The organism is Georgenia sp. Z1491, assembly GCF_057652395.1.
Genome location: NZ_CM172729.1, coordinates 3,249,702 through 3,306,022, shown reverse-complemented (window position 1 = coordinate 3,306,022; position 56,321 = coordinate 3,249,702). Strand labels below are relative to the sequence as shown.

The following is a 56,321-nucleotide window of genomic DNA, read 5'->3' as shown; positions in this document are numbered from 1 at the left end:
GTGTGCACCCGGCCGGGGTTCGACGCGAGGTGGCGCAGGAGCTCGAACTCACGGAACGTGAGGTCGAGCACGCGGCCCCGCACCCGGGCGGTGTAGGCCGCAGGCTCGATGACGAGGTCGCCGGCGTCGACGATCTCGGCCTCGGCCTCCTCGGGGGTCGGCCCCGGGCTCGGCGAGGAACGGTCGAGGAGCATCCGCAGGCGGGCGTCGAGCTCGGCGGGTCCGGCGCCGTCGAGCACGACGTCCCAGGCACCCCACTCGCTCGACACCGCGGCGAACCCGCCCTCCGCGAGGACGAGCAGGAGCGGCGCGCCCTCCGGCAGCGTCCCGCCGATGCCCGCGGTCCGGGACAACGAGCGCGCGCCGACGAGGTCGTGGCGGCCGTCGACGAGGATGACGTCGGCCCGGTCGTGGGCGACCAGGCCGCTCATCGTCATCGGGGCGACGGTCACGCGGTGGCGCAGGAGGGTGAGTGCGGGCAGCACGCGTCCGGCACCGCCGGGGTCGGCGGTGAGGAGCACGAGCTCGGCCATCCGCTCTCCTCTCGTCCGGATGAGAAGTCTAATCGGCACCGGGCCCGACGGATTCCGCATGCCGCTCGAGGGGGCACGGCTCCCGGCGGACCGGCACCGACCTGGGATGATCGACGCGTGTCCACGCCGTCCCCGCCCTCCGTGCCGCCCTCGCGGCGGGGGACCTCGCTGCGCGCGGCGCTGACCGCCGTCCTCGCGGCGGCACTCGCCGGGACCGCGCTCGCACCGCCGGCGGTGGTCGCCGTCCTCACGCTCGTGTGCTCGGTGCTCCTCGCCGTCGGGCTGCCGCGTCTCCTCGACCTCCCGCACGGCTCGGGCGCGGCCTGGTTCCTGTCCGCCGGGGCGCTCGTCGTCACCGTGGTCGTGTGGTTCGGCGGCCTGGACCGGGTGGTCCTGCTGCTCGCGGCGGCGGTGGTCGCGGCGTTCGTCCACCAGATGGTCCGGCGCGACGGCCGGCCCCGCCTCACCGAGTCCGTGGCCGGTGACGTCCTCGGCCTGGTCGTCATGTGTTTCGGCGCCGGCTGGTTCGTCACGGCGCGCGAGCCGGTGGGCGAGCTGTGGGTCGTCGCCGGTGCGCTGGCGATCGTGGTCGGCACCGTGTGCGCCGCGCTGCCCGTCACGTCGTGGCTGGCCGCGGCCCTCGCCGTCGTCGCCGGAGCCGGTTCCGGCGGCGCCCTCGGTGCGCTCACCGACGACGTCGGGTGGTGGCGGGGCGCCGTGCTCGGCCTCGTCGTGGGCGCCCTCGCCGCCGCGCTGCACCGCACCTCGGCGCGTTCGCCCAGCTCCTCGCGCCTGCGGCCGGCGCTCGCCGCGGCCACGATCCCGGTCCTCGTCGTCGGGTCGGTCGTCACCGTCATGGCCCTCGGCACCCGGTAGCGGGACCACGCCCGACGGCGGACGACCGCCCGGCCGATCCCGGCTCACGCCCGCGCGGAACCGCTCGGCCGTGCCCTGCTCACCCCGGCGACCATCGGGTCGACGCGGCGGCGCCCTCGCCTACCCTGGGGGCATGACGTTCTCGTTCCCCGAGGGACTGGCTCCCGAGAACTACCCGGTCGCCTGGCTGGTGGGCCGCTGGCACGGCTCCGGCGCCGTCGGCTACGACGGCATCGAGGAGCAGCTGGTGGTCCAGGAGATCGAGGTCGACCACGACGGCGGCCCCTACCTGCGCTGGCACGCGACCCTGTGGCTCGCCGACCCCGGACTGTCCGGCCCGGTCGCCAACGAGACGCCCGGCCTCGAGCGCTACGCGAACCTCGTCAAGGCCCAGCAGTGGTCCACCGAGACCGGCTACATCCGCACCGTCCCCGCCGAGCAGGCCGCCGGAGCGCCCGCGCCGCAGACCGCGGAGCTCGAGGTCCTCCTCGCCGACCCGGCGGGCCACCTCTCGCTCTACGTCGGTCGCTCCCAGCCCGCCCGCATCGAGCTCACCACGGACGCCGTGGTCCGTTCGCCCAGCGCCGCCGAGCTGTCGGCGGGCTCCTGGATGCTCGGCCTGGTCCAGTCCGACCTCATGTGGGCCCGGGACATCGCGGCGTTCGGCAAGCCGCTGGCCCCCTACGCGTCCGGCCGGCTGGGGAGGGTCGAGTGATGCTGCCCGGGACCGCACCGGCGGCCGCCCCCGACCTCACCGACTGGCACCCGACCCCCTCGCCGTTCCTCGCCCGGGACGGGGCCGTCGAGGGGTCCGGGCCCGACGCCGGCGTGCCGCTCCACCTCGGCCGCCCCGTGCACGAGCAGCGCGCGCTCGAGGCCGGCGACGCCGTCGTCGACCTCTCCCAGCTCGGCGTCGTGACCATCACGGGCCCGGACCGCCTCACCTGGCTCGACACCCTGTCCTCGCAGTGGGTGCGGGACCTCGCGCCCGGAGCGTCCGCCGAGCTGCTGCTGCTGGACAACCAGGGGCGCCTCGACGTCGCCTCGGCGGTCGTCGACGACGGCGAGACGACCTGGCTGGTCGTCGAAGGCGCCGTCGCCAACAAGCTCGCGAACTTCCTCGACTCGATGCGGTTCATGCTCGACGTCGAGGTGCACCGCCGGGAGGACGTCGCCGTCATCGGCGCCGTCGGGCCCGGGCGGGACCGGCTCCGTGGCGCCGGGGCGCTCGCTCTCTGGGACGACCCGTGGCCGGCCACCGCGCCCGGGTCCACCGCGTACGGCCCCGCCGACGCCGACCATCCCGGCGCCGAGCACCCGACCGGCCTCGCTCTCGTCGAGCGGGACCGGCTCGAGGATGCCGTCGCGGCCGCCCTCGCCGCGGGCGACGGCCGGGGGGCCGGGTCGCTCGCCGGCACCTGGGCGTGGGAGGCCGTGCGGGTCGCCGCCTACCGGCCGCGGCACGGCCGCGAGGTCGACGACCGCACCCTGCCCCACGAGCTCGACTGGCTGCGCACCGGCGTCCACCTGAGCAAGGGCTGCTACCGGGGCCAGGAGACGGTCGCGAAGCTCGTCAACCTCGGGCGGCCGCCCCGGCGCCTCGTGCTGCTCCACCTCGACGGCAGCGAGCACGTCACGCCGGAGCCCGGCGCCGAGGTCGAGCTGGACGGGAGGGTCGTCGGCCGCCTGACCTCCGTGGTCCGGCACGGCACCGACGGCCCGCTCGCGCTCGCCGTCGTCAAGCGGTCGGTCGCCACCGACGCCGTGCTGCAGGCCGGCGACGTGACCGCTGCGCAGGAGATCGTCGTCGACCCCTCCGGGGTGACCGACGCACGCCCCCAGGAGCGGCCCGGCGCCGGTCTGCGGCGCCCGAGGTAGACGCCGTGGCGGACGAGGACGAGCGTTCCGGCCGCGGTCTGCGCCACCTCGCGCTGCACATCCGGACCCGGCTGCGGCAGGGCAGCCGGCGTGCCCGCTGGGCCTTCGTGCCCACCCTCGTGGCGGCCGCCGCAGCCGCGGTCGCCTTCCTCGTCTCGTCCGAGCTGCTCGGGCACGAGATGCCGATCTTCGCGCCGACCGCGGCCTGGCTGTGCCTGGGCTTCACCTCCGACCGCCAGTTGCGGCGCGTGGCGGAGCTCGGCGTGGGCTGCACGCTCGGGGTCGCGCTGGGGGAGCTGTTCGCCGCCCTGTTCGGGATCGGCCCGGTCCAGGTGTTCGTCGTCCTCGTGGTGGCGACCATGTCCGCGCGCATCGTCGACCGCGGCGAGCTGCTCACCTACCAGGCCGGCGTCCAGGGGATCGTCGTCATCGCGATGCCGGCGAGCGTCGCGCTCACCGACGGCGCGATCGGACGCTGGACCGACGCGCTCGTCGGCGCGTCCCTGGCCTTCCTCGTGGCGGCGTTCCTGCCCGACAACGCGATCCGGCGGCCCCGACGGCGTGCCCAGGCGGCGATCACGGACCTCTCCGACTTCCTGCGCACGCTCGGCGAGGCGCTGCGCCTCGCGGACCCGGACCTCGCCCGGGACGCCCTCACGCTGGGTCGCGACACCCAGCAGGTGCTCGACACCTGGGAGCGGACGGTCCGCAACGCCCGGCAGGTCATCGCCGTCAACCCGACGATGCGCGGCGACCGTGCCGAGGTGCGCCGCCTCGCCCGGGCCTCCGTGCTCGCCGACCGCGCCGTGCGCAACGCCCGGGTCGTCGCCCGGAAGGCGGAGAGCGTCGTGGAGGCCGGACCGCGCGCCGACCTCGCGCGCTCGCTCGACGCGCTGTCCTCCGGGCTGCGGCTGCTCGCCGTGGACCTCGGGCGCGGCGACCGGCCCGACCTGTCCCGCTCGCGGATCACCGAGGCCGCCCACACGCTCGACCCCGACGACTACGCCGTGGAGGGCTGGCCCACGCAGACGCTCGTGTCCGTGCTGCGCTCGCTCGTCGTCGACGTGCTGCAGATCGCCGGCATGACCGCTGCCGAGGCCCGCACCCAGCTCCCGACCGTCGACGGCGGATGGCCGTGGGACGCTGACGACGAGCACGACGAGCACGACGGCGAGCAGCGGGCCGACCCGTCCGACGAGCGTCCCGCGCCATGAGGGTGCCCGCCCCCGGCGCGTGCCGTGCGCCGGGACCGGGTCGGTGCCGCCGCCTGCCGACGACTACCGTGTGAACCATGTTCGCCGCCATCCAGACCTACCTCATGCTCGCGTTGAGCATCGGGGCCGTCGTCCTCACGGGATGGGCACTCGTCGACTGCCTGCGGCGCACGGACGCCGCATACGTCGCGGCGGGCAAGCTGCAGCGTCGCGTCTGGATCATCATCCTGGCGGCAGCGCTCGGCGTCTCGATCGTCTCCGTGCCCCCGCCGATCGGCTCGGGCGGGGGAGTGGGCGGGCTGCTCTCGCTCGCCGCGGTGATCGCCGGCGCCGTCTACCTCGCCGACGTGCGGCCCGCCGTGCGGGACGCCTCGCCGCGCCGACGTCGCGGCGGACGCGGCGGCAGGGGCGGATTCGACGACCGGCCGCCGACCGCCTGGCGCACATGAGCCGCCGTGCCCGGACGCCGGCCTGCGCCTGGACGCCGGCCTGCACCCGGACGCCGAGCTGCGCGGGGCGCCCGCGGGCGGCCGCCCGGTGAGGGCCGTCCTGCAGCGGGTCTCGCGGGCCGCCGTGCGCGTAGCCGGTGAGGTCGTGGGGGCGATCGACCGGCCGGGGCTCGTGGCACTCGTGGGGGTCACGCACACGGACACCCCCGCCCAGGCCGAGGTCCTGGCCCGGAAGATCGCCGAGCTGCGGATCCTCGACGGCGAGCGGTCCCTGATCGACGACGCGGCCCCCGTCCTCGTGGTCTCCCAGTTCACGCTCTACGGGTCGACGCGCAAGGGCCGCCGACCGTCGTGGTCGGCGGCCGCGCCCGGCCCGGTGGCCGAGCCGCTGGTCGAGGTGGTCGTGGAGCGGCTGCGCGTCGCGGGCGTCGAGGTCGCGACCGGCCGGTTCGGCGCGCACATGGAGATCGACATGACGGCGGACGGTCCGGTCACGGTGCTCGTGGAGTCCGAGGCCGGCTGAGGCGCCGACGCCGCGACCTCGCCGTGCCGGCATCCTGTGCGGCGGAGATCCGGGAGCGTCCGCCGGTCGCGCACCGGCGTCCGGGACGGCTCGTCAGGGTCGGCCGAAGTACTCGCGCGCGTCGTCGAGGAGATCGTCGAGCAGGCTGCGGCCGGGGTCCTCGTCGTCGCCCTGCCCGTCGGAGCCGCCGCCCGGGCCAGCCCCACGACCGTCACGGTCACCTCCGCGTCCGTCGTCGCCGCGTCCGTGGCCCGGGTCGGCGTCACCGTTGCCGTTGCCACGGCCGTCTCCCCGGTCGCGGTCGCGGCGGTCCTCGTCGTCGGTGCCGTCGGCCCCGGCCGCGTCGTCGCCCTGACCGAGCAGCTCGCGCAGGGTGCCCAGGGGGTCGCTGAGGCGGCGGCGGGCCTCGTCCTCGGCGTCCCGGGCGCGGTCGCGCAGCTCGCGGGCCTCCTCGTCGGCGCGCTCGCGCAGCCGGTCGGCCTCGTCGAGGGCGCTGTCGGTGAGGTCGCGCAGGCCGGTCCCGGTCTCGTCCTCGGGCTCCTGCGGCGCGGGCGTGCTGCTCGGCTCCTCGTCGGGCCCGCCGGCGTCGGACTCCGACTCCGCCGCCGCGGGCCGGTCGTCGAGGGTGAGGCTGCTGTCCTCGGCGCCGGTCTGTCCGCCGTCGCGCGGCCACAGGATGACCATGAGCGTGAGCGTCCCCACGAGGGCAGCCGTCACGAGGGCGGCGAGGAGGAGAACCCCGCGGCCCAGCGGCTGCTCGTTCGAGGACATGGCCCTCATGCTCCGCTGCGCGCGCCGGACCGGCAAGTGCCGCGGGCGGGGCGAGGTCCCCGTGGACGGTCAGGCTCCCGGGCCGACGCCCGGACGGGCCCGACCGCCGCCCGCACGGGCCCTCACGCCCGTGGCGAACACGGGCAGGAACAGCGCCGTCGCGCGGTTAGTGTCGTCGAACGCCCGCAGTAGGGTCGCCCGCTCGACCCGTGCGGCGACCGCACCACACCCAGGGAGTGCCCATGTTCGAACGGTTCACCGACCGCGCCCGTCGCGTCGTCGTCCTCGCGCAGGAGGAGGCGAGGATGCTCAACCACAACTACATCGGGACCGAGCACATCCTCCTCGGGCTCATCCACGAGGGAGAGGGTGTCGCGGCGAAGGCGCTCGAGGCCCTCGACATCTCGCTCGAGGCCGTACGTGCCCAGGTCACCGAGATCATCGGCGAGGGCCAGCAGGCTCCGGCCGGTCACATCCCCTTCACGCCGCGCGCCAAGAAGGTCCTCGAGCTGTCGCTGCGCGAGGCCCTCCAGCTCGGCCACAACTACATCGGGACCGAGCACATCCTCCTCGGCCTCATCCGCGAGGGCGAGGGCGTGGCGGCCCAGGTGCTCACCAAGCTCGGCGCCGACCTCAACCGGGTCCGCCAGCAGGTCATCCAGCTCCTGTCCGGCTACCAGGGCAAGGAGGCCGTCGCGGCCGGCGGTCCGGCCGAGGGGCAGCCGTCCGGCTCCGCCGTGCTCGACCAGTTCGGCCGCAACCTCACCCAGGCAGCGCGCGAGAGCCGGCTCGACCCGGTCATCGGCCGCGAGCAGCAGATCGAGCGCGTCATGCAGGTGCTCTCCCGCCGGACGAAGAACAACCCCGTCCTCATCGGCGAGCCCGGCGTCGGCAAGACGGCGGTCGTCGAGGGCCTCGCCCTGGACATCGTCAAGGGCGACGTCCCCGAGACGCTGAAGGACAAGCAGCTCTACACGCTCGACCTCGGTTCCCTGGTCGCGGGCTCCCGCTACCGCGGTGACTTCGAGGAGCGTCTGAAGAAGGTGCTCAAGGAGATCCGCACGCGCGGCGACATCATCCTGTTCATCGACGAGATCCACACGCTCGTCGGCGCGGGTGCCGCCGAGGGCGCGATCGACGCCGCCTCGATCCTCAAGCCGATGCTCGCCCGTGGCGAGCTCCAGACCATCGGTGCGACGACGATCGACGAGTACCGCAAGCACATCGAGAAGGACGCCGCGCTCGAGCGCCGGTTCCAGCCCATCCAGGTGCCGGAGCCGTCCGTCCCGCACGCGGTGGAGATCCTCAAGGGCCTGCGCGACCGCTACGAGGCGCACCACCGGGTCTCCATCACGGACGAGGCTCTGCAGGCGGCCGTCACGCTGGCGGACCGCTACGTCTCCGACCGGCACCTGCCGGACAAGGCGATCGACCTCATCGACGAGGCGGGGGCGCGCCTGCGGATCCGCCGCATGACGGCCCCGCCGGAGCTGCGCGAGCTCGACGAGCAGATCGAGGAGGTGCGCCGCGAGAAGGAGTCCGCGATCGACGACCAGGACTTCGAGAAGGCCGCCTCGCTGCGCGACGACGAGCGCCGGCTCACCGAGCGCCGCCAGGAGCGCGAGAAGGCCTGGCGCGAGGGCGACCTCGACGTGGTCTCCGAGGTCGACGAGGAGCTGGTCGCCGAGGTGCTCGCGATGTCCACCGGCATCCCGGTCGTCAAGCTCACCGAGGAGGAGTCCAAGAAGCTGCTCCACATGGAGGACGAGCTGCACAAGCGCGTCATCGGCCAGGACGAGGCGATCTCGACCCTGTCCCAGGCGATCCGCCGCACGCGCGCCGGCCTCAAGGACCCGCGTCGTCCGGGCGGCTCGTTCATCTTCGCCGGCCCCACCGGCGTGGGGAAGACCGAGCTCGCCAAGGCCCTCGCGGAGTTCCTGTTCGGTGACGAGGACGCCCTCATCACGCTCGACATGTCGGAGTACTCCGAGAAGCACACCGTCTCCCGCCTCTTCGGCGCGCCCCCCGGGTACGTCGGCTACGAGGAGGGTGGTCAGCTGACGGAGAAGGTCCGGCGTCGTCCGTTCTCGGTCGTCCTGTTCGACGAGGTGGAGAAGGCCCACCAGGACCTGTTCAACTCGCTGCTGCAGATCCTCGAGGACGGTCGCCTGACCGACAGCCAGGGTCGGGTGGTCGACTTCAAGAACACGATCATCATCATGACGACGAACCTCGGCACGAAGGACATCGCCAAGGGCCTGCAGACCGGGTTCCAGGCGTCCGGCGACCTGTCGACGTCGTACGAGCGGATGAAGAACAAGGTCAACGACGAGCTCAAGCAGCACTTCCGGCCCGAGTTCCTCAACCGTGTGGACGACACGATCGTCTTCCCGCAGCTCGACCAGGACGAGATCGTCCAGATCGTCGACCTCATGATCGACCGCCTGGACGCCCGCCTGCGGGACCAGGAGATGACGATCCAGCTCACCGACGCCGCCAAGGCCCTGCTCGCGGAGCGCGGCTACGACCCGGTGCTCGGTGCGCGTCCGCTGCGCCGCGCGATCCAGCGGGACATCGAGGACGTCCTGTCCGAGAAGATCCTGTTCAGCGAGGTCCGTGGCGGCCAGCTCATCAAGGTCGACGCCACCGGCGAGGGCATCCTCGGCGAGCTGACGTTCGAGTTCGTCGACCACGACGGGCCGATCCAGAAGGTCGAGCGGCCCGAGACCGAGCGCGTCGCCACGGCCGGCCGGGCGCTCCCGGCCGCCGCACCGGTGGGCGGCGCCGGCGGCTCGGGGCAGATGCAGCCCGGAAGCTGACTCAGGCCGGCGGCCGACCCGGTCGCCGGGCAGCACGACCGCCCGGACAGGGCGAACGGCGAGGGCCGGAGGTGGACATCCACCTCCGGCCCTCGCCGTCTCTGCGCGTATCGCCCGTCCGCGTCCCTCGGTCAGTCGCCCGACGGCGGATCGTCCACCGCCTCGCCCCGGGCCGCCGGGCGAGGATCGCGCGGGCCGGAGGGCCCCTCCGGACGCGAGGTGGTGCCGGCGCCGGCCGTCGTCCGGGCCGGCGCGGCCCCGTGCGTGACGGTCTCGGCGTCGCGCGCCCTGCGGTTGCGGCGCACGACGGTGAGGACGACTGCGCCGACGAGCGCCAGCACGACGAGCAGCGGCGCAAGGGCGGCCACCGCGACCACGACCCCGCGGATCGCCCCGGTGAACGCCTCCCCGGCGTCCTCCCACATGCGCGACCAGCCGGACTGCGAGCCGGTCGTCGACGGCGAGTCCTCCGTCACGAGATCGACGGTGAGCGTCGACATCGCCGCCTGCTCACCGAGGTTCGTGCGTTGCCCGCGAAGCTGGTCGAGCTCGGCCTGCCGGGCGGTCAGCTCGGTCTCGGCAGACAGCAGGTCGGCGACCGACCCGGCCTCCTCCATGAGCCCCTCGAGGCGGGCGACCGAGGTCTCGAGCGCGCTGATCTCGGCGTCGAGGTCGCGGACCGTGCCGGTCACGTCGTCGGCGTTCGTCGAGACCTGCTCGACCTCGCCGATCTCGCCGAGGTCGGCGAGGAAGGCGTCGGTCCGGTCCGGGGCGACGCGGACGACGACCTGGCCCCAGGGTCGATCCTCCTGGCTGCTCAGCTGGCGGCCCTCGACGCGTCCCTCGTGGGTCTCGACGAGGCCGACCACCTCGTCGGTGGCGGCCACGGGGTCCTCGACGACGACGGTCGCCTCCCCGGTGGTCACCACCACGCGGTCGACGCCGTCGGCCGTCACCTGCGCGGGGTCCCCGCTCGTGTCCGCGGCTGACTGCTCGGCGGAGGCGGCGCTGTCCGCGCCCTGGTCGGCCTCCTGCGCGGGCGCCCGGTCCGCGGTGCCCGCGTCCTCGTCGTAGCCACCGCCGTCGGAGCCCGACGAGCAGGCGGCGAGCGTGGCGGCGAGACCGAGCGTGAGCGCGGCGAGGGCCCGCCGGCCGGTCGGGCGGTGGGCCGGGCGGGCGGCGCTCCGTCGTCCGGTGGCTCGGCCTGCGGTCGAGTGTGCGGGAGCGGTCCCGACGTCGCCCGGTGGCGGCCCGTCGGTGCCCGGGGGTGCGGTGTCAGCGGATGAGGTTCGCATGTCGGAACCGTCGCAGGTCCGCACGTCGCGAGCCACGGCGGCAACCGTTTCGGGACCTCGCGGTGACCCTGCCGTCACCGAAGTTCTCCCCATCGACAGGAGGACCGCGGCCGTGCGTGGTGTGCCCCGGTCGCGCCCGACGACGGTGCTGCGCGGCGCTCCCGGGTGAGTCCCGCCGTCGTGTGGGGTGTGCCCAGGTGCGCCCGGCGGGGATGCGGGATCGTCAGCCGTACCTACGGGCGAAGGCGGCCAGGACGCCGTGGGCGTCGTCCACGCGGACGCGCGAGATCTCGGCGACGACCCGCTCGAACTCCTCGGCGGGGAAGTACCCGGAGTGCAGGTAGTCGGTCATGCGCCGCACGAGCCCGGCCGTGTCGAGCTCCGGGTGGAACTGCGTGACGTACTGGTCGGCCCCGACCCGCAGCATCTGCACGGGCGTGGGGTCCGACGTCGCGAGGACCACCGACCCCGGCGGCGCCACGGTGACGGCCTCGTGGTGGCCGACGTAGGCGTCGAAGGCGACCGGGACGTCGGCGAGCAGGGGGTCCGTGCGGCCGGCCTCGGTGAGCTCGACCCGGACCGCCGAGGTCCCCCGCCCGTAGGTGTGGTCGACGACGGCGCCCAGGCGTCGCGTCAGCGTGCCGACGGCGTAGCACAGACCCATGAACGGCACGCCGGCCGCGACGACCTGGTCGAGGACCGCGCCGAGCCGGTCCTCGGTGCGTCGCTGGAGGTCGGACTGCTCCTCGAGCGGCGTGGAGCCGGTGAACGGCGAGCCGCCCTGGAGCACGCCGGCGAACGCGGCCGGGTCCGGCGGCGCGTAGGCGTCGTCGGTGGCGGAGAGGCGGACCACGCGCTCGACCGGAACGCCCATGTGCCGGGCGACCGCCGAGTGCTCGTCGTCCGCGGCGCGCTGCTCCGGGCGCGAGGAGATCAGGAGGAACGGGGGGCGCACCGGACGATCCTGCCCCACCGGGGCGCGGGACGCCCGACGGTGGGCGCGCGTCCCATCATGCGGCCGCGTCGATGGAGGTCGCGGGGGTAGAGGCCGCGGATGCGCCCAGGGTCGCGCGGATGGCGTCGTGGCGGCACCGCCCGCCCGAGGTCATGGGCGTCGCGCATGAGCGGGTCGTGCGTTCCGCATGACGACGATCGGGCACGCGGGTGCTCGGGACGGCCTACGGTGCACACATGTTCGCGAGGCGGTGCGGACTGTGAACGAAGGACGAGGAGCGATGGCGACGTACGTGTACCGGTTCACCGAGGGTGACAAGGACCAGAAGGACCTGCTGGGCGGCAAGGGGGCGAACCTCGCGGAGATGACGCGGCTCGGCCTCCCGGTGCCCCCGGGCTTCACGATCACGACCGAGGCGTGCCGGGCGTACCTGCGCGACGGCGACGTGCCGGCCGACCTACGGGTCGAGGTCACGCTCGCGCTGCGCGAGCTCGAGGACACCGCCGGGCGCTCGCTCGGAGACTTCCACGACCCCCTGCTCGTCTCGGTGCGCTCGGGCGCGAAGTTCTCGATGCCCGGGATGATGGACACGGTCCTCAACATCGGGCTCAACGACGCCTCCGTGCAGGGCCTGACCGAGCTCGCCGGCGACGCCCGGTTCGCCTGGGACTCCTACCGGCGCCTCATCCAGATGTTCGGCAAGACGGTCCTCGACGTCGACGGCGAGCTGTTCTCCGACGCGCTGGACGCGAAGAAGGAGGCCCGGGGCGCGGCCGCCGACGTCGATCTCACCGAGGACGACCTGCGCGAGCTCGTCGACGAGTACAAGCAGATCGTCAAGGACAACGCCGGGCGGGAGTTCCCGCAGCACCCGCGCGAGCAGCTCGACCTCGCCGTCGAGGCCGTGTTCCGTTCGTGGAACACCGAACGGGCCCGGCTCTACCGCCGCCGCGAGCGCATCCCGGACGACCTCGGCACAGCCGTGAACGTCGTGACCATGGTGTTCGGCAACCTGGGCGACAGCTCGGGCACGGGTGTCTGCTTCACGCGCGACCCCTCCACCGGCGAGTCCGGCATGTACGGCGACTACCTCGTCAACGCCCAGGGCGAGGACGTGGTCGCCGGCATCCGAAACACGCTGCACCTCACCGACCTCGAGGAGCTCGACCCCCGCTCCTACGCCGACCTGCGTGCCGCGATGCGCCGGCTCGAGACGCACTACCGCGACCTGTGCGACATCGAGTTCACGATCGAGCAGGGCAAGCTGTGGCTGCTGCAGACCCGCGTGGGCAAGCGGACGGCCGGCGCGGCGTTCCGGGTGGCGACCCAGCTCGTCGACGAGAACCTCATCACGATGGACGAGGCGCTCGGCCGCGTGACCGGGGCCCAGCTCAGCCAGCTGATGTTCCCGCAGTTCGACCCGGCAGCGACGAAGGAGCACCTGACGACGGGGCTGTCTGCGTCCCCGGGTGCCGCCGTCGGCGAGATCGTCCTCGACACCGCCCAGGCCGAGGCCCGTGCCGCGGCCGGCGCCGACGTCATCCTCGTGCGGCGCGAGACGAACCCGGACGACCTCGGCGGCATGATCGTGGCCAAGGGCGTGCTCACGGCGCGCGGCGGCAAGACGTCCCACGCGGCCGTCGTCGCCCGCGGCATGGGCACCTGCGCCGTGGTCGGGGCCGAGGAGATCGCCGTCGACGTCGAGGCGGAGACCGTGACGATCGGCGAGCGCGTGCTCCGTCCCGGCGACGTCGTGGCCATCGACGGGACCACGGGCGAGGTCTACCTCGGCGACGTCCCGGTCGCGGACTCACCGGTCATGGCCTACATCTCCGGCGGTCTCGACGCCGGGCTCGCCGCGGCCGGGGACGACGCCGACACGCGCGAGCTCGTCGAGGCCGTCCACCGCCTGCTCAGCCACGCCGACGCCCGGCGGCGCATGGCGGTGCGCACGAACGCCGACAACGCCGCAGACGCGCAGCGCGCCCGCGAGCGCGGGGCCCAGGGCATCGGCCTGTGCCGCACCGAGCACATGTTCCTCGGTGACCGGCGCACCCTCGTGGAGCGTCTCATCCTCGCCGAGGGGGAGGCGGAGCGGGACGCCGCGCTGGCCGGCCTGCTCGAGCCGCAGCGCTCCGACTTCGAGTCGCTGCTCGAGGCGATGGACGGCCTGCCCGCGACCATCCGGCTCATCGATCCGCCGCTGCACGAGTTCCTCCCCGACCTCACCGAGCTCGCGGTCGAGGTGGCGCTGGCCGACGAGCGGGGCGAGAGCGGCGAGGAGGTCGAGCGGCGGCGCACGCTGCTGGCCGCCGTGCGGCGGATGCACGAGTCGAACCCGATGCTCGGCCTGCGGGGCGTACGGCTCGGCCTGAAGATCCCCGGCCTCTTCGCGCTGCAGATCCGTGCTGTCGCCGAGGCGGCGGCGCACCGGTCCGCCGCCGGCGGCAGCCCCCAGCCCGAGATCATGGTGCCGCTCGTCGGCTCGCGCCGGGAGCTGCAGATCGTGCGCGACGAGGCGGAGCGCATCGTCGCCGAGGTCGCGGCCGAGCAGGGCGTCACGCTCGACATCCCCATCGGGTGCATGGTCGAGCTCCCGCGCGCGGCAATGACGGCGGAGCGGATCGCCGAGGAGGCCGACTTCTTCTCGTTCGGCACCAACGACCTCACCCAGACGGCGTGGGGCTTCTCGCGGGACGACGTCGAGGGCGCCTTCTTCGCCGACTACCTCGCGAACGGCGTGCTGACGATCTCCCCGTTCGAGACCCTCGACGCCGACGGTGTGGGTGCGCTCGTGCGGATCGGGGCCGAGCGGGGACGGTCGACGAGCCCGGGCCTGAAGATCGGGGTGTGCGGGGAGCACGGTGGGGACCCGGAGTCGATCCACTTCTTCGAGTCCGTCGGCCTGGACTACGTGTCCTGCTCACCGTTCCGCGTGCCGGTCGCGCGTCTCGAGGCCGGCCGCGCGGCGGTCAAGGGCGAGGACGCGACGCGGTAGCCGTCCCGTCGTGCGGCGCCTGGCCCGCGACCCGTGCGCAACGGGAGACACTGGGGACATGACGACGACGGCGGACCGCACCTTGGGCGCGGCGTACCCGGCCACGGCGGACCTCGTCGCCGCGCTCCGCGCCGCCGTCGACGGCGAGGTGAGCGACTCGGTGCGTCGCCGCGCCGAGTACTCCACCGACGCGTCGAACTACCGGGTCGTGCCCCAGGTCGTCGTCACCCCGCGCGACGTTGCGGACACGCTCGCCGCCCTCGACGTCGCGCGCACCGCCGGCGCGCCCGTCACCCTGCGCGGCGGCGGCACCTCGACGGCCGGGAACTCGGTCGGCCCGGGGGTCGTCCTCGACGTCTCCAGGCACCTCACCGCGATCGGCGAGATCGACCCGGAGGCACGGACCGCGGTCGTCGAGCCCGGGGTCGTCATGGCCGACCTCCAGCGGGCGGCGGCCCCGCACGGCCTGCGGTTCGGGCCCGACCCGTCGACCCAGAACCGCGCCACTCTCGGCGGCATGATCGGCACCAACGCGTGCGGGCCGCACGCGCTGGCCTACGGGCGTACCGCCGACAACGTCCACTCGCTCGACGTCGTCGACGGTCTCGGTCGGCGGTTCACCGCGGGCGCCGGGCGGAACGCGCTCGACGTGGTCGACGGACTGTCTGCGCTGGTCACGCGTGGCCTTGCGCCGATCAGGTCCGAGCTCGGTCGGTTCGGCCGTCAGGTGTCCGGCTACTCCCTCGAGCACCTGCTGCCCGAGAACGGGCGCGACCTGGCGAAGATGCTCGTCGGCTCCGAGGGCACGCTGGTGACGATGCTCGGCGGCACCGTGCGCCTGGTCCCCGTGGCCACGCGCCCGGTCCTCGTGGTCCTGGGCTACCCGGACATGATCGCCGCCGCCGATGCCGTTCCTGCGCTCCTCGAGCACTATCCCCTCGCGGTCGAGGGGCTCGACGCGCGGCTCGTCGACGTGGTGCGGCGCGCCAAGGGGGCCGGCGCGGTGCCCGAGCTGCCGGCCGGGCAGGGCTGGCTCATGGTCGAGGTCGGTGCGGAGGAGCACGAGTCCGAGGCCGACGTCCTCGCCCGGGCGCGCGCGCTCGCCGCCGTCGGCGGGACCGACGCGGCGGTCGTCGTGCCGGCCGGCGCCGAGGCGGACGCGCTGTGGCGGATCCGGGCCGACGGCGCGGGGCTGGGCGGGCGCACCCCCGCGGGCATGCCGGCGTGGCCCGGCTGGGAGGACGCGGCGGTCCCGCCCGAGAACCTGGGCGCCTACCTGCGCGACTTCATGGGGATGCTCGACCGCCGCGGTCTGGACGGCCTGCTCTACGGGCACTTCGGCGACGGTTGCGTGCACGTGCGGGTCGACTTCCCCCTCGACGACGGGGAGCGCGGCGCGCGGGAGTTCGGCGAGACGGTGGCCGAGGCGGCGGACATCGCGGTGGCACACGGCGGTTCGCTGTCCGGCGAGCACGGCGACGGGCGCGCGCGCTCCGAGCTCCTCGACCGCATGTACGGGCCCGAGGTCATGAGCCTGTTCGGGCAGGTCAAGAACCTGTTCGACCCGAGATCGTCGCTCAACCCCGGGGTGCTCGTCGACCCGGACCCGGTGGCCGCGCACCTGCGCCGGCCGGCCGCGAAGCCCCTGCCGGTCGCCCCCGGCGGCGGGTTCGCGTTCAGCGAGGACGGTGGTGACGTCACGCGGGCCGCGCACCGGTGCACCGGCGTGGGCAAGTGCCGGGCGGACAGCTCGGCCTCCGGTGGGTTCATGTGCCCGAGCTACCTCGCCACCAAGGACGAGAAGGACGTGACCCGGGGCCGGGCGCGCGTGCTGCAGGAGGTCACCAACGGCGAGCTCGTCGCGCGCTGGGACGACCCGGCGCTGCTCGACTCGCTCGATCTGTGCCTGTCCTGCAAGGCGTGCTCCGCGGACTGCCCCGCCGGCATGGACGTGGCACGGCTGAAGTCCGAGACGCTGCACCGCGCGTACCGGGGCAAGCTCCGGCCGCGCACGCACTACACGCTCGGCCGGCTGCCGGTGCTCGCGGGGCTGGTCACCGCGGTCCCCGGCCTCGCGCGCCTGACCAACGCAGTGCTGAGCGTCGGGGCGCTGCGCCGGCTCGCGTTCGCGGTCGCCGGCGTCGACACCACCCGCGCCATGCCGGGCTTCGCCACGCAGCGGCTGTCGACGTGGTGGCGGAAGCGCTCCGGCGGTCGCGCCGCCGTGCGGGCGGCGGCGACCGCGGCGCTCGCCGGAGGCGGGCACGGCGATCGGGGTGCGGGCCCCGGGGCGCCGGCTGACGTCGTCGGGACGGGGGAGGAGACCGCGGACATCGGCGCGGGGGCCTCCGCGGGCGTGTCCCTGCCCACCGACGCCCCGCACGGCTGGCCGAACCGCACGCTCGAGGCCGACGAACCGCACGCTCGACGAACGCGGGGCAAGGACGCGCCGCGGTACGTCGTGCTGTTCGCCGACACCTTCTCCGAGACGCTCGACGGCGACGGCGCCAAGGCCGTCGCCGAGCTGCTCGAGACCGCCGGCTACACCGTGGTCCTGCCCGACCAGGCGGTGTGCTGCGGCCTGACCTGGATCTCGACCGGGCAGCTCGACGGCGCCCGCGCCCGCATGCGCAACCTCCTCGACGTCCTGGCGCCCTTCGCGGCCAACGGCATCCCGGTGGTCGGTGTCGAGCCGTCGTGCACGGCCGCGCTGCGCGACGACATGCCCGAGCTCCTGCCCGAGGACCCGCGCGCCCGCATGCTGGCCGACGGGACCCACACGCTCGCCGAGCTGCTCGGGTCGCCGGCCCCGCTCGGGCCCGGGGACCGGTGGAGCGCGCCCGACCTCACGGGCGTCGAGGTCGTCGCTCAGCCCCACTGCCACCACCACTCCGTCATGGGCTGGGACACCGACCGCGCGCTCCTGGCGTCGACCGGTGCCAGCGTGACCACCCTCGCCGGCTGCTGCGGCCTGGCCGGGAACTTCGGGATGGAGAAGGGGCACGCCGAGGTCAGCGCCGCCGTCGCGGAGAACGCGCTGCTGCCCGCGCTGCGCGACCACCCCGGTGCGACCTTCCTCGCCGACGGCTTCTCGTGCCGCACCCAGGCCGACCAGCTCGCCGGCCGCGGGGGAGTGCACCTCGCCGAGCTCCTGCTCGGGCGGGGAGTCAGAGGATGAGCCGTCAGCGCTGGACGGGGCTCGCCGGTGCCGGGAGGTCGTCGGGGTAGACGATGTCGATCTCCGAGATCGTCGTCGGGAAGTCCTTACGGTTGTTGGTGAGGAAGCGGTCCGCCCCTGCTGCCACGGCGGTCGCCAGGTGGGTGGCATCGGCGGCGCGCAGTCCGTGGCGAGCCGCCAGCGCCACCGAGAGCCGTGCCACCGGAGCGTCGACGGGAAGTAGCTGGAGCCGGCTGAGAAGGCTGATCAGTGACGCGCACTCGGCGGACCGCGGATCGGTGCGCATCGGCTTGGACAGGACCTCAGGCAGCAGGAGCAGCGACCCGACGCCGGTCGGAGCAGCGCCGGCATCCGCGAACAGGTGGGCGACTCGTGCGCCGAGAGCATGGCCCTCGGTGGCCGCGTAGATCAGCACGTCCGCGTCGAAGGCGCTCAGCACGGTCAGCGCGCGGTCCGGTCGGCACGGATCGAGTCGACCAGCTCCTCCGCCCTCGAGCGGCTGACCGCGGGCGGCTGCAGTGGTGCGTCCTTGGCCAGGTCGAGCAGTTCGCCGATCTGGTCCGCCTGGTCCCACGCCTCAGGTGCCCTGCGGGCTCGGATCGCCTCGGGGCTCACGAGTACCGCGACGACGTGCCCGTGTCGGGTGATGGCGATCTCCTCGCCCGCTGCGACACGATCGAGCTGAGCGGGCAGGGTCTGCCGGGCAGCGCTGGCGCTGATCGTCTCCATGTGGAGAATGTACATGAGTGTACAGAAACGTACGCAGTGGCGCTGCCGCCGTCCGACGCCTCAGCGCAGCACGTAGGCCCGCACCCAGCGACCCAGCTCGTCGTAGACGTTCCTGCGCACCTTCGGCGCGGAGAGCATGACGTCGTGGATCGCACCGTCGAACGCCGCGAGCGTGACGTGCGGCCCGAGGCGCAGCGCCGCCGAGCGGATCGCGGCCACGTCGAGCACGGTGTCGACGAAGCGCAGGTCGGGAGACCACCTGACGGCCTGCGCGGACCGGGCAGAGGTGAGGACGAGGACCGGGCACGAGATGTCGAGGCCGCCGGCGACCTGCCGCTGCCCGGTGAGGATAGCCGCGAGCCACCCGAAGCGCACGGGCCCGGCCGGAGCCATGCGCCATCGTCGGTCCGGCTTCCACCCGGTCCAGAAGCGGTCCTCGGCCTCGTCCGACGGCACCACCTCGTCGTCCCCCTCGGCCACCCCGTCGAGCGTGCGCTGGTAGAGGTCGACGGGACTGACGCGGACGACAGTCTTCGGTGACGTGCGGGCGATGCGCTCGATCACGGGGGTCGTCGCCGCGCCGACGAACCCCGGCATACCCGCGCTGATGAACGGCGAGTTGAGGACGAGCCCCCGGAGCGCGCCAGGGTGCCGGTGCGCCCACAGGGCGGCGGTCAGCCCGCCCGTCGAGTGGCCACCGAGCACGAGGTCCGTGCCCAGGCCGAGCTCGTCGAAGATGACGTCCCGGGCGGCGTGGAGGTCGTCGTCGTAGACGGAGAGCGAGTCCACGTACCCGCGGGACTGGTGGGGGCGCAGGCTGCGCCCGTACTTGCGCAGGTCGAGCCCGTAGAAGGCCCCGCCGAGCGCAGCGACGCGGCGGGCGAGCCCGACATTGTGGACGTAGTCGTTCCAGCCGTGCAGGTAGAGCATCGCCCAGGTCGCGGTGGCGGGTGTGCCGGGCAGCGCGTCCGGGTCCTCGGCCGGGCGGTAGGCGACGAGCGTCGCGACGACCTGCCCCTCCTCGTCGGCGGGCAGGGGGAGGGTGCGGGCGTGGAAGCCGGCCCCGAGCAGGTCGGGGACCCACTCGCCGGGCGGGGACGGGTCGTCGAGCGGCGGCAGGTCGGCCTCGAGCAGGTAGCTGCGGGCGGCGGGACCGACCCCGGTGCGGACCTTGCGGCCCGAGGCGTCGGGGGCGGCGTCCTCCTCGACGGCCGTGTTGGCGGTCGAGTGGGTGTCGGCCCGGTCCGGGTCCTCCGACGCGCGGCTGCCGGACGGGTCGCGTCCGAGTCGGAAGAAGTCCACCCGCCCATGGTGGCACCGGCACACGGGGCGGCGCGCCCCGGGGCGGCCGCTCCGCCCGGTCGGCTCAGTGGAAGGAGTCGACCCGGTCGGACAGGAATCGCGAGAGCGCCGCCCCCACCTGCGCGGACTCCACGAGGAAGCCGTCGTGCCCGTAGGGCGAGTCGATCTCGACGTAGTCGGACGGCCCAGCCACCCCGTCCGCGATCCGCCGCGCGTCGGCCGGGTCGAACAGACGGTCGGAGCTCACGGCGACGGCGAGGGTCCGCGACGTCACGCCGGCCAGCGCCTCGGCGACGCCGCCGCGGTCACGCCCGATGTCGTGGGTGAGCATCGTCCGGCTCAGGGCCACGTAGCTGCCGGCGTCGAACCGCGCGGCGAGCTTGCCCGCGTGGTGGTCGAGGTAGGACTGGACGGCGAACCGTCCGCCGTCGAGCGGCTCCTCCGCGCCCTGCGGGAGGCGTCCGAACCGCTCGTCCAGCTCGAACGCCGAGCGGTAGGTCGTGTGGGCGATCTGGCGGGCCAGGCCGAGGCCGCGGGCGGGCCCCTCGCCGTCGGGCGCGTCGTAGTAGTCGCCGCCGCGCCAGCCCGGGTCGAGCTCGATCGCGCCGATCTGGCTGTGCGCCCAGGCGATCTGGTCGGCGGACGTGCGCGCGTTGGACGCCACCACGGCCACCCGCTCCACGCGGTCCGGGGCCGTCACCGCCCACTCGATCGCGCGCTGCCCGCCGACCGAGCCGCCGACCACGAGCGCGAACGAGCTGATGCCCAGGGCGTCGGCGAGCCGCAGCTCCGCGGCGACCTGGTCACGGACGGTGAGGATGGGGAAGCGGGCGCCCCACGGCATCCCGTTCGGGGACGTCGACGACGGTCCGGTCGAGCCCTGACAGCCGCCCAGGACGTTGGGGACGAGCACGAAGTAGCGGTCGGTGTCGATCGCCAGGCCAGGGCCGACGATCTCGGACCACCAGCCGGGGCCGGCCGGGTCGTCGCCCGGGTGCGTCGAGGTGACGTGCGTGTCGCCGGTGAGGGCGTGGAGCACGAGGACGGCGTTGGACCGGTCCTCGTTCAGCTCGCCGAACGTCTCGTAGGCCATCGTCGCGTGCGGGAGCCGGCCGCCGACCTCGAGGCGCAGGGCCCCGATCGGCGTCTGCCTGCGGTCACCCAGGTCCTGGCCGGCCAGCCACCCGCCGGAGACGGGGAGCGTGCGCGGCACGGAGCTGCGACCGGGACGGCGGCCGGCGCCCGCCACGTCAGGCGCCTTCCGTGCCGGCGACCGTCGCGGCCGCCGCGAAGCCGAGCTCGAGGTCGGCGATGATGTCGTCGATGTCCTCCAGGCCCACGGCGAGGCGCACGAGCGTCGGCGAGGCCCCGGCGGCGGCGAGCTCGTCGTCGGTCAGCTGGGAGTGCGTGGTCGACGCCGGGTGGATGACGAGCGAGCGTACGTCGCCGATGTTGGCGACGTTGGAGTGCAGCTTCAGCGCGTCGACGAACGCGATGCCGGCCTCCTTGCCGCCGCTCGCGAGCTCGAACGCGAGCACCGCGCCCGGGCCCTTGGGCGTGTACTTCTGGGCGCGCTCGTACCACGGCGAGCTCGGCAGCCCCGCCCAGGCCACGCGCGCGACGTCGGCCCGCGCCTCGAGGAACTCCGCCACCTTCCGCGTGTTCTCCACGTGGCGCTCGACGCGCAGGGAGAGGGTCTCGATGCCCTGGCCGATGAGGAACGCGTTGAACGGCGAGACCGCGGGACCGGTGTCGCGCAGGAGCTGGGTGCGCGCCTTGAGCGCGAGGGCCGGCGCACCGAGGTCGGCGAACACCAGGCCGTTGTAGGAGGGGTCGGGGCTGTTGAACCCGGGGAAGCGCTCGGGGTATCGCGACCAGTCGAACGTGCCGCCGTCGACGATGGCGCCGGCGACGGTCGTCCCGTGGCCGCCGAGGTACTTGGTCGCGGAGTGCACGACGATGTCCGCGCCGTGCTCGATCGGCCGCAGCAGGTAGGGCGTGGCGATGGTGTTGTCGACGATGAGCGGCACGCCGATGTCGTGCGCGACGGCCGCGACGGCCTCGATGTCGAGGACGTCGCCCTTGGGGTTGGGGATCGACTCGCCGAAGAACAGCTTGGTGTTCTCCTGGGTGGCGGCCCGCCAGGACTCGGCGTCGTCGGGGTCCTCGACGAAGGTCGTGGTCACGCCGAACTTGGGCAGCGTGTGCCGCAGGAGGTTGTAGGTCCCGCCGTACAGCGACGGGGAGGCGACCAGGTGGTCGCCCGCCTCGGCGATCGAGAGGATCGCGAGGGTCTCGGCCGCCTGCCCGGACGCGAGGAGCAGGCCGGCGACGCCGCCCTCGAGGTCCGCGATCCGGTTCTCGACGACCTCCTGCGTGGGGTTCGTGATGCGCGTGTAGATCGGCCCCGGGTCGGCGAGCGCGAACCGTGCCGCCGCGTGGTCCGCCGAGTCGAAGACGAACGAGGTCGTCTGGTAGATGGGCAGCGCGCGGGCGCCGGTCGCCGGGTCGGGCACCTGGCCGGCGTGGATCTGCCGCGTGGTGAAGCCCTGGGCGGGGGTCGGCGTGTCGGTCATGTCGCTCCTCGGGAGTGGCGTGGCGTGCGTTCGCGGGGGTCCGGTACGGGGTCGAACGTACGACGGCGCCGCAGCCCCGCGCACGGGAGCCACGGCGCCGTCTCAGGAGGTGGACGCCCTCAGTCCTGCGGCTCGACGGGGATCGAGCGGGCGTCGCCGGGGCCGATCGGGCTGGCGTGGCCGCGGTCGCCGTCGAGGTCCGGTTCGCCGCCGGGACCGGGCTGGCTCGAGGAACCGCCGTGGCGGTGGTGGCCGGCGCCGCCGTGCTCGTAGTAGCCGGTCTCGATCGCGCGCTGGTAGGACGCGCGGATCTCCTTCTCCGTGTCCTCGCGCCCCACCCAGTGGGCACCCTCCACGGACTTGCCGGGCTCGAGGTCCTTGTAGACCTCGAAGAAGTGCTGGATCTCCAGGCGGTGGAACTCCGAGACGTCCTCGATCTCCGTGCGCCACGACTGCCGCTGGTCGCTGGCGGGGACGGCGATGACCTTGTCGTCGCCGCCGGCCTCGTCCCGCATGCGGAACATGCCCAGGGCGCGGGCGCGGATCAGGCACCCGGGGAACGTCGGCTCCTCCAGCAGGACGAGCACGTCCAGCGGATCGCCGTCCTCGCCGAGCGTGCCCTCGATGAACCCGTAGTCGTCCGGGTAGCGGGTCGAGGTGAACAGCATGCGGTCGAGCCGGATGCGGCCGGTCTCGTGGTCCACCTCGTACTTGTTGCGGTTCCCCTTGGGGATCTCGATGGTGACGTCGAACTCCACAGCAAGCACTTCCTCGGGTGTCGGGCCGCACGGGGCGGCGAAGATCCACGGTCGGCCCCCGCTCGGAGGACCCTGGCACCGCCTAGTGTGGCGTACGCGGCGCCCCCGGTGCGCCGACGTGCCGGGGGACGGCACCTATCGACGGGCACGGCGGCGGACGGACGGCATGGCACGAATCGGCAGCACGGCACGCAGCACCGTCGTCTGGGTCGCGGGCAGCCTCGCCGTGGTGCTGCTCGCCGTCTACGTGCTCCTCGACGTCAAGGGCGCGGTCCCGGGGCTCCTCACCGACGAGCCCGCCCCGCCCGCGGCCGAGCCCTACCCGGGGGTGGCGCTGCCGGGTGCGCGCCCCGCGGCGGCCGCCGTCGAGGTCCTCGACCCCGCCGCGCCGGCGCCGACCGCCGAGGGGGTCTCGGGCGTCGTCGAGCGGCTCGTGGACGACCCCGACCGGCCGGGGGACGTGGCCGTACGCGTCGTCGACTCCGCCGACGGCGAGGTGCTCGTGGAGCGCGACCCGACCGCCGCCCTGCAGACGGCGTCCTCCGCGAAGATCCTCACCGGCGCGGCCGCGCTGAGCGTGCTGGGCCCGCAGACCCGGTTCACCACGAGCGTCGTCCCCGCCGGCGACGGCCTGCTGGTCCTCGTCGGCGGCGGCGACGTCCTGCTCGCCGAGGGCGAGGGCGACCCGACGGCGACCCGCGGCCACGCCGGGATCGCCGACCTCGCCGACCAGGTGTCGGCCGAGCTGGAGCAGGCCGGCACCACCGAGGTGCGCCTCGCCGTCGACGACTCGCAGTTCACCGGCGAGCCCTACGCCGACGACGTCACCGGGTGGGACCGGACCTTCACCATGGCCGCGACGACGGTCGCCGTGAACACCGGGGCCGTCGACGGTGCCTACACGGCCGACCCCGCGATGGGGGCCCTCGAGACGCTCGCCGACGCGCTGACCGAGCGTGGGGTGACGGCGAGCGTCGAGGGGCGGGCGACGGCCCCCGACGACGCCACCGCGATCGCGACGACCGAGTCCGCGCCGGTCGACCAGATCGTCCGCACGATGCTCCAGGACTCCGACAACGCCATCGCCGACGTGCTCTCGCGGATGGTGGCCCTCGCCGCCGGCCTGCCCGGCGACGCGAGCTCGGGCGGCCAGGCCGTCGTCGACGCCGTCGGTGCCCTCGGGGTCGACACGACCGGCACCGTGATGATCGACGGCGCCGGCCTGTCGATCACGGACTCCACGACCGTGACGGCGCTGACCGACCTGGTCGCCCTCGGGCTCGACCCCTCGGCCGCCGACCTCGCCGGGCTCCCGCCGTCCCTGCCGACCTCCGGGCTCGACGGCACGCTCTCCGACCGTCTCGCCGGTGAGGCCGCCGGCCGGGTGCAGGCCAAGACGGGCACGCTCGTCCGCTCCGTCTCGCTCACCGGTACCGTGCTCACCGCCGACGAGCGGCTGCTCACCTTCTCCGTCGTCCTGCACTCCTTCGACGAGGGCGGGGCGTGGGCCGCGCGCCAGTCGATGGACACGTTCGTCGCCGAGCTCGCCGCCTGCGGCTGCTCCTAGCGTCCGGGCTGCCGGATACCGATCTCGCCGCGTGCCCGGACGCGCTGAGCCGCCCGCCCCGCCCCGTGCCCGGCCACCCCGGGGCGTCCCTGGCGGCGTCGGCGGGCGCCGCGCGGCTACCGTGGGTCGCGTGACCGATCCCGTCGACCTCCGGCTCGCCGCCCGACGCGCCGCCCGGCTCGCGCCCCCGGGTCCGCGCGGCACGCCCGAGGAGCTGACCGCCCTGGTCACCGGTCTGCGCGAGGCCGCGACCGCGGCCCCGCAGCACGTGGGACGACTCACCGGCCTGCGCGACGCCGCCCGGCAGGTCTCCGCCCAGCGCGTCAGCGTGGTCGACCGGCCGGGCTGGGCGCGTGTGAACGCGGAACTCCTCGGCCACGTCTCGACCGGGCTCCTGCCCCCGGCCGGGCGCATCGGTGCCCGGCTCGCCGGCGAGGAGGCCGGTGCCCTGCTCGCCTACCTCTCGACCAAGGTGCTCGGCCAGTTCGACCCGTTCGGCCCGGCCGCTCCGCACCTGCTGCTCGTCGCCCCCAACGTGCTCAAGCTCGAGCGCGAGCTCGACCTCGACGCTCGCGACTTCCGCCGCTGGGTGGCGCTGCACGAGCAGACGCACGCCGTGCAGTTCGCGGCCGCCCCCTGGCTCGCCGACCACCTCACGGAGATGATCCGGGGCACCGTCGGCCCGGCGCTCGCCGAGGACGAGGACCGCGACCTCGGTGGCATGCTCGGCGCACTGGTACGCGCCCTGCGCGACCGGGACGAGGCGGAGGCGCCCACGCTGGAGGTCGCCGGCCCGCTCGTCGACGCCCTGCTCACGCCGGCGGAGCGCGAGTCCCTCGGCCGGGTCGTCGCGGTGATGAGCCTGCTCGAGGGGCACGCCGACGTCGTCATGGACGCCGTCGGGCCCGCCGTCCTGCCGAGCGTGCGCCGCATCCGCCGTGCCTTCGAGCGGCGCCGCGACGGCACCGGCCCCGTCGACCTCCTCCTGCGCACCCTGCTCGGGATGCGGGCGAAGACCGCCCAGTACCGCAACGGCGCGTCGTTCGTCCACCAGGTCGTCGAGCGCGTCGGCCACGACGGGCTCAACGCGGTCTGGGCCGCACCGGACCGTCTGCCGACCCCCGAGGAGATCCTCGACCCGCCGGCGTGGGTGACCCGCGTCCACGCATGACCCGTCCGGCACCCCGACACCCGAAGGTCTCCGGGCCCGCGACGCTCGCGGCGCGCCGGGCCGTGCGCGAGTCGCTCGCGGACCTTCCCCCGGGCGCCCACGTGCTCGTCGCCTGCTCGGGCGGGCCGGACTCGCTCGCGCTCGCCGTCACGGTGGCCCACCTCGCGCCTGCGGCCGGCTGGCTCGCGCGCGCGCTGGTCGTGGATCACGGACTGCGCGAGGGATCGGCGAGCGAGGCCCGCGACGTCGTCGCTCGCCTCGACACGATCGGCCTGCCCGCTACCTCGGTGCGGGTCGACGCCGATGCCGGGCCCGGCGGGCCGGAGGCTCGCGCCCGGGACGCGAGGTGGGCGGCACTGCGCGCCCACGCCGACGACCCGCCGGTCGTCATCCTCACCGGGCACACGATGGACGACCAGGCCGAGACGGTCCTGCTCGGCCTCGCCCGCGGGTCCGGCGCCCGGTCGATCGCCGGCATGCGGGCCGCCGAGGACGGGGTCCGCCGCCCGTTCCTCCAGCTACGACGCACCCAGACCGTGGGTGTGTGCGACGAGCTCGGTCTCGTGCCCCTCCACGACCCGACGAACGCCGCCGACGGGCCCTGGCGCGCCGCCGACGGCTCGGCCCTGCGTCGCGCCGCCGTCCGCGACCGCGCGCTCCCGGCGCTCGCGGACGCCCTCGGCGTCGACCCCGTTCCCGCACTCGCCCGCACCGCCGAGCAGGCCCGGCGCGACGACGACGCACTGACCGCCGACGCCGAGGCACTCCTCGACGCCGCGCTGCACGCCCGCGCCGACGCCGCGCCGACCGACAACGCCGGCGCCCCGCCACACGCCCATGCACCCGTGCTCGTCCTCGACGTGGCCACGCTCGCGGCCGCCCACCCCGCCGTGCGCAGCCGGGCGCTGCGGGCGGCTGGGGAGCGCGCCGGCTGGCGACCGGGCGACGTCAAGGCCGCCCACCTCGCCGCGCTCGACGCCCTCGTCACCGACTACGACGGGCAGGGCCCCACGATGCTGCCCGGGGGCGTCGTCGCCCGCCGCGCGTGTGGCAGGCTGATGCTCTCGCGGAGCGAGCACCAGGCGGACTGACGGAGACGAAGGAGCGACGTGGACGCAGCGGACATGGGCGAGGACCTCGCCGAGGTGATCGTCTCCGAGGAGCAGATCGCGACGCGACTGACGGAGATGGCGGCCGAGATCGACCGCGACTACCAGGGCCGCAACGTGCTGCTCGTGGGCGTCCTGCGCGGCGCGGTCATGGTGATGGCGGACCTCTCGCGCGAGCTGCACACCCCGCTGGAGATGGACTGGATGGCCGTGTCCTCGTACGGGTCGGGGACGAAGTCCTCCGGCGTCGTGCGGATCCTCAAGGACCTCGACTCCGACCTCACGGGACGCGACGTGCTCATCGTCGAGGACATCATCGACTCCGGGCTCACCCTGTCGTGGCTCCAGGGCAACCTCCGCTCCCGCGGCGCCGCGTCCGTCGAGATCGCCACGCTGCTGCGCAAGCCCGAGGCCGCGAAGGTCGACGTCGACGTGCGATACGTGGGCTTCGACATCCCGGCGGCGTTCGTCGTCGGGTACGGGCTCGACTACGCGGAGCGCTACCGGAACCTGCCCTTCGTCGGCCGCCTCGCGGAGCACGTCTACTCGCGCTGACGCACGGGGCGCTCCCGCCGACGCGGCACCACGACCGCCCGCACCCCCGCGCTCGCCCGCGCCGCGCACCGACCGCCGAACCGTTCGCCGTGCGCGGAGCGGCACCGGGCGCCGGACCATCGGCGTGTCGCCCTCGGTTAACCTCGACTGGTCGCCCGGGGCGGGCGCCGACCGGACGGAGCGGCTGAGGCTGGCATGAAGACATCCTGGAAGAAGATCGCGCGGAGTCCCTGGCCGTGGGTGATCGGGGCCCTGCTGGTCGTCGTCGTCCTCGTGCCCTTCTTCGGCGGCGGTCGCGTCTCGCCGATCGACACCTCGCTGGGCATGGAGACCCTGCGCGGCGACACGGTCGAGCAGGCCCGGGTCAACGACACCACCCAGCGGGTCGAGCTCACGCTCACCGAGGACCTCGTCGCACCGAACGGCGACGAGGGCTCGGACAACAACGAGAACTACGGCACGCAGGTCGAGTTCGCCTACGCCGACGCCCAGGGCGGGCAGGTCACCGACCTCCTCGAGGACTCCGACCCGGTGCAGGGCTACGACGTCGAGGTGCCGCAGGGCAACGCGTTCCTGTCGCTGCTCGGCCTCATGCTCCCGATGATCCTCATCCTCGGGCTGTTCTGGTGGCTGATGTCCCGCTCGCAGGGCGGCGGGGTCATGGGCTTCGGGAAGTCGACGGCGAAGAAGGTCAACAAGGAGACCCCCGACGTGACGTTCGCCGACGTCGCGGGCGTGGACGAGGCGGTCGAGGAGCTCCAGGAGATCCGGGAGTTCCTCCAGGAGCCGAGCAAGTTCCAGGCGGTGGGCGCGAAGATCCCCAAGGGCGTGCTCCTGTACGGCCCGCCCGGCACCGGCAAGACCCTCCTCGCCCGGGCCGTCGCCGGCGAGGCGGGCGGCTCCTTCTACTCGATCTCCGGCTCGGAGTTCGTCGAGATGTTCGTCGGCGTCGGCGCCTCCCGCGTGCGCAACCTGTTCGAGCAGGCCAAGCAGAACACCCCGGCGATCATCTTCGTCGACGAGATCGACGCGGTCGGTCGCCAACGCGGCGCCGGCATGGGCGGCGGTCACGACGAGCGCGAGCAGACCCTCAACCAGCTCCTCGTCGAGATGGACGGGTTCGACTCGACGACGAACGTCATCCTCATCGCCGCCACCAACCGCCCCGACGTGCTCGACCCCGCGCTGCTGCGGCCCGGCCGGTTCGACCGCCAGATCTCCGTGGCGGCCCCCGACCTGGCCGGCCGCCACCAGATCCTGCGCGTCCACGCCAAGGGCAAGCCCATGACGCCGGACGTCGACCTCGAGGGCGTCGCCCGCCGCACCCCGGGCTTCTCGGGTGCGGACCTTGCGAACGTCCTCAACGAGTCGGCGCTGCTCACCGCCCGATCCGGCGCGCAGCTCATCGACAACCGGGCGCTCGACGAAGCCATCGACCGGGTGATCGCCGGCCCGCAGCGCCGCACGCGGGTGATGAACGACAAGGACAAGAAGGTCACCGCCTACCACGAGGGCGGTCACGCGCTGACGGCCGCCGCGCTGCGCTACACCGACCCGGTGACGAAGGTGACGATCCTGCCCCGCGGCCAGGCGCTCGGCTACACGATGGTCATGCCCACCGAGGACCGGTACTCGAGCTCGCGCAACCAGCTCGTCGACCAGCTGGTGTACGCGCTCGGTGGCCGCGTGGCCGAGGAGGTCGTCTTCCACGAGCCGACCACGGGCGCGGGCAACGACATCGAGAAGGCGACGAAGACCGCCAAGCAGATGGTCACCGAGCTCGGCATGTCGGCCCGGATCGGCCCGGTCAAGCTGAGCGAGGGCAGCAGCGAGCCTTTCCTCGGCCGGGACATGGGTGGCTCGCGCGAGTACTCCGACGACGTGGCCCGGGTCGTCGACGAGGAGGTGCGCGCGCTCATGATGGACGCCCATCAGGAGGCCTGGGAGATCCTCTCCGAGTACCGCGACGTCCTCGACGACCTCGTGGTCGAGCTCATGGACCGCGAGACCCTCAACGAGGCGGACCTGCGCCGCATCTTCGCCCCGGTGGTCAAGCGCGAGCCGCGCGAGCTCTGGTACGCGTCGGCCAACCGGCCCGACCTCGCGCGCCGCCCCGTCCTCACGCGCGACGAGCAGGCCCGCCGCGCCGCCGAGCCGCCCCAGGCCGGCGACGAGCGGTTCCGGCCGGAGGACACGAGCGACCTGTTCGGCACCCAGCCGCCGCCGTCCTCCCCGGACTTCGGCTCGGGGGATCCCGGCCACGACGGCGGCGCACCGGACGGGTCCGCTCACGGCGGGCCCGCGCCCGAGGCACGGCCGTGACCGGTCCGGACGAGCGCGGTGCGCCGGCTCCGGGGGCGGACGGTCCGGACGCCGCCGGCACCCGCCCGGTCGACGCCGCCGGCACCCGCCGTACGCCGGTGCCCGAGGACGGTCCGCCGCGCTCCCGCCCGGTCGACGTCGACGCCGCCGAGCAGGCCGTCCGCGCGCTGCTCGTCGCGGTGGGGGAGGACCCCGACCGCGACGGGCTGCGGGAGACCCCGGCCCGCGTGGCGCGGTCGTTCGGCGAGCTCTTCGCCGGCCTGGGCGAGGACCCGGCCGACCACCTCGAGGCCGTCTTCGACCTCGGCCACCAGGAGATGGTCATCGTCGCCGACGTGCCGCTGTACTCGATGTGCGAGCACCACCTCCTGCCCTTCCACGGCAAGGCGCACGTCGGCTACATCCCCGGAGAGGACGGGCGCGTCACCGGACTGTCCAAGGTGGCCCGCATGGTCGAGGGTTACGCCCGCCGCCCGCAGGTCCAGGAGCACCTGACCAGCCAGATCGCCGACGCCCTCGTCGAGCGGCTCGGCGCCCGCGGCGCGCTCGTCGTCGTCGAGGCCGAGCACATGTGCATGTCGATGCGCGGCGCCCGGGCCACCGGCACCCGCACCGTCACCTCCGCCGTGCGCGGCATGATGCGCAACCCCGCGACCCGCGCGGAGGCGATGAGCCTCCTGCGCGCCCGCTCGTAGCCGCCGTGCGCACCGGCGACCTCGACCGCGGCGCACCCGCCGGACTGCCCGCCGCCGTCCCGTCCGGCCGCACCCTGGTCATGGGCGTCCTCAACGTCACGCCCGACTCCTTCTCCGACGGCGGCGCGTACCTCGACCCGCGGCGCGCCGTCGAGCACGGGATCGCCATGGTGGACCGCGGCGCGGACCTCGTCGACGTCGGGGGAGAGTCCACCCGCCCCGGTGCCACGCCCGTCGACCCGGACGAGGAGATCCGCCGGGTCGAGCCCGTGATCCGGGACCTCGCCGCGCACGGCGTGCTCGTCAGCGTCGACACCCTCCACTCGGCCACCGCGCAGGCCGCCCTCGACGCCGGCGCCCGGATCGTCAACGACGTCTCCGCCGGGGTCCACGACCCGCGGATCCTCGACGTGGCCGCCCGGGCCGACGCCGTCGTCGTCCTCCAGCACCGCCGCGGCGAGGCGGGCACGATGACGGAGCTGACCGCCTACGACGACCTCGTGCCCGACGTCGTCGCCGAGCTCGCCCAGCGGCGCGAGGCGGCCCTCGCCGCCGGGGTTCCGGCCGCACGGATCGTGCTCGACCCGGGTCTCGGCTTCGCCAAGACGGCAGCCCAGTCCTGGGAGGTGCTCGCCCGGCTCGAGGAGCTCGCCGCGCTCGGCCACCCGCTGCTGGTCGGCACGAGCCGCAAGCGTTTCCTCGCCCGCGCCGTCGCGGACGGGGCCGACCGCTCCGGCGACGCCACCGACCGCGACGCCGTCACCGCAGCGACGACCGCCCTGCTGGCCGCGCGCGGCGTGTGGGCCGTGCGCGTGCACGACGTCCGGCCGTCCGCCGACGCCGTCGCCGTCGCCGCCGAGCTCGCCCCGTACGACCGGGACCGTCCCCGATGACCCCCGGACCAGGTGTGCGCGGGCCCGCGGCTCCCGGACCAGGTGTTCCCGGACCGACGGGGCCCGGGCCGGCGGTGCCCGGGCCGGCGGTGCCGGGGCCCGCGCGGATCAGCGTGACGGGCCTGCGTGCCCGCGCCCACCACGGCGTCTACGCGCACGAACGCGCCGACGGCCAGCACTTCGGCGCGGACGTCACCTTCGAGATCCCGACGGCCGCCGCGGCCGCGAGCGACGACGTCGCCGACACCCTGTCCTACGGCGAGGTCGCGCGCACCGCACGGGCCATCCTCGGCGGGGAGCCCGTCGACCTCCTCGAGACTCTGGCCGAGCGCATCGCGCGGGCCGTCCTCGACCTCGGTGCCGCCGCCGTCGAGGTGACGATCCACAAGCCGGAGGCGCCGGTCGGCGTCGAGGTCGACGACGTCACGCTCACCATCCGTCGGGAGCGCGGCGCCGTCGACGACGTCGCGGATCGGGCCCTGCACGCCGTGCCCGCAGCACCGACGACCGTCGTCCTCGCGCTCGGCGCCAACCAACCCGGGGACCTGGCGACGCCCGCCGACCAGCTGCGGCGCGCCGCCGACTCGCTCGCCCACGCGGGTGGCCTCCACGTCACCGCCGTCTCCCCCCTCGTCTCCAGCGCGGCCGCGCTCGCTCCCGGGCAGGAGCCGCAGCCGGACTACGTCAACGCCGTCGTCCTGGCGACGACGACGCTCTCCCCGGCGGGCGTCCTCGCCCTCGCGCGGTGGTGCGAGGAGGCGGCCGGGCGCGTGCGCACCGAGCGCTGGGCGCCACGCACGCTGGACGTCGACGTCATCGCCGTCGGGGACCTCGTGAGCGACGACCCGGCACTCACGCTGCCGCACCCGCGCGCGGCGGACCGGGCGTTCGTCCTGGTGCCCTGGTCGCTCGTCGACCCGGGCGCCGAGCTGCCGGGGGCGGGCCGCGTGGCCGACCTCGCGGAGCGCGCCCTGGACCGGGACGGCGTGCGCGACGTCGAGGGGTGGACGCCGTGAGGCGCACGTCGGTCGCGTGGCTCGTGGGCGCCGCGATCCTCGCGGGGACGGCGTCGTGGGCGCTGCTCGGCATCGCCGACGTCTACGTCGAGGTCTCCTGGCTGACCGCGGTGATCCTCCTGGGACTCGCCGTCGCGCTCTGGTTCGCCGGTCGCGGTGTCAGGCGCCTCGTCGAGGGGGAGCGGACGACGATGACGCCGATCGGTGCCGCGCGCGTCGCCGCGCTCGCGCAGGCCTCGGCCTGGGGCGGGGCGCTGGTCACGGGCTGGTTCGGCGCCCAGGCGATCGTGGCGGTCGTCCATCGGCACGCGGCGTTCGCCACGGAGCACCTGTGGGAGTCGATCGCGTCGGGCGTGGCTGCGGTGGTGCTCGTCGTCGTCGGCCTCGTGGTCGAGCACTGGTGCTCGATCCCGCCCGAGGACGACGCCGACGTCCGGTCCGCGGCCTCCGGGCCCGAGCCGGCGTAGCCGGACGCGACCGGACCGTCGGCCCCGGCCGAAGCGCCCCCGGAGGGTGATCCACGGACGGTCGCGCGCCCCAGGGTCCGTCGGCGGGTGGACCCCCGTGCACCGCGTCCGCCCGGCGGTGGACCGCGTCCCGCGGCGGGCTTTGACATGATGCCCGCGCGGGGGCGCACACGTCCTCGAGCGGCGAGCGCGATCGGAGCAGGCATGTCCCAGCAGTGGCCCGAACCCCACCCGGAGCAGACCGGGGCAGGGGCGGGCGGGCCCGACGGTGGTCGACCGTCCCCGTTCGCACCGCCCGGCGGCGAGCAGGGTGCCCCGTTCTCTGCGGCGGGCCACGAGGGCACGGCCCCGGTGGCACCGCACGGAGCCGAGCGCCCGTCACCGTTCGCCCCGCCGGGCGTGCCGTTCCTCCCCGTCGACCAGAACCTCGCGAAGGTCCGCATGATCTCCGCCGTCCTGTGGATCGGCCCGTTCGTCGTGGCCGGCACGGTGTTCGCCATCTGGCTCGGCGGCTGGGGCTGGTGGCTCGCCACGGGGCTCCATGTCGCCGCACTGGTGTGGACCCTGCTCCTCGTCCCGCGGCAGGTCCGCGCGATGGGCTACTGCGAGATGGACGAGGACCTGCTGTTCCGCAAGGGGCTGCTGTGGCGCTCGCTCGTGGTCGTGCCCTACGGCCGCATGCAGCAGATCGACGTCGAGGCCGGCCCGCTCGACCGCCGCTTCGGCATCGCGTCGGTCAAGCTGAGCACGGCGTCCGCCCAGACCGATGCGAAGATCCCGGGCCTGCCCGCGGACGAGGCGGCACGCCTGCGCGAGTCCCTGACGTCGCGCGGCGAGGCACGGCTGGCCGGCCTGTGAGCGAGGCACCCGAGCAGACCGACCTCCCCGTCGACGCCGGCGACGGCTGGCGGCGGGTCCATCCCGTCACTCCGGTCCTGCTCGTCTGGCAGGTTCTCGCGGCCATCATCGCCGTCCTCGTCTTCCAGGTGGGTCAGGAGCTGGCCGGGACCGGCGGCTGGACCTGGGTGATGGACCACCTGGGCACCGTCCTGATGTGGCTGGGCATCGGTGTCGTCGTCGTGGTGGTGGTCGTCGGCATCTACTCCTCGCTGTCCTGGCGCAAGATGCGCTACCGGGTCGACGGCGACGGGGTCGAGCTCAACCAGGGCATCCTCTTCCGCCAGCAGCGACGGGCGGCGCTGGCCCGTGTGCAGGCGGTCGACCTGCAGCAGCCGCTGCTCGGCCGGATGTTCGGACTGGCGCGGGTCAAGGTCGAGACGGCCGGCGCCGCGGACTCCAACGTGACCATCGCGTTCCTCCGGCTCGCGGACGCCACCGCCCTGCGCGCGGAGGTCCTCGCCCGCGCGGCCGGCGTCGACCTCGACGAGGTGCGCATCGTCGCCGAGGCCGCCGCATCCGGGCAGGACGCCGAGCAGGCGCTCCGGCAGGCGGCAGACCGTTCGGACGGTGGCACCGGTGCGTCGGGCAGCGGGGCGCCGGGCGGGTCGGACAGCTCTGCCGGCGCCTCCCTGACGGCCGCGCGCACGGGCTACCGGGAGGCGCCGGAGCGCGTGGTGTTCGAGGTCGACAACTCGCGCCTCGTCGCCTCCACCGTGCTCTCCGGGGGCTTCGTCGTCATTGCGCTCATGCTCGTCGGAGTGATCGTCGTGCTGGCGTCACGCGCGCCGTTCGCCGCGCTCGCCGGCTTCCTCCCGGGCGTCGTCAGCGTCGGCGGATTCGTGTGGTCCCGGTTCAGCGGAGCCTTCAGCTTCACCTCGGCGACCTCGCCGGACGGAGTCCGCGTGCGCCGCGGCCTGCTCGAGACCACCTCGCAGACCATCCCGCCGCGGCGGGTGCAGGCGGTGCGCCTCCGACAGCCGCTGCTGTGGCGGTGGCGCGGCTGGTGGCGGGTCGAGGGCTACATCGCCGGGTACGGCGTCACCGAGGGCAGCTTCGCCAGCTCGTCCAGCACGCTCATGCCCGTGGGTACCCGTTCCGAGGCCCTCACCGCGATGTGGTTGGTCGTGCCCGACCTCGGTGCCGACGACCTGCCGGCCGTCCTCGACGCCGGGCTCGACGGCTCCGGCGACACCGCCGGCTTCCTCACCTCCCCGCGCCGCGCCCGGTGGCTCGACCCGAAGGCGTGGCGCCGGCAGGCCGTCCTCGTCACGCGGGAGGCCATCCTCCTGCGAACCGGGTGGCTCACGCGGCAGCTCGAGGTGGTCCCGCACGGCCGTACCCAGTCCGTCGGCATCACCCAGGGCCCGTGGGAGCGCCGGCTGCGCCTCGCGAACCTCCACATGCACACCGTGTCCGGCCCCGGCCAGCCGGCCGTCCAGCACCTCGACGAGCAGGACGCACTCGCCCTCCTGCGCCACCAGGCGGAGCGCGCACGCGAGGCGCGGCACCGGGAGGGGCCCGAGGAGTGGGCCCGCCGGGTCGCCGTCCTGCCGGACGTCAAGGACCGCCCCGACGACGGCGCACCGTCGAGCGCGCAGCCGCCCGGCGCGGCCGGGCCGCAGGGCGTCACGGGCCCGGGCTTCCCGGAGCACGTCCCGCCCGCGTCCGACCTGTCTGCGTCCGATCCGTCCGCGCACGGCGGGCCGGTGCCGCAGTCCGTCACCGCGCCCGAGGGGTCGAGGCATCCCGGTGCGTCCGAGCCCACCCACCGCCGCGGCCCGGACGGTGGCAGCTGGTCACCGTCCCACGGCACGGACGGCCAGCAGGGAGCGGCCGCTCCTCCGGCCGGCCCGGCGGGGCCACCTGTCGGACCGGCGGCGCCTCCGGCGGGACCGAAGGCGCCTCCGGCGGGACCGACGGCCCCGCCGGCCGGTCCGGCCGCCCCGCCGGCGGGCCCGGCCTCGTGACCGACGCGCGACCGGGAAGGCTCGACGTCGGGGTCGTCTCAGCCGGCCGGGCGGGCTCGGTGCTGGGTGCGGCGCTCGGCGCCGCCGGGCACCGCGTCGTCGGCGTCGCCGCACGCAGCGAGGCGAGCCGCGAGCGGGCGTCCGTCCTCCTCAAGGACGTGCCGGTGCGCCCGGCGGCCGCGGTCGCGGCAGACGCCCAGCTCCTCCTCCTGGCGGTCCCCGACGACGTGCTTCCCGGCCTCGTCGGGGAGCTCGCCGACTCGGGTGCCGTCGGTGCGGGCCAGGTGGTCGTCCACGTGTGCGGCCGGCACGGGACCGACGTGCTCGAGCCCGCCTCCGCGCGCGGCGCGCTCGCCCTCGCCGTCCACCCGGCGATGACCTTCACCGGCACCTCGCTCGATCTCGGGCGGCTCCCGGGCTGCCCGATGGCGATCACCGCGGCGCCTGCACTCCTCCCGCTGGCACAGGCGGTGGCGGTCGATCTCGGAGGCGAGCCGGTCGTCGTCGCGGCCGCCGACCGTGCGCTGTACCACGCGGGCCTCGCGCACGGCGCGAACCACCTCGTCACCCTCGTGACCCAGTCGGCGCGGATGCTCGAGCAGGCCGGCGTGCCGGACCCGGGCCAGTACCTCCGACCGCTCCTCGAGGCGGCGCTGAGCAATGCCCTCTCCGGCGGCGAGAGCGCGCTCACCGGCCCCGTGGCCCGGGGTGATGCCGAGACCGTCCGCGCCCACACGACCGCCCTGGGCGAGCTCGACCAGCCCTCCCAGACCGACCTGCTCGCCACCTACGGGCATCTGGCACGGACCACCGCCGCCCGTGCGGTGCGCACCGGCCGCCTGGACCCGGACGCCGCGGCGGCGGTGCTCGACGCCCTCCCGCCCGGCTGACGAGCGTCCCGCACGGCCCACGTGTGCCGCCGCCGCGGTCCTCGACGCCTTCCCCCCGGCACCCGTGCGCCGAGTCAGTGGGATAGGTGCGGCGGCAGTCCGCCCGCCCGGCACCCGTGCGCCGAGTCAGTGGGGTAACGCTCGAGTCAGTTCCCCCGGGCGATTGACTCGAGCGCTACCTGATTGCCTCGGCGAAGGGGTGGCTGCAGAACGCCCAAGGGGGCGGCAGAACGGCGAAGGGGCGGTGGCAGAGCGCTGGCGAGGGGTGGCTAAGCAGTTGCGAAGGGGCGGCGAAGGGGTAGCGGAGGCGCAGTGCCGCGGGTGCACGAGAAGCGTCGATCCGCCCCCGCGTACCCTTGAGGGATGGACAGGCCCCGACCGACCGTCGTGCGCACGCTCGCGGACGCGCGCGCGGCACGCGAGGCCCTCGACGGCCGTGTCGCGCTGGTGATGACGATGGGCGCCCTGCACGACGGTCACCTCTCGCTCGTGCGCGAGGCTCGCGCGCGGGCCGAGCACGTCGTCGTCTCGATCTACGTCAACCCCCTCCAGTTCGGCCCGGGTGAGGACCTCGAGGCCTACCCGCGCGACCTCGACGCGGACCTCGACCTGCTCGCCGGCGACAGCGCTGACGCCGGCGCAGACGCCGCGGTGACGTTCGTCCTCGCCCCCGACGACGCCGAGATGTACCCGCGCGAGCCTCTCGTGCGCATCGACCCCGGCCCGGTCGCCGAGGTGCTCGAGGGTGCCACCCGCCCGGGCCACTTCGCCGGCGTCCTCCAGGTCGTCGCCAAGGTGCTCGCCGCCCTGCGCCCGGACGTCGCGGTGTTCGGCCAGAAGGACGCCCAGCAGCTCGCACTGGTCCGCACGCTGGTCGAGGACCTCGGCCTCGGCGTCGAGATCGTCGGCGCCCCGATCCGGCGGGACCCCGACGGCCTGGCGATGTCCTCGCGCAACGCCTACCTGTCGGCGGTCGAGCGCGAGCGGGCGACGAGCCTGTTCGCCGCACTGGAGGCGGCCCGCACCGCGGCCGACGACGGCGTTCCGGCCGACCACGTGCTGGCGGCCGCGCGCGCCTCGATCGCTGACGCGCCCGGCGTCGAGGAGGACTACGTGGTGCTCGTCGACCCGGCGACGTTCCTCGACGTCGCGGCCGACCACCGAGGTGAGGCGCTGCTCGCGCTCGCCGCCCGCGTCGGGCCGACCCGCCTCATCGACAACATGACCGTCACCATCGATCCACGAAAGGTCACCACGTGACCCACGCCCCTGCCTCCCTGCTGCGCCCGATGATGGTCGGCAAGATCCATCGGGCGACCATCACGGGAGCCGACCTGCACTACGTCGGCTCGCTCACCGTCGATGCCGACCTGCTCGACGCCGCGGACCTGCCGCCCGGTCAGCAGGTCGACGTCGTCGACATCACCAACGGTGCTCGCCTCACGACCTACGTCATCCCCGGGGAGCGCGGCAGCGGCGTGCTCACCATCAACGGCGCCGCCGCCCACCACATCGCCACCGGGGACCTCGTCATCGTCATCGCCTACGGGCACATGTCCGACCAGGACGCCCGTAGCTACGAGCCGGCGGTCGTGTTCGTCGACGAGAAGAACCAGATCGTCGAGTGCTCGCACGAGCCGGGCCAGGTCCCGGACACCGACCGGGGCAGCGCCCCGGACATGGAGTCCTCCGGCGAGACGTTCGCCGCCTACCGGGCCGCACGGACGCTGGGCACGCTGCCGAAGGGCTGAACGCTCCTCCGGTTACGCGGCCTCCCCGGCGCCACGTGCTCCGACGGGGCCGAGGAACGGGGTGAGCGGGTCCGGTGCGTCGGCCCACCCGGCGGGAGGGAGATGTTCCTCCTCGGTGACGATCATCCGCTCGAACGCCGCCACCGCGTTGACGGGGTTGCCCCCGCGTCCGACGACGACGATGCGCGTCCCCACGTCGTCCTCGCCGACCGCGCCCACGCCGGCTGCGCCACCAGCTGCCACGCCCGCATGGCCGTTCGCCGGACCGATCCGCAGCGTGCCGCCGACCCCCTGCCAGCCGCAGGGGGAGTCGGGCCGGTTGGCCACGACGAAGCGGCCGCGCGAGACGGTGTGCTCCGGCGCGAGCGCCCGCGCGCTGCGGAGGAGGCGGCCCGGGTGCAGCGGGCGGTCGGTGGCGAGCACGAGGCGCCAGACGCCGGACCTGGTGACGTCCATCGTGGCGGTGGCGAACCGCATGTGCGGGGTGTGCACGTTGACCTGCTTCCCGGTGCGTGCCGCGGGGTCGAGGTCGTGGTGGGTGCCGGCGGTGGCCGGGTCGGACCGGTGCGCGAGTGCCTCGGCGTCCAGCGATCGGGTGAGGGCGGCCTCGAGCCAGGCTCCGCCGAGGTCCGGGACCACGGCCGATCCGGGGCCGCGCAGCGCCTCGACGAGGTCGAGGGTGGCCTGACGCACCGGTTCCTGGCCGCCGTCGGACAGGACGAGCACGTCGGCCGAGACGAGGTGGAGCAGGAGGTCCTCGTCGCCTCCCGCGAGCCCGGCGACGACCGCCTCGTCCCGGGCCACCATGACGACGCCGGCCGGCCGGTAGCCCGCGAGCTCGGCGTGGAGGTGCTGCTCGATGGTGCGTGCGGCGGGCTGCAGGTCGGCGCCGAGGGGGAGCACGACGAGTACCGCGAGGGCGTCGTCGTGCAGCTCGGCGAGTGCGGGGACGAGGTCCTCACGGGCGAGGCAGCCCAGACAGGGGTGGTCGAGGTCCACGGTGACGTCGGAGCGGGTGCCGCCGGCGTCGGCGATCGTTCGGCGCACCCGCAGGTCGCCGTCGGCGTCCTCGGTCATGTCGTGCGTGAGCACCACGAGGCCGGGCAGCTCGAGGAGCGCCTGGAGCACGGCGGCATCGCGCTCACCGGCCTCGGTGGAGGCGAGCAGGACGACGGGGACGGGGAGCAGGTTCTGGTCGGTCACCCTGCGACCCTACCGCTTGACGAGAACGATTCTCAATACGTAGGATCGGGGACATGTCACGCCACTGCCAGCTCACCGGCGCGCGCCCAGGCTTCGGCCGGCGCGTCTCCCACTCCGGACGGCGCACCTCGCGCCGCTTCACGCCCAACGTCCAGCGCAAGCGCTACTACGTGCCCTCGCTCGGCCGCACCGTCCGGCTCACGCTCACCGCCTCGGCGATCAGCACCGTCGATCGGATCGGCATCGAGGCCGCGATCTCCCGGATCGTCGCGCGCGGGGAGCGCATCTGATGGCCGCGAAGGCTGCGGACCTGCGACCTGTCGTCCGGCTCCGCTCCACCGCGGGAACGGGGTACACGTACGTGACCCGGAAGAACCGGCGCAACGACCCGGACCGGCTCGTCCTGCGCAAGTACGACCCGGTGGTCCGCCGGCACGTCGACTTCGCGGAGGTGCGCTGATGGCCAAGCGGTCCAAGATCGCCCGGGACGAGCAGCGGCGCAGGATCGTCGCCCGGTACGCGACGGTGCGGGCGCGGCTCAAGGCCGCCTCGGTCGACCCGTCGAGGAGCCCGGCCGAGCGCGCCGAGGCGATGCGCGGCCTGCACCGCCTGCCGCGCGACGCGAGCCCCACGAGGCTGCGGAACCGGGACGTCTCCGACGGGCGCGCCCGGGCCTACTACCGAAAGTTCGGGCTGTCCCGTATCCAGCTGCGCGAGCGCGCGCTGCGCGGCGAGCTGCCCGGAGTCACGAAGTCCAGCTGGTAGGAGAGCACATGAAGCACGACATCCATCCCGAGTACCGGCCGGTGGTCTTCCGTGACGTCTCGGTCCCCGAGGGCACGGAGGGGCGCGAGTTCCTCACCCGGTCGACGGCCTTCTCCCGGGCCACGGGGACGACCCTGTGGTCGGACGGTCGCACGTACCCGGTCATCGAGGTCCAGATCTCCTCGATCAGCCACCCGTTCTACACGGGGCGGCAGAAGATCGTGGACACGGCCGGCCGCGTCGAGCGGTTCAACCGGCGCTACGGCCGGACGGGGGGAGCGCGATGAAGGTCCGCGCCTCGCTGAGGTCGCTCGCGCGCAAGGACGGGGCGATCGTCGTCCGTCGTCGGGGACGGACATACGTCATCAACAAGAGGAACCCTCGCTGGAAGGGGCGCCAGGGGTAGACGCGGGCACCTCCCTGGTCCGCGACTACCCTGGTCGGGTGACCGACACTCCCGACCTCCCCGACGACGACACCCCCGAGCAGGTGCGGGTACGCGCCGAGAAGCGCGCCCGGCTCCTGGCGGCCGGCACCGACCCCTACCCGGTCACGCTCCCGATCACCACGACGATCGCACGGGTCCGCGCCGCGCACGGCGACCTCGAGGCGGGCACCGAGCTCGACGAGGTCCTCGTCGGTCTCGCGGGCCGCGTCATGTACCTGCGCAACACGGGCAAGCTGTGCTTCGCCACCCTCCAGGCCGGGGACGGCACGCGGATCCAGGTCATGCTCTCGCTGGCCGCCGTGGGGGAGGAGTCCCTCGCGGCGTTCAAGGCCGACGTGGACCTCGGCGACCACCTCTACGTGCACGGCCACGTCGGCGCCTCGCGCCGCGGCGAGCTGAGCGTCTTCGCGCGTCCCGGGCAGGTCGACGGCGAGCCGGCCCCCGCCTGGCGGATCGCCGCCAAGGCCCTGCGTCCCCTGCCGAAGTCCTACGAGGGCGCTGACGGCGAGGAGTCCTCGCTCTCGGAGGAGGGGCGGGTGCGGCAGCGGCACCTCGACCTCGTCATGCGCTCCGGCGCGCGGGACATGGTCCGGCTGCGTTCGGCCGTCACGCGGTCCCTGCGGCGCACGTTCGACGCCCGGGACTTCCTCGAGATCGAGACGCCGATGCTCCAGGTGCTGCACGGCGGTGCGGCGGCCCGGCCCTTCGCCACCCACATGAACGCCTACGACACCGAGCTGTTCCTGCGTATCGCGCCCGAGCTGTACCTCAAGCGCGCGGTCGTCGGCGGCATCGACAAGGTCTTCGAGATCAACCGGAACTTCCGCAACGAGGGCGCGGACTCCACGCACTCCCCGGAGTTCACGATGCTCGAGGCGTACGAGGCCTACGGCTCCTACGACACGATGGCCGAGCTCACCCGCTCACTCGTGCAGACGGCGGCCCAGGAGGCGGTCGGCACGACGCTCGTCACCCTCGCCGACGGCACCGAGTACGACCTCGGTGGCGAGTGGACGAGCCTGGGGCTGTACGAGTCGCTCAGCGAGAACCTGGGCGAGGAGATCACGCCCGACACCGGTGAGGAGCACCTGCGGGCGCTCGCCGAGCGGCTCGACATCCCCGTTGCCCCGCACGCCACGCCCGGCAAGATCGTCGAGGAGATCTGGGAGGAGCGGGTCGGGGACCACCTGTGGGCGCCCACGTTCGTGCGTGACTTCCCGGTCGACACCTCTCCGCTCACCCGGGCCCACCGCACGCAGCACGGCAAGGTCGAGAAGTGGGACCTGTACGTGCGCGGCATGGAGCTGGCGACGGCGTACTCCGAGCTCGTGGACCCCGTCGTCCAGCGCGAGCGGTTCGAGGCACAGGCCCTCGTCGCCGCGGCCGGGGACCCGGAGGCGATGGTCCTCGACGAAGACTTCCTGCAGGCCATGGAGGCCGGCATGCCGCCCGCCGGCGGCATGGGGATGGGCATCGACCGGCTCCTCGCCGCCATGACCGGGGCCGGTATCCGGGAGACGATCACGTTCCCGCTGGTCAAGCGGCTCTAGGTGGCCGAGCGGCTCTAGGGGTCAAGCGGCTCCAGGTGGCCGAGCGGCTCTAGGGGTCAAGCGGCTCCAGGTGGCCGAGCGGCTCTAGGCTGGCCCCATGGAACACGCACGCCTCGGCGCCTCCGGACTGTCCGTCTCCCGCGTCGGGCTGGGGTGCAACAACCTCGGCCGCCGCGGGACCGTCACCGAGCACCAGGAGGGCGCGACCGCGCTGGTGCACGCCGCGCTCGACGCCGGCATCACCTTCTTCGACACCGCCAACTCCTACGGACCCGGCGTCTCGGAGGTCCTCCTCGGCGAGGCGCTCAAGGGCAGGCGGGACGACATCGTCCTCGCGACGAAGTTCGGCATGAAGGCGCCCGACGACGACGGGCCCGACTTCGGCGCGCGCGGCTCGCGGCGCCACATCAAGCAGTCCGTCGAGCACTCGCTGCGCCGCCTGCAGACCGACCGGATCGACCTGTACCAGTACCACACGCCCGACGACGAGACCCCGATCGACGAGACGGTCGCCGCGATGGACGACCTCGTGCGCGAGGGCAAGGTGCTCTACATCGGGCACTCGAACCTGGCCGGCTGGCAGATCGCCGATGCGGCGCACGTCGCCGGTTCCCTCGGCGGGGCGCAGTTCGTGTCCGCGCAGAACCACTACAACCTGCTGGACCGCCGCGCCGAGCTCGAGGTCCTCCCGGCGGCAGAGCACTTCGGCCTGGGCGTGATCCCCTACTTCCCGCTCGCGAACGGGCTGCTCACGGGCAAGTACTCCGACGGCGTCGCGCCCGAGGGGTCCCGCCTCACCCTCACGCGGCAGCACCTGCTCAAGGACGAGGAGACCCTCGCGACGCTGAAGAGGTTCGGTGACTTCGCGCGGGCGCGCGACCTCACCGAGCTGCAGGTGGCGTTCTCGTGGCTGGCCTCGCGCGGCCCCGTCGCCTCGGTCATCGCCGGCGCGACGACGCCGGAGCAGATCCGGCAGAACGCCGAGGCCATCGCCTGGGTGCCGAGCGTGGAGGACGAGGCGGAGCTCGACGAGCTGTTCCCGCCGGTCCCGAAGGTCGCGCTGTTCTGACGGTCCGCCCGGGGCGCCGGTCTCAGACGTCCGCAGGCTCCGGCGGCAGGCCCGCGGCCACCCGCAGGATCGTGCGCTCGGCGTCGTCGACCGTCACGCGCCGCGTGCCCTTGGCGACGAGGTCGCGGTACATGGCCGGCTCGGCGAGCGTGAGCGAGAGCCCGCGGCGCAGGAGGTTGAGCGGCGGCTTGCGGCCCTCGTCCAGGTCGCGGGCGAGGCGGAACACGAACGTCTGCAGCCGTGGGCGCGTGAGGCACAGCGCGTCCGCGAGGATGCCCTCGGCGCGGCAGGCGCCGACGATCTCGGCGGCGAAGATCCCCTCCGCGACGACGGCGCGGGCGGTGCCGAGCTCGATGATCCGTGAGCCGACGCGCGCGTTGGACGGGATGTCGTACACCGGGACCTCGACGGCGCCGGTGGTCACCAGCTCGACGAGCGACGCCACGGCTGCGGACCCGTCCCAGCTCTCGGGCGAGTCCCAGTCGACCATCCCGTGGCGGCGGGGCAGGCCGGGGTGGTCGCCGTCGAGGTAGAAGTCGTCGAGCGCCACGGTGGGCAGACCGAGCCGGCGCGTGAGCCGGGTCTTTCCCGACCCGGACGGCCCCGTGACGAGCACGACCCTCGCGAGCGGCGTGCGCGCCGCGTCGGGGATGTCGAACAGGGGCTCCTGGGCGCCAACGGGGGCGTCGGTGGGCGGTCGCGCGTCGTCGTCCACGCCACCTCCGCATCCTCGGCGGGCCGGTGCCCGCACCGGACCAGGGTAGGTGAGGCGCGGGCGTGGCACGATCGCACCGTGAGCGACTTCGAGGCCGAGATCAGCCAGCTCGAGACGGCGGCGAGCAACGCGCGCGACGCCACGGAGGAGATCGCCGGCGTCGACCTGCCGGCCGCCCTCGACGGCATCGCGACGGCGATGCCCGGCTCGCGCTCGGCGCTGTCCGCTCCGGACCTGGGGACGAGCTGGACCGGCGAGAAGGACGCGCTGACCACCGGCCTGGACGAGTACGCGGGCGGCCTGGAGGCCGCCGCCCGCCTGTACCGCACGACCGACGACGCCGCGGCGGCCGACTTCGGGGGCTGACCCCCGGGCCGCTCAGCCGCCGAAGGTGCGGACCGGCCGGCCCGGGACCTCCACGCGGATGCGGAACACGGCCCCGGCCTCCGGCTCGGGGTCGTCGAGCTTCTCGCGCGAGGTGGTGACGAACAGCTCGCGGCCGTCCTCGCCGCCGAGCGTGCAGGCGGTGACGAGACGGACCGGCAGGTCGACGGTGACGAGCTCGGTGCCGTCGGGGGCGTGCAGACGGACCTTGCCGACGCGGTTGAGCGCGACCCACACGTTGCCCGCCGAGTCGACGGTGAGGCCGTCGGGCCGCTCGTCGGGGGAGACCGTCGCGAACCGTCGACGGTTGCGCAGTCCGGTGCCGCCCACGTCGAAGACGTCCGTCCCGCCGGCGGCGGTGTCGTTGTAGTAGGCGAGCGAGCCGTCGGGGGAGACGTCGAACCCGTTCGACGTCGTCACCCGCTCGACGGCGGTCGTCACGCCGCCGCCGGGGGTGATGCGGTAGAGGCTCGCGACCTCCGGGCTGCGGTCGTAGGCCATGTTGCCGGCGTAGAGGTTCCCGGCGGCGTCGCAGCCGCCCTCGTTCATCCGCAGCCCCTCGTGCCGCCACAGCGTGAGCCACGGCGACGCCTCGTCGTGGGGCAGGTCGGAGATGGCGAGACCACGCTCGGTGCCGACCACGTAGCCGCCGTCCGCGCGCGGGCGGACGAACGCCGCCACCGGCGAGCCGGTCGGCAGGCGGTCGACCTCGCCGTCCGGGCGGACCGTGAGCAGGTCGCCGGCGAGCATGTCGACGAATCTCAGGCCGCCCCAGGTCTCGGACCAGACGGGCCCCTCGCCGTGGTACGCGACCGCGTCGGTGACCTGCTCGGGGCTCGAGTGCACGTGAGTCATACGTCCATTGTCGGCCACGCGGGGAGCCCGCACGCCCGTCGCGGGAGGTCGATGGGGAGATCTCCCCGTCCGGTGCGTGGGGTCGATTCGGTCACGCGCGCCGGACGTGGCAGATTCGGAGGTGCCGGCCCCGCGTGGCCACCGCCGTCGACGAGCTCGCCGAGGAGATGCGCGCATGGACGATCCCGACGCCCAGCCGACCGATAGCGAGATCGTCGAGCTCGCCGGCGCCGTCAAGGATGATCTCGACGCCGCGCTCGGCGGGCTGACCTGGGTGCAGAACCGCCCCTCCCCGAGCACCGCGCGCACGGGGCCCGGCCCGGACGCGGTCGTCGAGCGGCACCACACGTTCGGCGTCGCACGCTCGCTGGACGACGACGAGTGGGACCGGGCGATCGCGATCGTCGCCGCGCACGCACGGCGGGTGGGCTACACGGCGGCGGAGCTCGCGGTCGACCGGGTGGGCGACCACGAGGCGCGCTTCTACGCCGAGGACGGCCGGACCCTCACGTTCGGCACGGCGGCGTCGACCATCCTGCGTGTGAGTGTGCGCCCCGGCGCGGGGGTGCCGTCCCGGCCCCAGGGACCCGCCCGGGGCGGCGGCACGGCGGGCGACGGACCCGCGGCCGGGGGCCCCACGGGCGACGGCCCCGCCGCCGCGGGCCCGACGGGCGACGGCCCCACCGCCGCGGGCCGCACCGGTGACGGCCCCGTGGCGGGCGCCCCTGCCGACCAGGGGGCGCCCGTCGTCGGGCCGGCGGACGGCCAGCTGCCCGAGGCCGCCCCCGACATCGTCGACGAGGTGCCCCGATGGTGACCTGGTCGGAGGTGAGAACCTGGTCGGCGTCGCACCTGTCCACCGAGGTGACCGCGCTCGGCAACGCCCGCGACACGCTCAAGGGCATCGGCGACGAGCTCGACGCCATGGTGACCCCGGCCGGCTGGACCGGGGACGCCGCCACCGCCGCCGGCACCCGCCGCGGCGAGATCGGCACCGCCGCACAGTCCATCGTCTACGAGGTCGCCCTCGTGCGCGCCGCCGTCGACGAGGCCGAGGACTCGGTGCGCACCATCGAGGAGAAGGTCGAGGCCGTCGCCGAGCTCGCGACCTCCCGCGAGGTCACCGTCGGCGACGACGGCTCCGTCACCGACAGCCGCACACCCCCGACCGACCTCGCCACGGCCGAGGAGCTCGACGCCTACACCCGGGAGCGGCAGGAGGCGGTCGACGTCGTCGCGCGGGCCATCACCGAGGTGCTCCTGCTCGCGGACTCCGCGGACACCACGCTGGCGGACGTCCTGGACTCCGCGCACGGCGACCAGCTCGACTCCGGGCACACCGACCTGACCGACGCGTCCGCCGCCGGGCACCGCGACGGACAGATCACCTGGCCCCGGCCTCCGGACGGCGACGAGCAGGCCCAGGCGGACTGGTGGGAGGACCTCACGCCCGCCCAGCGCCAGGAGATCCTCGACGACCACCCCGACCTGGTGGGCAACCGCGACGGCATCCCGGCCTCTGCCAGGGACGAGGCGAACCGCAACCAGCTGGGCGCCGAGCGGGAGGACGCCGAGGAGGCGCTCGCGGCGGCGCGGGCCTCGGGGGACGGCGGCGCGATCGAGGACGCCCAGGCGGCGCTGGACTCGATCACGCAGGTCGAGGAGACGATCGCCCAGGACGACCGGTACCTGATGCTCCTCGACACCGAGTCCGGCGAGCGGGTGCGGGCGGCGGTCGCCCACGGCGACGTCGACACCGCGGACCACGTCTCCGTGTTCACGCCCGGGTTCACCACCACGGTCGACGGCAGCCTGGCGAGCTACGACAGCCGCATGGCCTCCCTCAAGGCCGTCACCGAGGCCGAGCTCGACCGCTACGGGCACCACGACCAGACCGTCGCCACCGTCTCCTGGCTGGGATACGACGCGCCCCAGTGGGACGAGACCCTCACCGGCAACTCCGTGGCGCTGTCCGGTGCCGCGCAGCGTGGCGGCGAGGACCTCGCGGGCTTCTACACGGGCATCAACGCCTCTCGCGTCGACGACCCCCACCTCACGGCGCTGGGCCACTCCTACGGCTCGACCACCCAGGGCTACGCCCTCAAGCAGGAGGGCACCGGGGTCGACGACGCGGTGTTCATGTCCTCCCCGGGCATCTCGACGGGCGATCTCGACGACTTCCATGTCCCGTCCGACGGGCTGTACTACCTCGAGAACGACGAGGACCTCATCGCCGACCTCGGCCGCTTCGGGCCCGACCCGACGGGCATCGACGGGCTCACGCACCTGTCGACCTACGAGGGGCAGACCGGCTACGGCGAGCACCGCGACGGCACGACCGGCCACTCGTCGGTGTTCGACGACGGGTCGATGGCGCAGCACAACACCGGCCTCGTCGTGGCGGGCCTCGAGGAGCACATCGTCTCCGAGCGGGCGCACGAGTTCTGGACCGACCCGGTGGAGTGGCCCTGGTAGCGCAGCCGCACCGGGCCTGGCGAGGAGCGGTCGCGCGACGGGCGCTGGCTCCCGCCGGCTTCGGACGGCGGGCTCCGGCGCTGGTGGCATGATTCTCCGATGACGTCGCGACCGGACCCGCAGGCACGCGGCGCGGTCACCGTCCGTCCCGCGCTCGTGACGGACGTGCGCACGATCGCCCGGTTGGTCCAGCCCTACGCCCGGACCAACACCCTCATCACCAAGGACCTCGTCGCGTACTTCGAGTCCGTGCAGGAGTTCCTCGTCGCGGAGGACCCCGACGGCGGGACGGTCGGCTGCGGCGCGCTGCACGTGATGTGGGACGACATCGGCGAGGTCCGCACCCTCGCCGTCGACGAGGCGTACCTGCGGCGGGGCATCGGCGGGATGCTGCTCGAGGCGCTCCTGGACCGGGCGCGGCGGCTCGGCCTGCGCCGCCTGTTCTGCCTCACCTTCGAGGTCGACTTCTTCGCGCGGCACGGGTTCGAGGTCATCGAGGGCACGCCGGTCGGCGTCGACGTCCAGGCCGAGCTCCTGCGCTCCCACGACGACGGCGTCGCGGAGTTCCTCGACCTCGCGCGCGTCAAGCCGAACACCCTCGGCAACACCCGGATGCTGCTCGAGCTGTAGTACCCCGGGGAGGGACGACGATCCCGCCCATGGTGCCGCTCCCGGTCGACGGAGGGTCTTTCCGCAGGTCAGGGCGGGGGAGAAGTCCCCGTGGCCCGAATCTGCGCCCCGCGGCGGGCGCTTCCTAGCGTGGTTGACGACCGAGCACGACATCGACATTCCAGTTCGGGCCGACGGCTATCGAGCGCGGCCCGGGAGGGAGACGAACATGAACGCGAAGGTCACCCAGCGTCTGGCGCTCGGCTCGAGCGCGCTGCTCATCGCCGGGGGGATCGCCGCCTGCTCGGACGACGCGTCGGAGACCGTGGAGCCGCCCGCCGTCGAGGACACCCAGGAGCCGCAGGCCCCCGAGCAGGACCAGGCACCCGACGAGGGCGCCTCCGACGGCGGCGAGGGCGTCTCCGACGGCGCCCCGCTCGGCGAGGAGGGCGACTCCGAGGGTGGTGGCATGCCCGGTGAGCAGGCTGCTCCCGAGGGCGGCGTGCCCGGTGAGGAGGACGCACCCGAGGGCGGCGTGCCCGGTGAGCAGGACGCGCCCGAGGACGGCCTGCCCGGCGACGGTGGAGCGCCCGACGACGGCGGCGCGCCGCCCCAGGGCGGTGCCCCCGAGGAGGACGGCGCCGTCGAGGGCCAGCCGGCCTCGACCGGCGAGCCCGGCGTCGCGACCTACTCGGACTGGCTCGCCGTGCCCCTGCCCGAGGACTGGAGCGAGTTCGAGGACGGCGTCTGGACCGGCAACGACGGGGCGGCGCTCCACATGGGTGAGTGCAGCCCGCCGGACGAGGGCCCGCCGCTCGCCTACAGCGACTGCGTCGAGTTCGTGCCCAACGTCGGCCAGCCGAGCGCGAGCGACCCGACCACCGAGGTCGACATCCAGCAGCTGCAGCCGGTCGCCGAGGGCCTCAACGCCACCGAGGTGTCGGTGAGCGACGAGCAGACCGAAGTCGTGTACTGGATCGTCGAGAACCAGGAGACCGCGGAGGTCGCCGTCCTCGAGTACAACAGCGAGGGTGTCGACGAGGCGGTCGTGGAGTCGGTCCGCGAGATGACGCTCCAGTGATCCCGGCACGCACCTGACGGGATGCCGCGTCGAGCGTCGGCGCCGGCCGGAGGCAGGTCCTCCGGCCGGCGCCGACGCACGTCGGGGACCGGGGAGTGCAGCCCGGCGAGCGGCCTGGCGCCGGACCGGGGTCGTCCCTAACGTGTGCACCGACAGCTTCAGGACCGCAGCACCGACCCCCGGAAGGATCATGATGAGCTCGAGGACCACCCGCCTGACTACCGCGGTCGCTGCCCTGCTTCTCGCGGGAGGCCTGGCTGCCTGCGCCGACGACGAGCCGATCGAGCAGGAGGCGCCCGTGGCGTCCGGCGAGACCGTCCTCGCGGGCGCCGGCGCCGCCCAGCGGTAGCTCCTCGCACACGGGTAGGGCAGGGCCCCCGACGTCGAACGGCGCCGGGGGCCCTGCCGCGTCACCGGTCGATGGCGGCGACGACGTGCCGCGCGCCAGCTCCTCGGGCCGGGTGCCCTCAGCGCGACAGGAGCCGCGCCAGCAGCCCGACCTGGGCGGCGACGAGCGCGCACCCCACCGTGGGCAACCACAGCCCCGGGTCCCACCAGGCCCACACGCCGACCGCGAGCACGAGTGCGACCAGCAGCGTCGGCCCGGTCGCCCGCAGGACCGCGCGCAGCCGCGCCGCACCCGGGTCGCGGCCCGCCAGGGCACGGCGGTGGCCCAGGGCCGCGAGCGCGAGCGCGGGCAGCGCGGCCGCCTGCCCGAGCAGCATCATCGTCAGCCCGGGCCAGGGGGACAGCGCGTCCCCGGACATCGCGACCAGGCCGATCCCCAGCACGCCGAGCGCACCCACGGCGCCTGCCATGACGAGCAGCGTCGTCCGCACGGCCCGGGCGCCCGTCGGGGGCGCGGGCCGTTCCTCGGGCGAGGGCGCAGGGTCGGTGGTCACCGGGGCAGGGTAGTCGTCGTTCACGGCAGGCTCAGGCCCGTGCCGCGCTCGACGAGCAGCCCGTCCGCGAGGAGCGAGGACACCGCCCGCTCGGCCTGCGCCGGGTCGGCGTGCGAAGTGCCGCCGCCGGCGGCCGCGACGAGCTCGGCCCACGTGTGGCGGGTGCCCGGCTCCCCGGCGCGCAGCGCCGCCATCACCCGGCCCCGGGCCTGCCGGTCGGTGCCCTCCCAGGTCTGGGTGCGGCGTCGGGCCGCGTGGGCGTCCGGCGGGTACCCGGCGCGGCGCCACGCGCAGCGGGCCGCCAACGGGCAGGCGTCGCACCGCGGCGACCGCGCCGTGCAGACGAGCGCGCCGAGCTCCATCACGCCCGCGTTCCAGCCCGCGGAGGCGTGGTCCTCCGCCGGGAGGAGCGCGGCAGCGAGGTCCCGCTCCGCCCGGGTCGGCGCCCCCGGCGGCGGTGCGGCGACGCCGGACACCACGCGGGCGAGCACCCGGCGGACGTTCGTGTCGAGCACCACCGCACGCCGGCGGTGCGCGAACGCCACCACCGCCGCGGCCGTGTACGGCCCCACCCCGGGCAGGGCGAGCAGCTCGTCCTCGCCGTGCGGGACCTCGCCGCCGTGCCGCTCGACGATCGCGGCCGCGCACTCCTTGAGCCGCAGCGCCCGGCGCGGGTAGCCGAGCCTGCCCCAGGACCGCAGCACGTCGGCGCCGGACGCGGCCGCGAGGTCGGCCGGCGTCGGCCAGCGCGCCATCCAGTCCACCCAGGCGGGCGCCACCCGCGCCACCGGCGTCTGCTGGCTCATCGCCTCCGAGACGAGGACACCCCACGCGGTGGTGCCGGGGCGACGCCACGGCAGGTCCCGAGCGTGCCCCGCCCAGAAGCCGGCGACGGCGTCGTGCAGGACGGCGGAGGTCGAGGCGGACGGGTCGGGCACCGGTCCAGTCTCACCCGAGCGCCGCCGTGCGTGGTACCGCACGGCGTGCCATCGAGGAGCCGGGGCCCGTCCTGCCTACGGTGGGCCCGTGCCCACCGACGACGACCGCGGACCCTCCCCGGCGCAGCGCCGCCGCCCCAGCCGGGCGACGATCTGGCGGCGCCGGATCACCGTGCTGCTGGCGCTGCTCGTCGTGCTCGCCCTGATCGTGTGGGGGATCGTCGCCGCGTGGGGCGCGCTGTTCGGCGGCGACGACGACCCCGGGACGGCGCCGGCCGACGCGGCGGAGACGAGCTCGGAGTCCGGCAGCGAGTCCGCCTCCGACGCCGCCCCGGCCGGCGACCCGGTGGCCTGCACCGACGACCAGCTCGACCTCGCCCTGACGGGGAGCGGGCAGTACGCCGGCGCCCCCGTCGAGTTCGCGGTCGACATGAGCAACTCGGGCGAGGGCGACTGCCTCGTCGACGCCGGCCAGTCCGCCCTGGTGCTCGAGGTCAGCTCCGGCAACGATCAGGTGTGGTCCTCCGCGCACTGTCCCACCGAGGAGTCCCGCATGCTGCTGCTCGGACCCGGCACCGCCTCGGAGTCGCTCGTCACCTGGCCCGGCACCCGGTCGAGCGCGGACTGCCCGGAGGACGCTCCCGCCGTCCAGCCGGGGACCTACCGCGCCGTGCTGCTGCGCGACGGCACCGAGGTCGTCGACAGCGCGACCGTCTTCACCCTCGAGGAGGCGCCGCCCGAGGCTCCGACCGACGGTGAGGAGCCCTCCGACGGCGAGGACCCTGCGGAGGGCGAGGCCCCTGCGGACGGCGAGACCCCCGCGGAGGGTGAGGCACCCACCGACGGCGAGACCCCCACCGACGGCTGACCGGCCGTCTCAGACGAGCGACGTCTCGGCGACCCGGCCCAGCCCCTCGCGCACCGCGAACGCCCGGGCCCGCCCCACGCCCTCGACCTCCTGGAGGTCGTCCGTGGTGGCGGCGAGCAGCGCCTGCAGCGAGTCGTAGTGGCTGACGATCGCGTTGGCCACGGGGAGCGGGAGGCGCGGGAGCTTCGCGATGAGACGGTGACCGCGCGGCGAGGCCGGCGTGTCCAGGTCGGCGCCGCCGGGGCCGCCCAGCCGCATGGCCCGGGCGATCACCGACAGGTCGACGAGATCGGTCGAGGACAGCGCGCCGAGCGCGTCCCGGACGCCGGCGGAGGCCCCGGTGGGCACGTAGTCGCGCACGAGCGAGCGCCGTTCCACGGCGAGGCCCACCATGAGGTCGTCGTGCTGGAGCCGCAGCAGGTGCCCCTCGGTGCCGGCCTGGACGGTCGCGGACTCGACGTCGGAGGAGATCCTGCGGATCATCTCCATGCGCTGGACGATCGTCACGACGTCGCGCACCGTGACCACGTCCTCCACCTCGAGGGCCGTGAACGTGCCGAGCAGCTGGTCGAGGCGCGCGCGGTAGCGCTCGAGGGCGGACAGCGCGAGCTCACCCTTGGCCAGGACGTCGGCCGTGTCGAGGACGAGGTGCCGCAGCTCGCCGACGTACAGCGCGACGGTCCGCATCGACTGGCTCACCGAGATCACCGGGTGCCCGGTCTGCCGGGCCGTGCGCTGGGCGGTGCGGTGGCGCATCCCGGACTCGACCGTGTCGACGTGCGTGCCGGGCATGAGCTGGACGTTGGCCCGGCGGATCCGGCCCGCTGAGCGGTCGACCACGACGGCGCCGTCCATCTTCGACAGCTCCCGCAGCCTGGTGGCCGACAGCTCGACGTCGAGGTCGAAGCCGCCCGAGGAGATCGCCTCGACCGACTCGTCGAAGCCCAGGACGATGATGGCGCCCGTCCGGCCGAGCAGGATGCGGTCGATGCCGTCCCGCAGGACGGTGCCCGGGGCGATCTCGTGGAGCATGGTGCGCATCGTCGCGTCGTCGTCGGTGCCCATGACTCCCCGTTCCCGGCGGAGGTGTCCCGCCACCGTCATCGTAGGCGCGCGGCCCCAGGATCGGTCAGCCCAGCGCGCAGGCGCGGGCGGCCTCGGCCAGGTGGTCGACGCGCGCGACACGGATGCCGGGGACGTGCGCGGGAGCCTCTCCGGCGGCGGGCACGACGGCGGTGGTGAAGCCCAGGCGGGCCGCCTCCGCCAGGCGCCGGCCGACGCCGGTCGTGGCGCGCAGCTCGCCGGTCAGCCCGACCTCCCCGACCGCGATGAGGCCCGGGGGGATGGGCCGGTCCCGGGCGGCCGAGAGCAGGGCGAGGCCGAGCGCGAGGTCCGCGGCCGGCTCGCTCGCGCGCGCACCGCCGACCGTGGAGACGTAGACGTCCAGCCCGGTGGCCTGCACCCCCAGCCGCGCGGTGAGGACCGCCAGCGTCATGGCGACCCGCGCGCCGTCCACCCCGCTCACGGTGCGCCGCGGCGGGCCCGCCGCGCCCGTGAGCAGCGCCTGGACCTCGACCGGCATCGGCCGGCGGCCCTCGAGCGTGACGGTGACGCACGTGCCCGGCACCGGCTCCGGGGCGGCGGACAGGAACAGCCCCGACGGGTCCGGCAGGCCGATGATGCCGTCCTCGCGCAGGTCGAAGCAGCCGACCTCGTCCGTCGCGCCGTACCGGTTCTTCACCGCGCGCACGAGCCGCAGCCTGGAGTGGCGCTCGCCCTCGACGTGGCAGACGACGTCCACGAGGTGCTCGAGCACGCGCGGGCCGGCGATCGAGCCGTCCTTGGTCACGTGGCCGACGAGGATCGCGGGCATGGCCCGGGCCTTCGCCGCGCGGATGAGGGCGCCGGCGACGGCGCGGACCTGGGAGACGCCGCCCGCGGTGCCGTCGACGCTCGCGTCCGCGACCGTCTGCACCGAGTCGACGACGAGCAGCGCCGGGTCCATCGCCTCGACGTGCCCGAGCACGGTCGCGAGATCCGTCTCGGCGGTGAGCAGGAGATCCTCGTGCAGCGCCCCGATCCGTTCGGCGCGCAGGCGCACCTGGCTCGCGGACTCCTCACCCGTCACGTAGAGGACGCGGCCGTGGGCTGCTGCTGCCGCGCGGGCCGCGACGTCGAGCAGGAGGGTGGACTTGCCCACCCCGGGCTCGCCCGCGAGGAGCACGACGGCGCCCGGCACGAGCCCGCCGCCGAGCACCCGGTCGAGCTCGCCGACGCCGGTGGGTCGGGCGCGAGCCGTCTCCACGTCGACGTCGAGGATCGATGCCGCGGGCGTGGCCGGGGCGAGCGCCGTGACCGGGGTGCGAGCGGGTGCGGCGCCGGCCTCCTCGACCGTGCCCCAGGCCTGGCACTCGCCGCACCGGCCCACCCACTTGGCGGTGGTCCACCCGCACTCCGTGCAGCGGAACTCGGCGCGGGGTCGCTTGGTGGTCGGTGGCACGGGTCCACGGTAGGCGCCCGCGCCGACACCGGGAGCGCCCGTCCCCACCGGGGAGGAGTCAGAGGTCGATCGGGCTCGTGTCAGAGATCGAGCCCGGCGAACCAGACGAAGCCGAGGGTCAGTGCCGCGGAGAGCACGATCCACAGCGCGACGTGGCCCCAGATGCGGCCAGGGTCCCTGGAGTAGGTCTTGTCGAGGTAGAAGCGGTGGCCGCTCCCTCGCAGCTCCATGCCGGCGGCCGAGTCGAACGCATGCTCGGCGATGCCGGCGCGCTTGATGATCCGGAGCAGCGCGGCGGTGCGGGGGTCGTACGCGTCGTCGTCGAGCGAGACTCGTAGCCGGTGCCTGAGGTGGTCCTCCCGCGCACCATCAGCCTCCTCGTACACGGTGCCGGACCGGTCGCCGAACCTGGGGCTGTGTCGTGCCGCATGGGTGCCGGCGCGGACGAGCTCGTCCAGCGTGGTGGCCACGAGATGGTCGGCGGCGCCTGCGACCTCGGCCAGGTCGCGGTCCTGACCTGCGGGCAGGGCCGCCCGCTGGCCCACCAGCCAGCTCGCGATCGTGTCGTAGCCCGGGGGCGGTGTCGGGCCGTCGAGCACCCGGGCGTAGTGCTCGATCGTCCCTTCCGTCCTTCGCCACGTATACCGGTTCCGTGGCCCTTGCCATCGCGTGACGTGCTTGTACAGCGTCCCGCCCGCGAGCACCTGCTCCGCGGCCGACTCGACCGCGATCCGCCGCAGCGTGTCGTCGTCGACGAGGCAGGCGCCCGTCTCGTCGTCGTGGACGAGGAGGAGGACGTCGGCGAGGAGCTGTGCCGGCATCAGCGCGGCCCGCCCGGTCCGACGCGACCCGCCGACGCAGCGGGTGCCGGCGCGGGAGCGTACGGCTCGAGCATGGGGGCCATGTCCTCAGGCTAGGACGACCCAGCACCCGGAGGCGTAGTTCCGGGTACCCCTCCCCGCCGCGCCTGGACACCGCGGGGACAATGGGGCCATGACCTCCTCGTCCACGCCGCCGCGCCAGATCCTCACCGACGAGCTCCTCGAGACGATCCGCTCGCGCGCCGCGGGCCACGACCGCGCCAACACCTTCCCGCACGACGACCTCGCCGACCTGCGCGAGGCCGGCTACCTCACCGCCTTCGTCCCGGCCGAGCTGGGCGGTGGCGGGCTCACGCTGGAGGAGATGGCGTCCGAGCAGGCCCGCCTCGCCGGTGCCTCCCCGGCCACGGCGCTCGCCGTCAACATGCACCACATCTGGGTGGGCGTCGCCCGCACGGTCCGCGCCGCCGGCCAGTCGGACATGGACGAGATCCTCGCGCGCGTCATAGACGGCGCGATCATCGCGTTCGGAGTGTCCGAGGCCGGCAACGACCTCGTGCTCTTCGGCTCCGCCTCGGACGCCACCCCCGACGGCGAGGGCGGCTACCGCTTCCACGGCACCAAGATCTTCACGACGCTCGGCCCCGTGTGGACGCTGCTCGGCACGTTCGGCACCGACCGCACGGACCCCGACGACCCGGTCAACGTGTGGGGCTTCGTCGAGCGCGACGGCGGTGGCGTCGAGATCAAGGAGGACTGGGACACCCTCGGCATGCGGGCCACGCAGTCGTACACGACCGTCCTCGACGGGGCGCCGGCGCCCGCGCACCGGATCGTGCGCGCCGTGCCGCCCGGGCCGACCATGGACCCGTTCATCTTCGGGATCTTCGCCAACTTCGAGATCCTGCTCGCGGCCGTCTACCAGGGCGTCGCCCGGCGGGCCCTCGACGTCGCCGTGGCGACCGTGACCAAGCGGATGAG

Annotated in this window: 55 protein-coding genes and 1 pseudogene (2 of these 56 cut by a window edge); 38 read left to right on the top strand and 18 right to left on the bottom strand. The window is 74.6% G+C overall.

Annotation, left to right across the window (positions count from 1 at the left end; genetic code table 11):
- Positions 1-533 carry the 5' portion of a winged helix family transcriptional regulator gene (locus AC24HA_RS15185; protein ID WP_425707760.1) on the bottom strand. Its footprint begins 217 nt before the window's first position, so the window shows 533 of its 750 coding nt (coding positions 1-533); it begins with the start codon at positions 531-533; its stop codon lies off the left edge, out of view.
- Positions 534-650: 117 nt separating this feature from the next.
- On the opposite strand from AC24HA_RS15185, the gene AC24HA_RS15180 reads away from it, so the two are divergent.
- The 6 genes from AC24HA_RS15180 (at position 651) to dtd (ending at position 5,473) form a co-directional block, all read left to right on the top strand.
- Positions 651-1,409, top strand: coding sequence for a hypothetical protein (locus tag AC24HA_RS15180; RefSeq protein ID WP_425707761.1), 759 nt, complete (start codon positions 651-653; stop codon positions 1,407-1,409).
- Positions 1,410-1,542: 133 nt separating this feature from the next.
- Positions 1,543-2,124 (top strand): heme-binding beta-barrel domain-containing protein, encoded by a 582-nt coding sequence (locus AC24HA_RS15175; protein WP_425707762.1) that lies wholly within the window; start codon positions 1,543-1,545, stop codon positions 2,122-2,124.
- Positions 2,124-3,287: a CAF17-like 4Fe-4S cluster assembly/insertion protein YgfZ gene (ygfZ, locus tag AC24HA_RS15170; RefSeq protein ID WP_425707763.1), complete on the top strand. Its 1,164-nt coding sequence runs from the start codon at positions 2,124-2,126 to the stop codon at positions 3,285-3,287. The genes AC24HA_RS15175 and ygfZ overlap by 1 nt, the downstream gene beginning before the upstream one ends.
- 5 nt (positions 3,288-3,292) lie before the next feature.
- Entirely contained in the window at positions 3,293-4,501 is a 1,209-nt protein-coding gene (locus AC24HA_RS15165; RefSeq protein WP_425707764.1) for an FUSC family protein, read from the top strand.
- A 77-nt stretch (positions 4,502-4,578) separates the two neighbouring features.
- Positions 4,579-4,950, top strand: coding sequence for a DUF2516 family protein (locus tag AC24HA_RS15160; RefSeq protein WP_425707765.1), 372 nt, complete (start codon positions 4,579-4,581; stop codon positions 4,948-4,950).
- A gap of 88 nt (positions 4,951-5,038) precedes the next feature.
- Complete coding sequence (gene dtd, locus AC24HA_RS15155) at positions 5,039-5,473, top strand: D-aminoacyl-tRNA deacylase (RefSeq protein WP_425707766.1); 435 nt, start codon at positions 5,039-5,041, stop codon at positions 5,471-5,473.
- Between the two features lie 93 nt (positions 5,474-5,566).
- Here dtd and AC24HA_RS15150 read toward each other — a convergent pair whose 3' ends face one another.
- Complete coding sequence (locus AC24HA_RS15150; protein WP_425707767.1) at positions 5,567-6,244, bottom strand: hypothetical protein; 678 nt, start codon at positions 6,242-6,244, stop codon at positions 5,567-5,569.
- Positions 6,245-6,486: 242 nt separating this feature from the next.
- On the opposite strand from AC24HA_RS15150, the gene AC24HA_RS15145 reads away from it, so the two are divergent.
- Positions 6,487-9,063: an ATP-dependent Clp protease ATP-binding subunit gene (locus tag AC24HA_RS15145; RefSeq protein ID WP_425707768.1), complete on the top strand. Its 2,577-nt coding sequence runs from the start codon at positions 6,487-6,489 to the stop codon at positions 9,061-9,063.
- 131 nt (positions 9,064-9,194) lie between these two features.
- On the opposite strand, the gene AC24HA_RS15140 is transcribed toward AC24HA_RS15145, so the two are convergent.
- Positions 9,195-10,358, bottom strand: coding sequence for a DUF4349 domain-containing protein (locus AC24HA_RS15140; RefSeq protein ID WP_425707769.1), 1,164 nt, complete (start codon positions 10,356-10,358; stop codon positions 9,195-9,197).
- 223 nt (positions 10,359-10,581) lie between these two features.
- Positions 10,582-11,313, bottom strand: a complete 732-nt coding sequence (locus AC24HA_RS15135) for a glutamine amidotransferase (RefSeq protein ID WP_425707770.1) — start codon at positions 11,311-11,313, stop codon at positions 10,582-10,584.
- Positions 11,314-11,593: 280 nt separating this feature from the next.
- Here AC24HA_RS15135 and ppdK point away from each other — a divergent pair, with 280 nt between their 5' ends.
- Positions 11,594-14,311 carry a pyruvate, phosphate dikinase gene (gene ppdK / locus AC24HA_RS15130; protein ID WP_425707771.1) on the top strand — a complete coding sequence of 906 codons (2,718 nt, stop codon included), beginning with the start codon at positions 11,594-11,596 and terminating at the stop codon, positions 14,309-14,311.
- A 58-nt stretch (positions 14,312-14,369) separates the two neighbouring features.
- Positions 14,370-17,489: an FAD-binding and (Fe-S)-binding domain-containing protein gene (locus tag AC24HA_RS15125; RefSeq protein WP_425707772.1), complete on the top strand. Its 3,120-nt coding sequence runs from the start codon at positions 14,370-14,372 to the stop codon at positions 17,487-17,489.
- A 4-nt stretch (positions 17,490-17,493) separates the two neighbouring features.
- Here AC24HA_RS15125 and AC24HA_RS15120 read toward each other — a convergent pair whose 3' ends face one another.
- From AC24HA_RS15120 to AC24HA_RS15095, 6 genes and pseudogenes are all read right to left on the bottom strand, one after another.
- A complete protein-coding gene (locus AC24HA_RS15120; RefSeq protein ID WP_425707773.1) occupies positions 17,494-17,928 on the bottom strand; it encodes a type II toxin-antitoxin system VapC family toxin in 435 nt (144 codons plus the stop codon).
- 2 nt (positions 17,929-17,930) lie between these two features.
- The gene (locus tag AC24HA_RS15115) at positions 17,931-18,218 is read right to left on the bottom strand and encodes a type II toxin-antitoxin system Phd/YefM family antitoxin (RefSeq protein WP_425707774.1); all 288 of its coding nucleotides are present in this window, start codon (positions 18,216-18,218) and stop codon (positions 17,931-17,933) included.
- 60 nt (positions 18,219-18,278) lie between these two features.
- Positions 18,279-19,520, bottom strand: coding sequence for an alpha/beta hydrolase (locus AC24HA_RS15110; RefSeq protein ID WP_425707775.1), 1,242 nt, complete (start codon positions 19,518-19,520; stop codon positions 18,279-18,281).
- 64 nt (positions 19,521-19,584) lie between these two features.
- On the bottom strand, positions 19,585-20,769 hold the full coding sequence (gene metX, locus AC24HA_RS15105; RefSeq protein WP_463647983.1) for a homoserine O-acetyltransferase MetX: 1,185 nt from the start codon (positions 20,767-20,769) through the stop codon (positions 19,585-19,587).
- 1 nt (position 20,770) lies between these two features.
- On the bottom strand, positions 20,771-22,096 hold the full coding sequence (locus AC24HA_RS15100) for a bifunctional o-acetylhomoserine/o-acetylserine sulfhydrylase (protein ID WP_425707777.1): 1,326 nt from the start codon (positions 22,094-22,096) through the stop codon (positions 20,771-20,773).
- Between the two features lie 269 nt (positions 22,097-22,365).
- A pseudogene (locus tag AC24HA_RS15095) lies at positions 22,366-22,854 on the bottom strand (inorganic diphosphatase); the annotation flags it as partial.
- Between the two features lie 166 nt (positions 22,855-23,020).
- Between AC24HA_RS15095 and AC24HA_RS15090 the strand changes: the two are divergent.
- The 14 genes from AC24HA_RS15090 (at position 23,021) to panD (ending at position 38,157) form a co-directional block, all read left to right on the top strand.
- On the top strand, positions 23,021-24,421 hold the full coding sequence (locus AC24HA_RS15090; RefSeq protein ID WP_425707778.1) for a D-alanyl-D-alanine carboxypeptidase/D-alanyl-D-alanine-endopeptidase: 1,401 nt from the start codon (positions 23,021-23,023) through the stop codon (positions 24,419-24,421).
- Positions 24,422-24,551: 130 nt separating this feature from the next.
- A complete protein-coding gene (locus AC24HA_RS15085) occupies positions 24,552-25,592 on the top strand; it encodes a zinc-dependent metalloprotease (protein ID WP_425707779.1) in 1,041 nt (346 codons plus the stop codon).
- The gene (tilS, locus tag AC24HA_RS15080; protein WP_425707780.1) at positions 25,589-26,683 is read left to right on the top strand and encodes a tRNA lysidine(34) synthetase TilS; all 1,095 of its coding nucleotides are present in this window, start codon (positions 25,589-25,591) and stop codon (positions 26,681-26,683) included. The genes AC24HA_RS15085 and tilS overlap by 4 nt, the downstream gene beginning before the upstream one ends.
- 18 nt (positions 26,684-26,701) lie before the next feature.
- Complete coding sequence (gene hpt / locus AC24HA_RS15075; protein WP_425707781.1) at positions 26,702-27,256, top strand: hypoxanthine phosphoribosyltransferase; 555 nt, start codon at positions 26,702-26,704, stop codon at positions 27,254-27,256.
- Between the two features lie 195 nt (positions 27,257-27,451).
- Entirely contained in the window at positions 27,452-29,578 is a 2,127-nt protein-coding gene (gene ftsH / locus AC24HA_RS15070; RefSeq protein WP_425707782.1) for an ATP-dependent zinc metalloprotease FtsH, read from the top strand.
- A gap of 98 nt (positions 29,579-29,676) precedes the next feature.
- Positions 29,677-30,273, top strand: a complete 597-nt coding sequence (gene folE, locus AC24HA_RS15065; RefSeq protein WP_425707919.1) for a GTP cyclohydrolase I FolE — start codon at positions 29,677-29,679, stop codon at positions 30,271-30,273.
- A gap of 5 nt (positions 30,274-30,278) precedes the next feature.
- Complete coding sequence (folP, locus tag AC24HA_RS15060; RefSeq protein ID WP_425707783.1) at positions 30,279-31,166, top strand: dihydropteroate synthase; 888 nt, start codon at positions 30,279-30,281, stop codon at positions 31,164-31,166.
- Positions 31,167-31,279: 113 nt separating this feature from the next.
- Complete coding sequence (gene folK / locus AC24HA_RS15055; RefSeq protein WP_425707784.1) at positions 31,280-32,182, top strand: 2-amino-4-hydroxy-6-hydroxymethyldihydropteridine diphosphokinase; 903 nt, start codon at positions 31,280-31,282, stop codon at positions 32,180-32,182.
- Complete coding sequence (locus AC24HA_RS15050) at positions 32,179-32,649, top strand: DUF3180 domain-containing protein (RefSeq protein WP_425707785.1); 471 nt, start codon at positions 32,179-32,181, stop codon at positions 32,647-32,649. The genes folK and AC24HA_RS15050 overlap by 4 nt, the downstream gene beginning before the upstream one ends.
- Before the next feature lie 204 nt (positions 32,650-32,853).
- Positions 32,854-33,507: a PH domain-containing protein gene (locus AC24HA_RS15045; protein ID WP_425707786.1), complete on the top strand. Its 654-nt coding sequence runs from the start codon at positions 32,854-32,856 to the stop codon at positions 33,505-33,507.
- Positions 33,504-35,516, top strand: a complete 2,013-nt coding sequence (locus AC24HA_RS15040) for a PH domain-containing protein (protein ID WP_425707787.1) — start codon at positions 33,504-33,506, stop codon at positions 35,514-35,516. Before AC24HA_RS15045 ends, AC24HA_RS15040 begins: the two co-directional genes overlap by 4 nt.
- Positions 35,513-36,406 carry a Rossmann-like and DUF2520 domain-containing protein gene (locus AC24HA_RS15035; protein WP_425707788.1) on the top strand — a complete coding sequence of 298 codons (894 nt, stop codon included), beginning with the start codon at positions 35,513-35,515 and terminating at the stop codon, positions 36,404-36,406. Before AC24HA_RS15040 ends, AC24HA_RS15035 begins: the two co-directional genes overlap by 4 nt.
- Before the next feature lie 363 nt (positions 36,407-36,769).
- A complete protein-coding gene (panC, locus tag AC24HA_RS15030) occupies positions 36,770-37,666 on the top strand; it encodes a pantoate--beta-alanine ligase (protein WP_425707789.1) in 897 nt (298 codons plus the stop codon).
- A gap of 29 nt (positions 37,667-37,695) precedes the next feature.
- Complete coding sequence (panD, locus tag AC24HA_RS15025; RefSeq protein ID WP_425707920.1) at positions 37,696-38,157, top strand: aspartate 1-decarboxylase; 462 nt, start codon at positions 37,696-37,698, stop codon at positions 38,155-38,157.
- A 12-nt stretch (positions 38,158-38,169) separates the two neighbouring features.
- Here the strand turns inward: panD and AC24HA_RS15020 are convergent, their stop codons facing one another.
- Positions 38,170-39,360, bottom strand: coding sequence for a GTP-binding protein (locus tag AC24HA_RS15020; RefSeq protein ID WP_425707790.1), 1,191 nt, complete (start codon positions 39,358-39,360; stop codon positions 38,170-38,172).
- Between the two features lie 53 nt (positions 39,361-39,413).
- Between AC24HA_RS15020 and rpmB the strand changes: the two genes are divergently transcribed.
- The 7 genes from rpmB (at position 39,414) to AC24HA_RS14985 (ending at position 43,192) form a co-directional block, all read left to right on the top strand.
- Positions 39,414-39,650: a 50S ribosomal protein L28 gene (rpmB, locus tag AC24HA_RS15015; protein WP_425707791.1), complete on the top strand. Its 237-nt coding sequence runs from the start codon at positions 39,414-39,416 to the stop codon at positions 39,648-39,650.
- Positions 39,650-39,820, top strand: a complete 171-nt coding sequence (gene rpmG / locus AC24HA_RS15010; RefSeq protein WP_425707792.1) for a 50S ribosomal protein L33 — start codon at positions 39,650-39,652, stop codon at positions 39,818-39,820. The genes rpmB and rpmG overlap by 1 nt, the downstream gene beginning before the upstream one ends.
- On the top strand, positions 39,820-40,125 hold the full coding sequence (gene rpsN / locus AC24HA_RS15005) for a 30S ribosomal protein S14 (protein ID WP_425707793.1): 306 nt from the start codon (positions 39,820-39,822) through the stop codon (positions 40,123-40,125). The genes rpmG and rpsN overlap by 1 nt, the downstream gene beginning before the upstream one ends.
- Before the next feature lie 8 nt (positions 40,126-40,133).
- Complete coding sequence (locus AC24HA_RS15000) at positions 40,134-40,412, top strand: type B 50S ribosomal protein L31 (protein ID WP_425707794.1); 279 nt, start codon at positions 40,134-40,136, stop codon at positions 40,410-40,412.
- The gene (gene ykgO, locus AC24HA_RS14995; protein WP_425707795.1) at positions 40,409-40,531 is read left to right on the top strand and encodes a type B 50S ribosomal protein L36; all 123 of its coding nucleotides are present in this window, start codon (positions 40,409-40,411) and stop codon (positions 40,529-40,531) included. Before AC24HA_RS15000 ends, ykgO begins: the two co-directional genes overlap by 4 nt.
- A 38-nt stretch (positions 40,532-40,569) precedes the next feature.
- Positions 40,570-42,123, top strand: a complete 1,554-nt coding sequence (gene lysS, locus AC24HA_RS14990; protein ID WP_425707796.1) for a lysine--tRNA ligase — start codon at positions 40,570-40,572, stop codon at positions 42,121-42,123.
- Between the two features lie 97 nt (positions 42,124-42,220).
- Positions 42,221-43,192 (top strand): aldo/keto reductase, encoded by a 972-nt coding sequence (locus tag AC24HA_RS14985; protein WP_425707797.1) that lies wholly within the window; start codon positions 42,221-42,223, stop codon positions 43,190-43,192.
- A 22-nt stretch (positions 43,193-43,214) separates the two neighbouring features.
- Here AC24HA_RS14985 and AC24HA_RS14980 read toward each other — a convergent pair whose 3' ends face one another.
- On the bottom strand, positions 43,215-43,907 hold the full coding sequence (locus AC24HA_RS14980; RefSeq protein ID WP_425707798.1) for a uridine kinase family protein: 693 nt from the start codon (positions 43,905-43,907) through the stop codon (positions 43,215-43,217).
- 78 nt (positions 43,908-43,985) lie between these two features.
- On the opposite strand from AC24HA_RS14980, the gene AC24HA_RS14975 reads away from it, so the two are divergent.
- Positions 43,986-44,273 carry a hypothetical protein gene (locus AC24HA_RS14975; protein ID WP_425707799.1) on the top strand — a complete coding sequence of 96 codons (288 nt, stop codon included), beginning with the start codon at positions 43,986-43,988 and terminating at the stop codon, positions 44,271-44,273.
- 12 nt (positions 44,274-44,285) lie between these two features.
- Here the strand turns inward: AC24HA_RS14975 and AC24HA_RS14970 are convergent, their stop codons facing one another.
- Positions 44,286-45,146, bottom strand: coding sequence for an SMP-30/gluconolactonase/LRE family protein (locus AC24HA_RS14970; protein ID WP_425707800.1), 861 nt, complete (start codon positions 45,144-45,146; stop codon positions 44,286-44,288).
- Positions 45,147-45,321: 175 nt separating this feature from the next.
- Here AC24HA_RS14970 and AC24HA_RS14965 point away from each other — a divergent pair, with 175 nt between their 5' ends.
- The 5 genes from AC24HA_RS14965 to AC24HA_RS14945 all read left to right on the top strand — a co-directional run bounded on the left by AC24HA_RS14965 (position 45,322) and on the right by AC24HA_RS14945 (position 49,660).
- Positions 45,322-45,963 (top strand): LppA family lipoprotein, encoded by a 642-nt coding sequence (locus AC24HA_RS14965; protein ID WP_425707801.1) that lies wholly within the window; start codon positions 45,322-45,324, stop codon positions 45,961-45,963.
- Positions 45,957-47,621: an alpha/beta hydrolase gene (locus AC24HA_RS14960; RefSeq protein ID WP_425707802.1), complete on the top strand. Its 1,665-nt coding sequence runs from the start codon at positions 45,957-45,959 to the stop codon at positions 47,619-47,621. The genes AC24HA_RS14965 and AC24HA_RS14960 overlap by 7 nt, the downstream gene beginning before the upstream one ends.
- Positions 47,622-47,720: 99 nt before the next feature.
- A complete protein-coding gene (locus tag AC24HA_RS14955) occupies positions 47,721-48,251 on the top strand; it encodes an amino-acid N-acetyltransferase (RefSeq protein ID WP_425707803.1) in 531 nt (176 codons plus the stop codon).
- A 208-nt stretch (positions 48,252-48,459) separates the two neighbouring features.
- Positions 48,460-49,311, top strand: coding sequence for a hypothetical protein (locus AC24HA_RS14950; RefSeq protein WP_425707804.1), 852 nt, complete (start codon positions 48,460-48,462; stop codon positions 49,309-49,311).
- Between the two features lie 193 nt (positions 49,312-49,504).
- Positions 49,505-49,660, top strand: coding sequence for a hypothetical protein (locus tag AC24HA_RS14945; protein ID WP_425707805.1), 156 nt, complete (start codon positions 49,505-49,507; stop codon positions 49,658-49,660).
- A 118-nt stretch (positions 49,661-49,778) separates the two neighbouring features.
- On the opposite strand, the gene AC24HA_RS14940 is transcribed toward AC24HA_RS14945, so the two are convergent.
- Positions 49,779-50,213: a hypothetical protein gene (locus AC24HA_RS14940; protein ID WP_425707806.1), complete on the bottom strand. Its 435-nt coding sequence runs from the start codon at positions 50,211-50,213 to the stop codon at positions 49,779-49,781.
- Between the two features lie 20 nt (positions 50,214-50,233).
- On the bottom strand, positions 50,234-51,151 hold the full coding sequence (locus AC24HA_RS14935; protein ID WP_425707807.1) for an HhH-GPD family protein: 918 nt from the start codon (positions 51,149-51,151) through the stop codon (positions 50,234-50,236).
- A gap of 88 nt (positions 51,152-51,239) precedes the next feature.
- Between AC24HA_RS14935 and AC24HA_RS14930 the strand changes: the two genes are divergently transcribed.
- Complete coding sequence (locus AC24HA_RS14930) at positions 51,240-52,019, top strand: hypothetical protein (RefSeq protein ID WP_425707808.1); 780 nt, start codon at positions 51,240-51,242, stop codon at positions 52,017-52,019.
- Positions 52,020-52,028: 9 nt separating this feature from the next.
- On the opposite strand, the gene disA is transcribed toward AC24HA_RS14930, so the two are convergent.
- The 3 genes from disA to AC24HA_RS14915 form a co-directional block, all read right to left on the bottom strand.
- Positions 52,029-53,084 (bottom strand): DNA integrity scanning diadenylate cyclase DisA, encoded by a 1,056-nt coding sequence (gene disA / locus AC24HA_RS14925; RefSeq protein WP_425707809.1) that lies wholly within the window; start codon positions 53,082-53,084, stop codon positions 52,029-52,031.
- 64 nt (positions 53,085-53,148) lie between these two features.
- Positions 53,149-54,519: a DNA repair protein RadA gene (gene radA / locus AC24HA_RS14920; protein WP_425707810.1), complete on the bottom strand. Its 1,371-nt coding sequence runs from the start codon at positions 54,517-54,519 to the stop codon at positions 53,149-53,151.
- A gap of 80 nt (positions 54,520-54,599) precedes the next feature.
- Positions 54,600-55,340 (bottom strand): GOLPH3/VPS74 family protein, encoded by a 741-nt coding sequence (locus tag AC24HA_RS14915; RefSeq protein ID WP_425707811.1) that lies wholly within the window; start codon positions 55,338-55,340, stop codon positions 54,600-54,602.
- A gap of 172 nt (positions 55,341-55,512) precedes the next feature.
- Between AC24HA_RS14915 and AC24HA_RS14910 the strand changes: the two genes are divergently transcribed.
- A protein-coding gene (locus tag AC24HA_RS14910; RefSeq protein WP_425707812.1) for an acyl-CoA dehydrogenase family protein crosses the window boundary here: on the top strand, positions 55,513-56,321 show its 5' portion. It continues 364 nt past the right edge of the window; only the first 809 of its 1,173 coding nucleotides appear in the window; the start codon lies at positions 55,513-55,515; the stop codon falls past the right edge of the window.

What these genes read in the sequence shown, in the direction of transcription:
- AC24HA_RS15175 (WP_425707762.1), top strand. Translation starts at nt 1,543, where the DNA reads ATGACGTTCTCGTTCCCCGAGGGACTGGCTCCCGAGAACTACCCGGTC.
- ygfZ (WP_425707763.1), top strand. Translation starts at nt 2,124, where the DNA reads ATGCTGCCCGGGACCGCACCGGCGGCCGCCCCCGACCTCACCGACTGG.
- AC24HA_RS15160 (WP_425707765.1), top strand. Translation starts at nt 4,579, where the DNA reads ATGTTCGCCGCCATCCAGACCTACCTCATGCTCGCGTTGAGCATCGGG.
- AC24HA_RS15150 (WP_425707767.1), bottom strand. Translation starts at nt 6,244, where the DNA reads ATGTCCTCGAACGAGCAGCCGCTGGGCCGCGGGGTTCTCCTCCTCGCC.
- AC24HA_RS15145 (WP_425707768.1), top strand. Translation starts at nt 6,487, where the DNA reads ATGTTCGAACGGTTCACCGACCGCGCCCGTCGCGTCGTCGTCCTCGCG.
- AC24HA_RS15140 (WP_425707769.1), bottom strand. Translation starts at nt 10,358, where the DNA reads ATGCGAACCTCATCCGCTGACACCGCACCCCCGGGCACCGACGGGCCG.
- ppdK (WP_425707771.1), top strand. Translation starts at nt 11,594, where the DNA reads ATGGCGACGTACGTGTACCGGTTCACCGAGGGTGACAAGGACCAGAAG.
- AC24HA_RS15125 (WP_425707772.1), top strand. Translation starts at nt 14,370, where the DNA reads ATGACGACGACGGCGGACCGCACCTTGGGCGCGGCGTACCCGGCCACG.
- AC24HA_RS15115 (WP_425707774.1), bottom strand. Translation starts at nt 18,218, where the DNA reads ATGGAGACGATCAGCGCCAGCGCTGCCCGGCAGACCCTGCCCGCTCAG.
- AC24HA_RS15100 (WP_425707777.1), bottom strand. Translation starts at nt 22,096, where the DNA reads ATGACCGACACGCCGACCCCCGCCCAGGGCTTCACCACGCGGCAGATC.
- AC24HA_RS15090 (WP_425707778.1), top strand. Translation starts at nt 23,021, where the DNA reads ATGGCACGAATCGGCAGCACGGCACGCAGCACCGTCGTCTGGGTCGCG.
- tilS (WP_425707780.1), top strand. Translation starts at nt 25,589, where the DNA reads ATGACCCGTCCGGCACCCCGACACCCGAAGGTCTCCGGGCCCGCGACG.
- ftsH (WP_425707782.1), top strand. Translation starts at nt 27,452, where the DNA reads ATGAAGACATCCTGGAAGAAGATCGCGCGGAGTCCCTGGCCGTGGGTG.
- AC24HA_RS15045 (WP_425707786.1), top strand. Translation starts at nt 32,854, where the DNA reads ATGTCCCAGCAGTGGCCCGAACCCCACCCGGAGCAGACCGGGGCAGGG.
- panC (WP_425707789.1), top strand. Translation starts at nt 36,770, where the DNA reads ATGGACAGGCCCCGACCGACCGTCGTGCGCACGCTCGCGGACGCGCGC.
- panD (WP_425707920.1), top strand. Translation starts at nt 37,696, where the DNA reads ATGATGGTCGGCAAGATCCATCGGGCGACCATCACGGGAGCCGACCTG.
- rpmB (WP_425707791.1), top strand. Translation starts at nt 39,414, where the DNA reads ATGTCACGCCACTGCCAGCTCACCGGCGCGCGCCCAGGCTTCGGCCGG.
- rpmG (WP_425707792.1), top strand. Translation starts at nt 39,650, where the DNA reads ATGGCCGCGAAGGCTGCGGACCTGCGACCTGTCGTCCGGCTCCGCTCC.
- rpsN (WP_425707793.1), top strand. Translation starts at nt 39,820, where the DNA reads ATGGCCAAGCGGTCCAAGATCGCCCGGGACGAGCAGCGGCGCAGGATC.
- AC24HA_RS15000 (WP_425707794.1), top strand. Translation starts at nt 40,134, where the DNA reads ATGAAGCACGACATCCATCCCGAGTACCGGCCGGTGGTCTTCCGTGAC.
- ykgO (WP_425707795.1), top strand. Translation starts at nt 40,409, where the DNA reads ATGAAGGTCCGCGCCTCGCTGAGGTCGCTCGCGCGCAAGGACGGGGCG.
- AC24HA_RS14985 (WP_425707797.1), top strand. Translation starts at nt 42,221, where the DNA reads ATGGAACACGCACGCCTCGGCGCCTCCGGACTGTCCGTCTCCCGCGTC.
- AC24HA_RS14970 (WP_425707800.1), bottom strand. Translation starts at nt 45,146, where the DNA reads ATGACTCACGTGCACTCGAGCCCCGAGCAGGTCACCGACGCGGTCGCG.
- AC24HA_RS14965 (WP_425707801.1), top strand. Translation starts at nt 45,322, where the DNA reads ATGGACGATCCCGACGCCCAGCCGACCGATAGCGAGATCGTCGAGCTC.
- AC24HA_RS14960 (WP_425707802.1), top strand. Translation starts at nt 45,957, where the DNA reads ATGGTGACCTGGTCGGAGGTGAGAACCTGGTCGGCGTCGCACCTGTCC.
- AC24HA_RS14955 (WP_425707803.1), top strand. Translation starts at nt 47,721, where the DNA reads ATGACGTCGCGACCGGACCCGCAGGCACGCGGCGCGGTCACCGTCCGT.
- AC24HA_RS14950 (WP_425707804.1), top strand. Translation starts at nt 48,460, where the DNA reads ATGAACGCGAAGGTCACCCAGCGTCTGGCGCTCGGCTCGAGCGCGCTG.
- AC24HA_RS14945 (WP_425707805.1), top strand. Translation starts at nt 49,505, where the DNA reads ATGAGCTCGAGGACCACCCGCCTGACTACCGCGGTCGCTGCCCTGCTT.
- disA (WP_425707809.1), bottom strand. Translation starts at nt 53,084, where the DNA reads ATGGGCACCGACGACGACGCGACGATGCGCACCATGCTCCACGAGATC.
- AC24HA_RS14915 (WP_425707811.1), bottom strand. Translation starts at nt 55,340, where the DNA reads ATGCCGGCACAGCTCCTCGCCGACGTCCTCCTCCTCGTCCACGACGAC.